General features: G+C 70.7%; 79 protein-coding genes (1 of these 79 only partly in view). 19 read left to right on the top strand and 60 right to left on the bottom strand.

Features of this window, described 5'->3' with window-relative positions:
* The first annotated feature begins 332 nt into the window (after positions 1–332).
* Positions 333–539, top strand: a complete 207-nt coding sequence (locus V2S66_RS31215; RefSeq protein WP_330800121.1) for a helix-turn-helix transcriptional regulator — start codon at positions 333–335, stop codon at positions 537–539.
* Positions 540–1,286: 747 nt separating this feature from the next.
* Here V2S66_RS31215 and V2S66_RS31220 read toward each other — a convergent pair.
* Positions 1,287–2,519, bottom strand: a complete 1,233-nt coding sequence (locus V2S66_RS31220; RefSeq protein ID WP_330800122.1) for a helix-turn-helix domain-containing protein — start codon at positions 2,517–2,519, stop codon at positions 1,287–1,289.
* 222 nt (positions 2,520–2,741) lie between these two features.
* Here V2S66_RS31220 and V2S66_RS31225 point away from each other — a divergent pair, with 222 nt between their 5' ends.
* From V2S66_RS31225 to V2S66_RS31240, 4 genes are all read left to right on the top strand, one after another.
* Entirely contained in the window at positions 2,742–2,867 is a 126-nt protein-coding gene (locus tag V2S66_RS31225) for a hypothetical protein (RefSeq protein ID WP_330800123.1), read from the top strand.
* Positions 2,864–3,058, top strand: coding sequence for a hypothetical protein (locus V2S66_RS31230; RefSeq protein ID WP_330800124.1), 195 nt, complete (start codon positions 2,864–2,866; stop codon positions 3,056–3,058). Before V2S66_RS31225 ends, V2S66_RS31230 begins: the two co-directional genes overlap by 4 nt.
* An 86-nt stretch (positions 3,059–3,144) precedes the next feature.
* Positions 3,145–3,408, top strand: a complete 264-nt coding sequence (locus V2S66_RS31235) for a hypothetical protein (protein WP_330800125.1) — start codon at positions 3,145–3,147, stop codon at positions 3,406–3,408.
* 60 nt (positions 3,409–3,468) lie between these two features.
* The gene (locus V2S66_RS31240) at positions 3,469–3,612 is read left to right on the top strand and encodes a hypothetical protein (RefSeq protein ID WP_330800126.1); all 144 of its coding nucleotides are present in this window, start codon (positions 3,469–3,471) and stop codon (positions 3,610–3,612) included.
* Between the two features lie 2 nt (positions 3,613–3,614).
* Here V2S66_RS31240 and V2S66_RS31245 read toward each other — a convergent pair whose 3' ends face one another.
* Positions 3,615–4,016 carry a hypothetical protein gene (locus V2S66_RS31245; RefSeq protein WP_330800127.1) on the bottom strand — a complete coding sequence of 134 codons (402 nt, stop codon included), beginning with the start codon at positions 4,014–4,016 and terminating at the stop codon, positions 3,615–3,617.
* A 122-nt stretch (positions 4,017–4,138) separates the two neighbouring features.
* Between V2S66_RS31245 and V2S66_RS31250 the strand changes: the two genes are divergently transcribed.
* From V2S66_RS31250 to V2S66_RS31260, 3 genes are read left to right on the top strand one after another with little or no spacing between them, the layout of a single operon-like run.
* Positions 4,139–4,681, top strand: a complete 543-nt coding sequence (locus V2S66_RS31250) for a hypothetical protein (RefSeq protein ID WP_330800128.1) — start codon at positions 4,139–4,141, stop codon at positions 4,679–4,681.
* Positions 4,678–4,890 carry a hypothetical protein gene (locus V2S66_RS31255; protein WP_330800129.1) on the top strand — a complete coding sequence of 71 codons (213 nt, stop codon included), beginning with the start codon at positions 4,678–4,680 and terminating at the stop codon, positions 4,888–4,890. Before V2S66_RS31250 ends, V2S66_RS31255 begins: the two co-directional genes overlap by 4 nt.
* A 10-nt stretch (positions 4,891–4,900) precedes the next feature.
* On the top strand, positions 4,901–5,329 hold the full coding sequence (locus tag V2S66_RS31260; protein WP_330800130.1) for a DUF6233 domain-containing protein: 429 nt from the start codon (positions 4,901–4,903) through the stop codon (positions 5,327–5,329).
* A gap of 60 nt (positions 5,330–5,389) precedes the next feature.
* Here the strand turns inward: V2S66_RS31260 and V2S66_RS31265 are convergent, their stop codons facing one another.
* The 4 genes from V2S66_RS31265 to V2S66_RS31280 form a co-directional block, all read right to left on the bottom strand.
* Positions 5,390–5,713, bottom strand: coding sequence for a hypothetical protein (locus V2S66_RS31265; RefSeq protein WP_330800131.1), 324 nt, complete (start codon positions 5,711–5,713; stop codon positions 5,390–5,392).
* Between the two features lie 224 nt (positions 5,714–5,937).
* A complete protein-coding gene (locus V2S66_RS31270) occupies positions 5,938–6,372 on the bottom strand; it encodes a hypothetical protein (RefSeq protein WP_330800132.1) in 435 nt (144 codons plus the stop codon).
* The gene (locus tag V2S66_RS31275; RefSeq protein ID WP_330800133.1) at positions 6,365–6,580 is read right to left on the bottom strand and encodes a hypothetical protein; all 216 of its coding nucleotides are present in this window, start codon (positions 6,578–6,580) and stop codon (positions 6,365–6,367) included. The genes V2S66_RS31270 and V2S66_RS31275 overlap by 8 nt, the downstream gene beginning before the upstream one ends.
* Before the next feature lie 50 nt (positions 6,581–6,630).
* A complete protein-coding gene (locus V2S66_RS31280; protein WP_330800134.1) occupies positions 6,631–6,948 on the bottom strand; it encodes a hypothetical protein in 318 nt (105 codons plus the stop codon).
* Positions 6,949–7,038: 90 nt separating this feature from the next.
* Between V2S66_RS31280 and V2S66_RS31285 the strand changes: the two genes are divergently transcribed.
* From V2S66_RS31285 to V2S66_RS31295, 3 genes are all read left to right on the top strand, one after another.
* The gene (locus V2S66_RS31285) at positions 7,039–7,425 is read left to right on the top strand and encodes a WYL domain-containing protein (protein WP_330800135.1); all 387 of its coding nucleotides are present in this window, start codon (positions 7,039–7,041) and stop codon (positions 7,423–7,425) included.
* Positions 7,426–7,440: 15 nt separating this feature from the next.
* Positions 7,441–8,013 carry a hypothetical protein gene (locus tag V2S66_RS31290; protein WP_330800136.1) on the top strand — a complete coding sequence of 191 codons (573 nt, stop codon included), beginning with the start codon at positions 7,441–7,443 and terminating at the stop codon, positions 8,011–8,013.
* Between the two features lie 144 nt (positions 8,014–8,157).
* Positions 8,158–8,661, top strand: coding sequence for a hypothetical protein (locus V2S66_RS31295; protein ID WP_330800137.1), 504 nt, complete (start codon positions 8,158–8,160; stop codon positions 8,659–8,661).
* A gap of 56 nt (positions 8,662–8,717) precedes the next feature.
* Here the strand turns inward: V2S66_RS31295 and V2S66_RS31300 are convergent, their stop codons facing one another.
* Genes V2S66_RS31300 through V2S66_RS31310 form a run of 3 tightly spaced genes read right to left on the bottom strand, consistent with a single transcriptional unit; the run spans position 8,718 to position 9,764 of the window.
* Complete coding sequence (locus tag V2S66_RS31300) at positions 8,718–9,077, bottom strand: DUF6221 family protein (protein ID WP_330800138.1); 360 nt, start codon at positions 9,075–9,077, stop codon at positions 8,718–8,720.
* Positions 9,070–9,453 (bottom strand): hypothetical protein, encoded by a 384-nt coding sequence (locus V2S66_RS31305; RefSeq protein ID WP_330800139.1) that lies wholly within the window; start codon positions 9,451–9,453, stop codon positions 9,070–9,072. Before V2S66_RS31305 ends, V2S66_RS31300 begins: the two co-directional genes overlap by 8 nt.
* On the bottom strand, positions 9,450–9,764 hold the full coding sequence (locus V2S66_RS31310) for a hypothetical protein (RefSeq protein ID WP_330800140.1): 315 nt from the start codon (positions 9,762–9,764) through the stop codon (positions 9,450–9,452). Before V2S66_RS31310 ends, V2S66_RS31305 begins: the two co-directional genes overlap by 4 nt.
* Before the next feature lie 202 nt (positions 9,765–9,966).
* On the opposite strand from V2S66_RS31310, the gene V2S66_RS31315 reads away from it, so the two are divergent.
* The 8 genes from V2S66_RS31315 to V2S66_RS31350 all read left to right on the top strand — a co-directional run bounded on the left by V2S66_RS31315 (position 9,967) and on the right by V2S66_RS31350 (position 14,048).
* On the top strand, positions 9,967–10,125 hold the full coding sequence (locus tag V2S66_RS31315; protein WP_330800141.1) for a hypothetical protein: 159 nt from the start codon (positions 9,967–9,969) through the stop codon (positions 10,123–10,125).
* On the top strand, positions 10,125–10,298 hold the full coding sequence (locus V2S66_RS31320; protein WP_330800142.1) for a hypothetical protein: 174 nt from the start codon (positions 10,125–10,127) through the stop codon (positions 10,296–10,298). The genes V2S66_RS31315 and V2S66_RS31320 overlap by 1 nt, the downstream gene beginning before the upstream one ends.
* Positions 10,299–10,375: 77 nt before the next feature.
* A complete protein-coding gene (locus V2S66_RS31325; RefSeq protein WP_330800143.1) occupies positions 10,376–11,155 on the top strand; it encodes a DUF2637 domain-containing protein in 780 nt (259 codons plus the stop codon).
* Positions 11,152–11,679 carry a hypothetical protein gene (locus tag V2S66_RS31330; RefSeq protein ID WP_330800144.1) on the top strand — a complete coding sequence of 176 codons (528 nt, stop codon included), beginning with the start codon at positions 11,152–11,154 and terminating at the stop codon, positions 11,677–11,679. Before V2S66_RS31325 ends, V2S66_RS31330 begins: the two co-directional genes overlap by 4 nt.
* Positions 11,676–12,179, top strand: a complete 504-nt coding sequence (locus V2S66_RS31335) for a hypothetical protein (RefSeq protein ID WP_330800145.1) — start codon at positions 11,676–11,678, stop codon at positions 12,177–12,179. Before V2S66_RS31330 ends, V2S66_RS31335 begins: the two co-directional genes overlap by 4 nt.
* Positions 12,176–12,919: a hypothetical protein gene (locus V2S66_RS31340; protein ID WP_330800146.1), complete on the top strand. Its 744-nt coding sequence runs from the start codon at positions 12,176–12,178 to the stop codon at positions 12,917–12,919. Before V2S66_RS31335 ends, V2S66_RS31340 begins: the two co-directional genes overlap by 4 nt.
* 119 nt (positions 12,920–13,038) lie before the next feature.
* A complete protein-coding gene (locus V2S66_RS31345; RefSeq protein ID WP_330800147.1) occupies positions 13,039–13,656 on the top strand; it encodes a restriction endonuclease in 618 nt (205 codons plus the stop codon).
* Positions 13,653–14,048 carry a DUF6221 family protein gene (locus V2S66_RS31350; protein WP_330800148.1) on the top strand — a complete coding sequence of 132 codons (396 nt, stop codon included), beginning with the start codon at positions 13,653–13,655 and terminating at the stop codon, positions 14,046–14,048. Before V2S66_RS31345 ends, V2S66_RS31350 begins: the two co-directional genes overlap by 4 nt.
* A gap of 62 nt (positions 14,049–14,110) precedes the next feature.
* Here the strand turns inward: V2S66_RS31350 and V2S66_RS31355 are convergent, their stop codons facing one another.
* The 51 genes from V2S66_RS31355 to V2S66_RS31605 form a co-directional block, all read right to left on the bottom strand.
* Positions 14,111–15,661 carry a hypothetical protein gene (locus tag V2S66_RS31355; protein ID WP_330800149.1) on the bottom strand — a complete coding sequence of 517 codons (1,551 nt, stop codon included), beginning with the start codon at positions 15,659–15,661 and terminating at the stop codon, positions 14,111–14,113.
* Positions 15,662–15,674: 13 nt separating this feature from the next.
* The gene (locus V2S66_RS31360) at positions 15,675–16,001 is read right to left on the bottom strand and encodes a hypothetical protein (RefSeq protein ID WP_330800150.1); all 327 of its coding nucleotides are present in this window, start codon (positions 15,999–16,001) and stop codon (positions 15,675–15,677) included.
* Positions 15,994–16,425, bottom strand: coding sequence for a hypothetical protein (locus V2S66_RS31365; RefSeq protein ID WP_330800151.1), 432 nt, complete (start codon positions 16,423–16,425; stop codon positions 15,994–15,996). The genes V2S66_RS31360 and V2S66_RS31365 overlap by 8 nt, the downstream gene beginning before the upstream one ends.
* The gene (locus V2S66_RS31370; protein ID WP_330800152.1) at positions 16,425–16,790 is read right to left on the bottom strand and encodes a hypothetical protein; all 366 of its coding nucleotides are present in this window, start codon (positions 16,788–16,790) and stop codon (positions 16,425–16,427) included. The genes V2S66_RS31365 and V2S66_RS31370 overlap by 1 nt, the downstream gene beginning before the upstream one ends.
* 26 nt (positions 16,791–16,816) lie before the next feature.
* Positions 16,817–17,764 (bottom strand): glycoside hydrolase domain-containing protein, encoded by a 948-nt coding sequence (locus V2S66_RS31375; RefSeq protein ID WP_330800153.1) that lies wholly within the window; start codon positions 17,762–17,764, stop codon positions 16,817–16,819.
* Positions 17,765–17,768: 4 nt separating this feature from the next.
* Positions 17,769–18,620 (bottom strand): C1 family peptidase, encoded by an 852-nt coding sequence (locus V2S66_RS31380; protein WP_330800154.1) that lies wholly within the window; start codon positions 18,618–18,620, stop codon positions 17,769–17,771.
* A gap of 23 nt (positions 18,621–18,643) precedes the next feature.
* Entirely contained in the window at positions 18,644–19,114 is a 471-nt protein-coding gene (locus V2S66_RS31385; RefSeq protein WP_330800155.1) for a hypothetical protein, read from the bottom strand.
* 7 nt (positions 19,115–19,121) lie between these two features.
* Positions 19,122–21,197, bottom strand: coding sequence for a hypothetical protein (locus tag V2S66_RS31390; RefSeq protein ID WP_330800156.1), 2,076 nt, complete (start codon positions 21,195–21,197; stop codon positions 19,122–19,124).
* Between the two features lie 132 nt (positions 21,198–21,329).
* Positions 21,330–21,845, bottom strand: a complete 516-nt coding sequence (locus V2S66_RS31395) for a hypothetical protein (RefSeq protein WP_330800157.1) — start codon at positions 21,843–21,845, stop codon at positions 21,330–21,332.
* Between the two features lie 2 nt (positions 21,846–21,847).
* Positions 21,848–25,579, bottom strand: coding sequence for a phage tail tape measure protein (locus V2S66_RS31400; protein ID WP_330800158.1), 3,732 nt, complete (start codon positions 25,577–25,579; stop codon positions 21,848–21,850).
* A gap of 144 nt (positions 25,580–25,723) precedes the next feature.
* Positions 25,724–26,131, bottom strand: a complete 408-nt coding sequence (locus V2S66_RS31405) for a hypothetical protein (protein WP_330800159.1) — start codon at positions 26,129–26,131, stop codon at positions 25,724–25,726.
* Between the two features lie 37 nt (positions 26,132–26,168).
* Positions 26,169–26,570: a hypothetical protein gene (locus tag V2S66_RS31410; protein ID WP_330800160.1), complete on the bottom strand. Its 402-nt coding sequence runs from the start codon at positions 26,568–26,570 to the stop codon at positions 26,169–26,171.
* Positions 26,571–26,596: 26 nt separating this feature from the next.
* Positions 26,597–27,031, bottom strand: a complete 435-nt coding sequence (locus V2S66_RS31415; RefSeq protein ID WP_330800161.1) for a hypothetical protein — start codon at positions 27,029–27,031, stop codon at positions 26,597–26,599.
* The gene (locus V2S66_RS31420) at positions 27,031–27,783 is read right to left on the bottom strand and encodes a hypothetical protein (protein WP_330800162.1); all 753 of its coding nucleotides are present in this window, start codon (positions 27,781–27,783) and stop codon (positions 27,031–27,033) included. Before V2S66_RS31420 ends, V2S66_RS31415 begins: the two co-directional genes overlap by 1 nt.
* A complete protein-coding gene (locus tag V2S66_RS31425) occupies positions 27,780–28,253 on the bottom strand; it encodes a hypothetical protein (RefSeq protein WP_330800163.1) in 474 nt (157 codons plus the stop codon). The genes V2S66_RS31420 and V2S66_RS31425 overlap by 4 nt, the downstream gene beginning before the upstream one ends.
* Complete coding sequence (locus tag V2S66_RS31430) at positions 28,253–28,651, bottom strand: hypothetical protein (protein WP_330800164.1); 399 nt, start codon at positions 28,649–28,651, stop codon at positions 28,253–28,255. Before V2S66_RS31430 ends, V2S66_RS31425 begins: the two co-directional genes overlap by 1 nt.
* A 2-nt stretch (positions 28,652–28,653) precedes the next feature.
* The gene (locus tag V2S66_RS31435; protein WP_330800165.1) at positions 28,654–29,712 is read right to left on the bottom strand and encodes a hypothetical protein; all 1,059 of its coding nucleotides are present in this window, start codon (positions 29,710–29,712) and stop codon (positions 28,654–28,656) included.
* Between the two features lie 8 nt (positions 29,713–29,720).
* Positions 29,721–30,149: a hypothetical protein gene (locus V2S66_RS31440; RefSeq protein ID WP_330800166.1), complete on the bottom strand. Its 429-nt coding sequence runs from the start codon at positions 30,147–30,149 to the stop codon at positions 29,721–29,723.
* Position 30,150: 1 nt separating this feature from the next.
* Complete coding sequence (locus tag V2S66_RS31445) at positions 30,151–30,618, bottom strand: hypothetical protein (protein ID WP_330800167.1); 468 nt, start codon at positions 30,616–30,618, stop codon at positions 30,151–30,153.
* Positions 30,619–30,620: 2 nt separating this feature from the next.
* Complete coding sequence (locus V2S66_RS31450; RefSeq protein ID WP_330800168.1) at positions 30,621–31,040, bottom strand: hypothetical protein; 420 nt, start codon at positions 31,038–31,040, stop codon at positions 30,621–30,623.
* A gap of 81 nt (positions 31,041–31,121) precedes the next feature.
* A complete protein-coding gene (locus V2S66_RS31455) occupies positions 31,122–32,474 on the bottom strand; it encodes a phage major capsid protein (RefSeq protein WP_330800169.1) in 1,353 nt (450 codons plus the stop codon).
* A 10-nt stretch (positions 32,475–32,484) separates the two neighbouring features.
* Positions 32,485–33,534: a head maturation protease, ClpP-related gene (locus tag V2S66_RS31460; RefSeq protein WP_330800170.1), complete on the bottom strand. Its 1,050-nt coding sequence runs from the start codon at positions 33,532–33,534 to the stop codon at positions 32,485–32,487.
* The gene (locus V2S66_RS31465) at positions 33,534–34,826 is read right to left on the bottom strand and encodes a phage portal protein (RefSeq protein WP_330800171.1); all 1,293 of its coding nucleotides are present in this window, start codon (positions 34,824–34,826) and stop codon (positions 33,534–33,536) included. The genes V2S66_RS31460 and V2S66_RS31465 overlap by 1 nt, the downstream gene beginning before the upstream one ends.
* A 239-nt stretch (positions 34,827–35,065) precedes the next feature.
* Positions 35,066–36,460 carry a phage terminase large subunit gene (locus tag V2S66_RS31470; RefSeq protein WP_330800172.1) on the bottom strand — a complete coding sequence of 465 codons (1,395 nt, stop codon included), beginning with the start codon at positions 36,458–36,460 and terminating at the stop codon, positions 35,066–35,068.
* A complete protein-coding gene (locus V2S66_RS31475; RefSeq protein ID WP_330800173.1) occupies positions 36,457–36,987 on the bottom strand; it encodes a hypothetical protein in 531 nt (176 codons plus the stop codon). Before V2S66_RS31475 ends, V2S66_RS31470 begins: the two co-directional genes overlap by 4 nt.
* Positions 36,984–37,241: a hypothetical protein gene (locus V2S66_RS31480; protein ID WP_330800174.1), complete on the bottom strand. Its 258-nt coding sequence runs from the start codon at positions 37,239–37,241 to the stop codon at positions 36,984–36,986. The genes V2S66_RS31475 and V2S66_RS31480 overlap by 4 nt, the downstream gene beginning before the upstream one ends.
* A gap of 53 nt (positions 37,242–37,294) precedes the next feature.
* Entirely contained in the window at positions 37,295–37,876 is a 582-nt protein-coding gene (locus tag V2S66_RS31485; RefSeq protein WP_330800175.1) for a hypothetical protein, read from the bottom strand.
* A gap of 3 nt (positions 37,877–37,879) precedes the next feature.
* Complete coding sequence (locus V2S66_RS31490; RefSeq protein ID WP_330800176.1) at positions 37,880–38,140, bottom strand: hypothetical protein; 261 nt, start codon at positions 38,138–38,140, stop codon at positions 37,880–37,882.
* Positions 38,137–38,685, bottom strand: coding sequence for a hypothetical protein (locus tag V2S66_RS31495; RefSeq protein ID WP_330800177.1), 549 nt, complete (start codon positions 38,683–38,685; stop codon positions 38,137–38,139). The genes V2S66_RS31490 and V2S66_RS31495 overlap by 4 nt, the downstream gene beginning before the upstream one ends.
* Before the next feature lie 178 nt (positions 38,686–38,863).
* On the bottom strand, positions 38,864–39,808 hold the full coding sequence (locus V2S66_RS31500) for a hypothetical protein (protein ID WP_330800178.1): 945 nt from the start codon (positions 39,806–39,808) through the stop codon (positions 38,864–38,866).
* Positions 39,805–40,005, bottom strand: coding sequence for a hypothetical protein (locus V2S66_RS31505; protein ID WP_330800179.1), 201 nt, complete (start codon positions 40,003–40,005; stop codon positions 39,805–39,807). Before V2S66_RS31505 ends, V2S66_RS31500 begins: the two co-directional genes overlap by 4 nt.
* 3 nt (positions 40,006–40,008) lie before the next feature.
* Complete coding sequence (locus tag V2S66_RS31510; RefSeq protein ID WP_330800180.1) at positions 40,009–40,362, bottom strand: hypothetical protein; 354 nt, start codon at positions 40,360–40,362, stop codon at positions 40,009–40,011.
* Entirely contained in the window at positions 40,359–40,517 is a 159-nt protein-coding gene (locus V2S66_RS31515; RefSeq protein ID WP_330800181.1) for a hypothetical protein, read from the bottom strand. The genes V2S66_RS31510 and V2S66_RS31515 overlap by 4 nt, the downstream gene beginning before the upstream one ends.
* On the bottom strand, positions 40,514–40,636 hold the full coding sequence (locus tag V2S66_RS31520; protein WP_330800182.1) for a hypothetical protein: 123 nt from the start codon (positions 40,634–40,636) through the stop codon (positions 40,514–40,516). The genes V2S66_RS31515 and V2S66_RS31520 overlap by 4 nt, the downstream gene beginning before the upstream one ends.
* The gene (locus V2S66_RS31525; RefSeq protein WP_330800183.1) at positions 40,636–40,935 is read right to left on the bottom strand and encodes a hypothetical protein; all 300 of its coding nucleotides are present in this window, start codon (positions 40,933–40,935) and stop codon (positions 40,636–40,638) included. The genes V2S66_RS31520 and V2S66_RS31525 overlap by 1 nt, the downstream gene beginning before the upstream one ends.
* 2 nt (positions 40,936–40,937) lie before the next feature.
* The gene (locus V2S66_RS31530) at positions 40,938–41,354 is read right to left on the bottom strand and encodes a hypothetical protein (protein WP_330800184.1); all 417 of its coding nucleotides are present in this window, start codon (positions 41,352–41,354) and stop codon (positions 40,938–40,940) included.
* Positions 41,351–41,650, bottom strand: coding sequence for a hypothetical protein (locus V2S66_RS31535; RefSeq protein ID WP_330800185.1), 300 nt, complete (start codon positions 41,648–41,650; stop codon positions 41,351–41,353). Before V2S66_RS31535 ends, V2S66_RS31530 begins: the two co-directional genes overlap by 4 nt.
* On the bottom strand, positions 41,650–41,766 hold the full coding sequence (locus V2S66_RS31540; RefSeq protein ID WP_330800186.1) for a zinc finger protein: 117 nt from the start codon (positions 41,764–41,766) through the stop codon (positions 41,650–41,652). The genes V2S66_RS31535 and V2S66_RS31540 overlap by 1 nt, the downstream gene beginning before the upstream one ends.
* Positions 41,763–42,020: a DUF6354 family protein gene (locus V2S66_RS31545; protein ID WP_330800187.1), complete on the bottom strand. Its 258-nt coding sequence runs from the start codon at positions 42,018–42,020 to the stop codon at positions 41,763–41,765. Before V2S66_RS31545 ends, V2S66_RS31540 begins: the two co-directional genes overlap by 4 nt.
* Before the next feature lie 69 nt (positions 42,021–42,089).
* Complete coding sequence (locus V2S66_RS31550) at positions 42,090–42,365, bottom strand: hypothetical protein (RefSeq protein WP_330800188.1); 276 nt, start codon at positions 42,363–42,365, stop codon at positions 42,090–42,092.
* Between the two features lie 84 nt (positions 42,366–42,449).
* Entirely contained in the window at positions 42,450–43,025 is a 576-nt protein-coding gene (locus V2S66_RS31555; protein ID WP_330800189.1) for a WhiB family transcriptional regulator, read from the bottom strand.
* A 40-nt stretch (positions 43,026–43,065) separates the two neighbouring features.
* Positions 43,066–43,521 carry a hypothetical protein gene (locus tag V2S66_RS31560; RefSeq protein WP_330800190.1) on the bottom strand — a complete coding sequence of 152 codons (456 nt, stop codon included), beginning with the start codon at positions 43,519–43,521 and terminating at the stop codon, positions 43,066–43,068.
* A gap of 12 nt (positions 43,522–43,533) precedes the next feature.
* Positions 43,534–45,306 (bottom strand): AAA family ATPase, encoded by a 1,773-nt coding sequence (locus V2S66_RS31565; protein ID WP_330800191.1) that lies wholly within the window; start codon positions 45,304–45,306, stop codon positions 43,534–43,536.
* A gap of 11 nt (positions 45,307–45,317) precedes the next feature.
* Positions 45,318–45,650 carry a hypothetical protein gene (locus V2S66_RS31570; protein ID WP_330800192.1) on the bottom strand — a complete coding sequence of 111 codons (333 nt, stop codon included), beginning with the start codon at positions 45,648–45,650 and terminating at the stop codon, positions 45,318–45,320.
* Positions 45,650–45,994, bottom strand: coding sequence for a hypothetical protein (locus tag V2S66_RS31575; RefSeq protein ID WP_330800193.1), 345 nt, complete (start codon positions 45,992–45,994; stop codon positions 45,650–45,652). Before V2S66_RS31575 ends, V2S66_RS31570 begins: the two co-directional genes overlap by 1 nt.
* 39 nt (positions 45,995–46,033) lie before the next feature.
* Entirely contained in the window at positions 46,034–46,390 is a 357-nt protein-coding gene (locus V2S66_RS31580) for a hypothetical protein (protein ID WP_330800194.1), read from the bottom strand.
* Complete coding sequence (locus V2S66_RS31585) at positions 46,387–46,623, bottom strand: hypothetical protein (RefSeq protein WP_330800195.1); 237 nt, start codon at positions 46,621–46,623, stop codon at positions 46,387–46,389. The genes V2S66_RS31580 and V2S66_RS31585 overlap by 4 nt, the downstream gene beginning before the upstream one ends.
* A complete protein-coding gene (locus V2S66_RS31590) occupies positions 46,620–47,900 on the bottom strand; it encodes a DNA cytosine methyltransferase (RefSeq protein ID WP_330800196.1) in 1,281 nt (426 codons plus the stop codon). Before V2S66_RS31590 ends, V2S66_RS31585 begins: the two co-directional genes overlap by 4 nt.
* Positions 47,897–48,475: a hypothetical protein gene (locus V2S66_RS31595; RefSeq protein WP_330800204.1), complete on the bottom strand. Its 579-nt coding sequence runs from the start codon at positions 48,473–48,475 to the stop codon at positions 47,897–47,899. Before V2S66_RS31595 ends, V2S66_RS31590 begins: the two co-directional genes overlap by 4 nt.
* Positions 48,475–49,272, bottom strand: coding sequence for an exonuclease domain-containing protein (locus V2S66_RS31600; RefSeq protein ID WP_330800197.1), 798 nt, complete (start codon positions 49,270–49,272; stop codon positions 48,475–48,477). Before V2S66_RS31600 ends, V2S66_RS31595 begins: the two co-directional genes overlap by 1 nt.
* Positions 49,269–49,998 carry the 3' portion of a recombination directionality factor gene (locus tag V2S66_RS31605; RefSeq protein WP_330800198.1) on the bottom strand. 386 nt of this gene lie beyond the right edge of the window, so 730 of the gene's 1,116 nt are visible here — the last part of the coding sequence; the start codon falls outside the window, past its right edge — the gene reads right to left on this strand; its stop codon occupies positions 49,269–49,271. The genes V2S66_RS31600 and V2S66_RS31605 overlap by 4 nt, the downstream gene beginning before the upstream one ends.

Here is a 49,998-nt window from a genome sequence, read left to right on the forward strand (position 1 = left end):
CTACGCCCGAGTGTGTGCTGTGCTTACCAGGGTTTTCCCTGGAGATCTCAACCTGTCGTACTACGCAATACCCTTGATTGAGATTCACCCTCGTCGACTGCGCCGCCCCCGACCCACGCTTGCGAGTCGGGGGCGGTTCAAGGACTGGGCCCCTGCCATCGAGCAGAGCGGCAGACCTCGCCAGAGATCGCCTTACCCCAGTCCCGCCATGCCCGCCCCTCCCGCCGACACAGGAGGGGCGGAGTCATTTGCCGCATTTTTGCTGCTGACAAAACGATCTTGCCGCCAGCAGATTCATACGGGTGTCGAGACGTCCGGTTCCAGCAGCCGCCATGCAGATGCGGCTGAGGGTCGCAGCCCGGTTGCGAGAGCTGCGCGGCGAGCGCCAGCTAAGCCAGGAGCGACTCGCCGAACTCGCAGGGATCGCGCGGCATAGCATCTACCGGACCGAACTGGCGACTCACTCGGCATCGTTGGATCACCTGTCGCTGATCGCTGACGCACTCGGGGTTCCCCTTAGCCTCCTGGTCAAGGACTGACGTTGGAGTAAGGGCTAGCCCTACCGTCCCGCACATCGATGGCTGGGGCAACGGTGCGCCCATCACTCGAATGAGTGAATCTACGCGCGATGCGACGCGGCAAGCAGCCCGCCCCTCCTCAGAGCACACCTAGACCCAAGCCCCCGTCACGAGCGTCGGCGTCCCCCCGCCGGGCGACACCACGACCGGTGGACGTACACCAGGCTGGACACCGTGGCCTGCGGCACGGGCACCTCGAACTCCTGGCCGGGCGGGATGGGTTCCTGGCAACGGGCGCATCGGATCGGCAGCGGCACCGTCACGGGAGCCGCCGGGCTGGTATCGGCGCCCCGTCCCGGCGGCCCACGAAAGACGGCACGATCCCGCCGAGGTGCACGCGGCACGCCCACCGCGGTGCGGGGCCCGGGCCGGACACCGTGGGGTCGCCGCCAGCGGTGATCTGTACCGCCTCACGCTCGGGTACGTCGTGCTTTCCGGGGTCGCAGTAGACGAGGCGCGTCATGATCGGGCCGCACATGTCGGGCAGTCCGCGGGGCAGGCCGGGACGGGCGGCGTCGGGGTGCCCTCGGGGTGGACGACACGTATCGGTCGTTCCCCGGGTGCGGAGACCAGGGTGGACACCATGGCGGTGGCTGGTGCGGGCGATGTGGGGGTGTCCTGCATGGCGCGACTCCCTGATTGGTGATCGTCTCATCACCGACCGTAGAAGCCCCTCGTAGGTGCTGCTGGTAGGTTTTCTACCACCCGTCAGGTCAGCAGCCCCACCTTCACGGCCAGGGACGATGCCCGCTCACGGCGGGCCGCCACGGTGGACTCCACCTCTTCTAGGATGATCCGCTTTGCGTACCCGTTGTAGCGGATCGTCTCCGGGGCCGCCTCGTGCGCCTGCCCGAGGGTAGCCAGCGCCACATCAGGCTGCCCGTCCAGCTGGTACGCGCGGGCCTGCTCGATCCGGTGGCGGGCCCGCCGCGGCCGCGACGGGATCACGGTCGCCTCGGCGCGAGTAGCCTGCCGGACCGACTCACCGCCGGCGTGGAGCTCAACGGCCACGGTGGTGGCGTGGGCACCCATGATGGCGCGGGAGAAGCTGGTCACCGGGTGGTAGTAGTCGGCGGGCAGACGTTCGGCGACGGCGCTGGCTCGGTCCCAGTAGCCCCAGGCTGCGCCGGTGTCGCCACGACGGGCGGCAGTGTAGCCAGCCTCGAATCGCAGGGCCCCGGCGATCGCCAGGACCGGCGGCGTGGCGTCGGGCAGCAGCGGGTCGAGGTAGGCGAGGACTTCGAGCGTCACGGCGTCCGCGGCGTCGTAGTGGCCCGGGCCGGAGTCGCGGTGGGCCTGCGCCTGCAGCCACGCGGCGACGCCGATCGCGTGCGGGTCCTCGGACTCTTGGGCGGCGATCATGCCGCGTTCGGCGACGCGCCACAGGAGGGCGGCGGAGTCGGCCTGGTAGGCGACGAAGAACTGAGCGAGGGAGTACACCTCGGACAGGACGGCTTGGGCGGCGCGCCGCTCTGCCGCGGTGTCGGCCTGACGGACCGCGAGTTGGGCGTCGCGGATCAGGTCTGGGAGCAGCTGGCCTACGACCTCGCGGTGGTTCGGCGCCGAATGCCGGGCCGCCCACGCCCGGGCGAGGCGGGCCTGCAGGTGAGCCGGCGGCGGGGCCTGCCCCCCGGTCGTCAGCGGCAGACTGTTGATCGCGTCACGCACCGCGGGCAGCCGCATGTGCCCGGGGCCGGCGAACAGGTCGATCTGCGACCGGCCGGTTTGGTGGCCGATGAGGTCGGCCAAGTCGCTGATGCGGAGGGCTTCCGCGAGGGCGAGGACGACTTCGAGGCCGGGTGCTTTGAGGCGGCCCTTTTCGATGGCGCGGATGGTTTCTGTGCTTTTGCCGACGAGGCCGGCGAGGACGTCGCGGGTCATGCCCCTGCGTTCGCGGAGGATTTGGAGGCGTTGGCCGAATCGGATCGGCTCGGGCTCCATGGGGTGGCGGGTAGGATTGTGGGACATGGCCTCGCCCCTTCCTGTGCAACTCGACACTGCCAGGGTAGGGGGCGGGGCCGGTTTCGTGTGGCGCCTGTTCGCGGGGGTGGGGCGGCATATGCCGTGCTGTGGTGGCGCGTTGGGGTGCCTGGCGGCCGCGGATAGGCTGGTGGCATGACCCATGCCGCCTGCTCTTGTGCTCACGTGCGCCCGCGCGCTGACGTGAACGCGGAGATTCGGGCGCTGGTGGAGCGGACCGCGGTGTGGACCCCGGAGGCGCTCGCCGTTCTGGCGGGGCTGCGCGCGGAGTGGCGCGAGGCAGTCGACCGGGAAGCGCCCGCGGCGTGAGCGCGCGGGTGGTGCGGTACGTCGGCGGGCCCCTCGACGGGCTGGAGCTCGACGTGTCCGGCTGGTTGGACGATGACGTGCGCACCGGGGTGTACCAGGTCGTCGACGGGTGGGTGGACCGCGCCCACTACGAGCCTGACGCAGGCGGGGATCCGCTGCTGTGGCTGTACCGGGGGCCTGTCTCGGTCTGAGCTGGCCGGCCCGCGGCTCGGGTGGCGGGGTTGGGCTGGGTGGGTGACGGTGGAAGGACATCATCGCCATCACCTAGGAGTGCGCTGTGATCGTGAAGTGGCTGCACGACAAGGGTTTGACGTCCGAGCACTGCTATGCGGCGGGGTTCGCGAGTATCGGGCTTGCGCTCGTGTCGTGGACGACTTCGCTGCAGGCCGAGAATGCCGGGGTGTCCCGCGCGGACCGGTGGGGGATCTTCATCGGCGAGTGGGCGCCGACGTTCTTCGCGCTGGGGTTGGCTGTGCGGACGTATGAGGAGCCTGAGCAGGGTGACGACGCCGGGGTGGAGCGGCGGGACGCGTTCGCGTAGACGGCACGCCGCCCCGACACCCGGGGCATGGTTGTCTGATCTGGCCCGTAGCCTGTGGCCATGGCCGATACCCCGATCCCCCCAGACCTGCTTGCCGCCCAGCGCCGGTTCACCGAGGCGACCGCGGCGTTGATGGCCGCGCCCGCTGACCTGCCCGTCGAGGAGCGGCAGGCGTTGCGGCAGGTGGAGCGGGACGCGGCGTAGGGTCAGCCGAGGGCAGAGCGGGCTTGCCTGCACTCGGGGCAGCGACAGGCGCCCCATCGGTAGGCGTTGATCGTTCCGTGGTTCAGGTTGGGGTCGCGTCCGGCCATGAGTGCGTCGTCGAGGTCTTGCACCCACTGTTCGTCGAACGCGCCGTACCCGCGGGCTCGGGCTTGGGTGATGCTGAGGTCGTTGCATGCGTCGGGGAAGTTGACGCCTGCGGTGATGAGGGCGAGGAGCCGGCGGCGGGCCGCGAGGGGGAAGATGGCTGCGGCGAGGTCGTGGCGGCGGCGCCGGTCTGATGGGCGGCGCGCGTCGAGGCATTTGCGGCAGCGGGCCCGGCTGTTGGTCTCGGGCAGGGGGTGTCCGCAGACGGAGCATTTGGTGTGGGTGGCGCCTGGAGGCACGGCGGGTCCTGCCGGTTGGCGGTCGGGGGCCTCCGCTCGCGCGGAGAGGTTTCACTGTAGCGCGAGGGTGTGTTGGTGAATGCCGCTTGCAACTTCGCATCACGTGATGCATAGTTGTGGATGTGAGGCCGCGGGACCAGCCCAACGCCACCACCCAGGGGGAAACCATGAACCTCACCGAACTCATCACCACCGCAGCAGCCAACCAGACCCCCGTCCCCCTCGGCCTCGCCGCCGCCCTCTACGCAGCAGTCGCCGCGGACCGCGGAAACCTCGCCCTCGGCCTCGCCCCGAAGACCGGTGACATGACCGTCGACCTGAACCACGGCGACGGCTGGACCGACGCCACCGTCATTGGCAGCCTCCGCTACAGCCTCGACCACGCAGACGAAACCGTCACCCGCCTGTGCACCAACCCCGCCTGCGACAACGAGTGCATCGGAAACACCCTCCTCACCAGTGTCTGCGACAACCACATCGACACCCTCGTCCCCGGCCTCCTCCCCAACACCGGAGACGACATCCTTCCCGGCGACCGCGAGGCCGCCGCCGCGCACAGCCGCCGGATGCGCCTGGACGCCTGGGAGCGCGAGGCCACCGAAGCCGGACGTGTCCCCGCCGGGGACCTCCGCGTCATCGCCAAGCTGCGTCAGGAAGCCGCGTGACCGCCGACCTGTGGTCGATCCGGGACGTGGCCGCTCACCTCGGGGTCGCCGTCGGCTCGGCGCGCGGCCAGCTCTCCCGCTGGAAGGTGAAAGCGGTCGCCTACGAAGTGGGCCCGTCGGGACGACCCGAGGGCCGCTTCGATCCGGTCGCGGTCCAGGAGGCCGCTGCCAACCGGGCAGGACGAGGCCGCCGGACGGACCTACGCTAACCTCGAACACATGTCCGACCCGCGCCCCACTGATCCCCCGCCTCGGGTGGAGGTGCGCCTGCCTGGAGGCCGCACCCTCCCGGGCCGGCTCCTCGCGTGGCGGCAGGGCCCGGACGGGGCATGGTGGGCGCAGGCGATCATCCAGGTCCCCGCGGCAGCGATCCGGCAGGTGGCTGGCGAGGACTACACCGCGGTCCCCCGCGAGCCCGCACCCCGACCATCCGCCGGCGGGTACGTCCTCGCGGCCGACACCCGCCCCGGACAACCCCGCACCGCGGTCCTGCACGCCGCGGACTGCTGGACACTCGGCAAAGCCGCGCACTGGACGACGATCACCCCCGTCGACGACCCGGACCAGGCCCGCGCGCTGCTGCTCATCGACGACACCACCGCCTGCGACGCCTGCGGGCCGGAGCAGCACCTGCCCACCGCCCCGTAGGCGCGGTCACTCCCATTCGAGTGGAGCCCCCGGCATGCCCGCCCCGCCCCGCTTGGGCGCCTACGCCTCTTCTGCAACCGCCATCAGCTCCCGGAAAAGCGCCGGCCCATCCGCCCATTCCGGAAGCGGCACCACGTGCCCCTCCATGCACGTGACGGTCACAGGATCCGCGAGGGACCTGCTGACCGTGTGGCCGCCCACCGCGCCGCAGTGCGGGCAGGGCACGACCACCGGCTCCCCGCCTGGTCCAGCCAGGACCAGCGGCTCCGTCGGCACGAAGGTCAGGACGACCCAGGTCGGAGCGTTGGCGACGTCCGGGTGAGTGGCGACGATCAGACGCTGTAGGGCGGCCTGAGCCGCGCGCAGGGCATCCAGGAATGACATCGGTCCTCCAGGGGTCGGGTCGGCTCCAAGCATGCCCACCGATGCCCGGCGGGCACGCGGAAGTTTTTCCGGCCGGCCGGGGGCGTGTGGAAGCACGTCGAGGCACCCGCCCCCTGGCGCGGCTGTGCCCCTGCCGAGGGGGAGACGACAGGGGCACCGCGAGGGGGGTAGGGGCAAGCATGCGCCCAAGCGCGGGCTGGGGCCATACGCCAATCAGCGCAGACTCAGGCGTCCCCCGCCTCGGGCAGACAGACCGGGCAGCGAGTCTGCCGCGCCGCGGCCGCCTCCGAGGCCGTCAGCAGGACGACCGGATGCGCCTGGTCCCCCGCCCTGCGCCCAGCCTTGAACGCGGGGCAGTCAACCGTGTCGTGGTACCGGTCGCTCGCCTCTGTCGTCACGAACTCCGGAAGAGCATCGGACGCATACACCGCTTCCATCCCGTCCAGCAGCTCCCCAGCAACGATCCGCAGCTCGGGCGTCGGATGCGTCCACCGCTCGATCATGTCGAGGATGCGCGCTTTCGCGTCGGCCTCAGCGATCGCGCGGGTGGCGGAGAAGGTGGCGCTGGGCACCTCGCTCCAGTGGCGTTCGTCCGCCTCGGCGGCGCGCCGGTCCTCCGCGATGCGCGCGCGTAGCGCCCTGATCCGGGTCTCATCCATCGGTGCTGCCCTCCTCGTTGGGGTGCTCGTACCAGCCCTTCATCTGGGCGTTCAGCTCGGCGAGGTCGGGATGCTCGGCGATCTCGCGGACTTCCGACGCGGTGAACGCCTCGGTGAGCCGCTTCATCGACCGTGTGGCGGTTACGACGTTGGCGTACATCTCCAGCTCGGCCGCCCGCAGGCGGTGGCGCTTAGCGAGTAACCGCATTGCGCGTGCCTGCTCCTCGTAGTGGTCCGTCTTGGGCATTCCGTCGCTGTTCAACGGCCCTCCTGGGGGATCTTGTCGGACAACCCCTGGGCTGCGGCAGTGGCCTGCTGGGCTGCCGCGTTGGTCTTTGACATCGCTGCGTTGAGCTTCTTCGGCCCGGGCGCGGCGGGTTCGATGCCGTGCTCGCGGGCGATGCGCCGCACGTAGGCGGCCTTGAACGGCGAGCGGTCCGCGACGACGGTCGGCCCTGCGCCGGCTCGGAGGGCGGCGACGATCGCGGCGATGGTGTCTGCGCGCGCGGTGTCGTGCTCTGCCTCGGTTTCCTCGTATCGGGCGGTTGCCCGGTCGAGAGCCTCAAGTTCATCCATGCGATACACGGTAGCGCAACACCCTTGCGCTGTCACTCCTTCAAGCGCTACAGTGAAGCGCAACGGGACAGCGCAACGAGGGGACTCACCATGAAGCTCACCAAGAACCAGACCGAGCAGACCACCCTCGCCGCCATGTACCGCGCCGCCGCCCGCCGCCACCCCGTCACCATCACCTACACCAAGGCCGACGGGACCGAGACCATCCGCACCATCGAGATCCACGACATCCGCACCACCAAGGCCGGCCAGATCATCCTCCGCGCCGCCGACCGCCAGGCCGGCGAACTGCGGACCTTCCGCCTCGACCGCATCCAGGCGTACACGATCCACCGCACCACCTACACCGTCACTCTCCCCGAGACCGACACCCCCGCCCGCGCGCTCCCCGCACCCAGCAGCCCCGCCGCCCTGGTCGCCTACGAACTCGGGCGCGACGACCGCCCCGCCCGCCGCCACCTCACCCCCGCCGCCTGACCAGGAAGGACCACCATGACCTCTAACGACCCGGCCAGCCTCATCCGGCACTACGCCTACGACAGCGACCCCGACCAGCGGACTTCCATGGCCGACTCCCGCATCGCCCTGTGCCTGGCCCGCGGCGTCGCCATGGACGACATCGACCCCGCGTCCGGCTACGACTACTCCAGGGCCGCCTACGACAGGTGCCGCCACTCGTGGGTCTGGAACATCAAGGAGCACGGCTACAGCGAGTCCTACGACAGTCCCGCCCTGAACCGTGCCATCGACAGCTGGGCGGCTCACCGACCGGACTTCCTCGAAGGCGACGACTGGCTCGCCGCCGGACTCGCGGCGCACCGCGCGCACTGGGCGACGATCGACATCACGTGCAGCTTCGACGGCGTCTGCGACATCTGCACCACCGGCGATGAGCACGCCAAAGTCGAGGGGCTCGAAGCGGACGGCCGCACGCCCGGCGAGGTATGGGAGGCCACTGGCCTCGCGCGCTGTGACGCCTGCGGCCACCTCATGCGCTCACTGGCCCCAATGAACCTGATCGACCATTACTGCGCCCGTCGACAGCGGCACGGGGCCACCGCCTGACCCGCGTCACCCCGCGGGCCGTACTGCCGAACGCCTCGGCGGCACGGCCCTTTCGCGCGTCACAAACCGGTCACAACCCGCACACCCCCGCCGCGCATCCGGGACACTCCCCTCCGTACTGCCCACCCAGGGGGGAAACCGCCCATGCACACCCGCACCGCCACCACAGCCACCGCGCTGCTCGCCGCCGGCCTACTCGCGCTGACCGCCTGCTCCTCGTCCAGTAGCGGCGACAGCAAAGCCACCGCAACGACCAGCACGCCGGCCCCGACGCCCACAGCCACCTACAACCCCGCCGTCTGGAAGACCCGCATCGACAACCTCGTCGACCTGATGGACCAGAACCAGACCGAATGCAACGTCGCCCCGTCCTCCGAGGACTGCAACAACATCCTCCGCGCCGCCGACTCCCAGATGCTGGAGATGAAGGCCGCCATCGACGCCAACGGAGGCGCCGCATCGCACCCGGCGACGGCCGACATCCTCGGGAAGATCCTGGACGGCTACAACAGCTACATCTCCGGGTCGTGCCCGGGTGGCGATGAGACGGCGGACACGCAGGGGTCGGACTGTCGGGTGTCGATGGTGACGGTGATGCTGGGCGTCGCCACGCTCTCGTCGAAGATGACGCTGGACGGCGACCAGTAGGGGACGTGGAACCGCCCCGTCACCGTGTGGGTGGCGGGGCGGTCGCATGTGCGGGGTCAGGCGGTGGGGGCCCACTCGGGCCGGTAGTCCGGGTGATCGGCGTGCACCGAGGCGAGGAGCTTGACCGCTCCGAGCCGTGCAAGGAGGGCTCCCGATGTCGGGAGATCATCCGGATGGACACGGCTGTTTTCCAGCGAGCGCTCGTAGTCCTCGATGGCGGCCCGCTTGGCCTCAACCTCGCGCAGCACCCGCGCCTTCGCGATCTGTAGGTACTCGCGGTAGGTGTAGTTGCCTTCGTACTCGTCGCGGCGGATCCGCCAGGGCTCGATCACCCAAGAGCGCTCGTCGTCCTGCTTCTGAGCCTCCGCCAAGTCGTCGGCGATCCGGGCCCGCAGGAACGCCACCAGATCATCCATCGCTGACCTCCTCATCAGATCCGTAACGCGGCAGGAACGGGCTCCGATCACGGTCCTCGGGCGGCACCGGCGGGACCGCCACCCTGTACGTCAACTCAGGCCGGGCAGCGCCCTCCTGGGGCGGCATGAACGCCGTGATCCGCCCTTGGGCGCGCAGATGCCCAAGCGCCTCGATGGCCCGCAGATAGCTGAGGCGCACGCCGCCCATGATGCTCCCGACGGTGCAGTCCGGGTGGCTCTCGATCCACAGCCAGACAGCCTGGTCGAGCAGCTTCCACTCCGCAGCAGGGGCTCGGAAGGTCGCTACCCCGGCAACGCCGACGGCTGCGGAGGCGAGCTTGAGCGCGCGGATCTTCACGGAGACCAGCCCCGTCACGTGTCCCGCTCCTCGTCGGGGGGCGGGGCCTTCTTCGCCGGCCTCTTCGAGCCCCGCAGCCCCGTGGCGATCTGCTGTGCCCGCGTCGGATGCACCCCGCCGAGGATCGTCCCGATCTCCGCCCACGTCTTCCCCTGCGCCTTCAGCGCCCGGACTCGCTGCTGCCGGATCTCCCGCAGACGGGAGTGCTGACTCGGCCACTGGTTCAGCACCTCGGTGACGGCGCTCGCGCACGCGGCGTCGTCCTGGATCGCCTCCAGGGCGTCGATGGCCTCCAAGAGCCTGCGCACCTCCTCCGGTTGATCGGTCACCCCGGCGTCCCTCCTGCTCTGGGAACGCGGCCAAACCACACCCTAGACCCTAGGGTCTTGCATTGCCTAGACCCTAGGGTCTAGCTTGGGTCGAGCGAGGCCGCTGACTGGTCTCCAACGCAAGACGGCCCGGCCGGAGTTACAGCTCCACATGGCCGGGCCGTCAGCACCACCCCAATCTGCGACGAAGAGGCGGCACCAAGTGGATCGTACCGATCAGCCCCAGCCCCAGCCCAGCCCCGCGCCCACCATCGGCACCCCCGCCGAACAGAGCCAGCACCGCGACCCCGCACCCAGCCCCGCCCAGCACGTCGCGGCATTCCGGCAGCAGCGGCCCAACGACTGCGTCACCGACCGCTGATGGGCGCCTTCTCCTGGCTCGGCGGCAAGCCCAGCTCGAAGGACAACAAGGACTCCCGCGACCGCGCCCACCGCCACAAGCGCACCCGCCCCAACCGGGCCGGGCAACGCTTCGACGACGACGGCCGATGCCCGGCCGGCGTGTACCACCGCGGCCCCTGCCGCCACCGCTAACCGCCCTGAACCGCCGGCCCCGCGCGGCTAACCCCACGGCCCGCGCGGGGCCGGCCACCACACCCCCGGAGAACCCGATGTCGAACCGCCGCGCCATCACCGCACTCGCCGCCGGCGCCGCGGCCGTCACCATCGCCCTCACCGCCGCCGCCTTCTGGCTCTCCTACGAGCACCTTCACGACATCGCCGGCGGCAACGGCCTGTCCGGCACCCGCGCATGGGCCTGGCCCGCCACCGTCGACCTGTTCATCGTCACCGGCGAACTCCTCACCCTCCGCGCATCCCTCCGCGCCCGCATCGACTGGTGGGCGATCGCACTCGCCGCACTCGGCTCCATCGGATCGATCGCACTCAACATCTCCGGCGTCGGCGCAGGCGCATCCGTCCTCGCCTACGTCGTCGCCGCGGTGCCGCCGACAGCTGCGCTGGTTGCATTCGGTGCACTCATGCGGCAGGTGCACGAGGTGCTGGACCGCATCTCGGACGCGCCGGCCGCAGCACCGCACCCGCAGCCGGATACGGCGCCGCAGCAGCCCGCACCTGCGGCGCCTGCACCCGCCGCACCTGCGTACCCGCACGGTGCACTCGAACTGCACCTCGCCCCGATGCTCCCCGCATCCCCCGAGGTCACCGCAGATGCGCACCCGAGTGCACCCGCCCCAGTCGCCCCGCCCGCGCCCGCAGCCGACCGCACCGACGACGAACTGATCGAGGCCGCCCGCGCACTCGCCACCACCGGCCCGCTGTCGCTCCGCCGGATGCAGCGCGAACTCGGCATCGGGCAGGCCCGGGCGCAGCGCATCCGTGACGCAGTCGACAGCACGCCCGCACCCGCATCCGAGGAGGCCGCATCGTGAAGAGCGCACCCGGCGCCGACGAGACCCGCATCCGCCGCGCACTCGACGAGCGCGGCGTGTCCTACGCCCCGCAGCCGCCGGCCGCGCCCGAGCGCCCGCGGGACTGGCTCGACGAGCACTTCGATGCCACGGCCACGCCGCAGACCCGGCCCCCGGACCCGCCCGCACCGCCCGACAAGCCGGCCGCAACCGACGGCGGGGCAGAGCCCCACTGGGACTGGCAGCGTCTGCGCCACTGGCCCTACGCCCGCCTGGTCTGCGGCGCTGCTGTTGCGCTCATCCCCTGGTACCGCGGCCAGTCCGCTGCCCTGACCTGGGGTCACGTCCTGGAGCAGGCCCGGGCGCAGGCCAGCACCGGCGGCGCTTACGTCATCGCCGCCGTCGGCCTGACCGTCGGCGCGATCTGGGTGCACCGGCGCCACTCCTGGATCGCCTGGACCGTCCTGACCAGCGCATTCATCGGCGCCGTCGCCATGGCCCACCCCTACGACCTGATCACCCTCATCACGGGAGTCACGAAATGAGCGCCCCGCTCCTCACCGTCGGCGGCCTCGCAGTCGGCCTCGCCATCACCGGAGTCAACCTCTGGCACTGGTGGAAAAGCCCCGGCCGCGACCCGAAGAACCTCGCCCCGTTCGGAGGCGCCTTCGTCCTCGGCGGCCTGTCCACCCTGTGCGGCGGCCTGCTGGGCGTCCTCGCCGGCTGGACCGCCGGAGCGAACAACGCGGCCGGGAAACACGCCGTGACCTCGGTGGCCGGCGGCCGCACCGGGACGGTCGTCCACAAGGCCGCAGGGCAGCTCACGCCGGGTGGCGCACTCGCCACGTTCTTGATCGCAGTCGGCGTGTTCGTGGCCTGGCGGGCTGCGAACAAGCAGCTCAAGCGGCGTCTTGCGGGCGGCTGGTGGGCGGGCGCGACCCTCACGCTGTCGGCGGGGATGGCCGGGCTGTTCGTGAACGTCGTGAGCCTCGTCAACAACCTCGGCGGCGGTGTCCTCGGCTGGTTCAACGGGGGAGCGGCGTGATCGCGCACCTCGTGAAGGGCCTGCGGATCCTGGGGGAGCGGTGGACCGCCGGGCCCCGGAAGTGGGTGGCCGCGGGGGAGAACCTGCTCGACACCGTCCTGCGTTGGGCGATGCTCGTGGGCGGCGGATGGGCACTGTGGCTGCTCGTCACGGGCTCGTGGAAGATCCTCGGTGTCGTCGTGCTGGTCGTGATCGTGAAGGCGCTCCGGGCTGCCACGAAGGCCGCGAACGGCCAGCATGAGCGGCCGAAAGTGTCGCCCAAGCCCCCCGAGGATCGGCCTGTCGATGTCCCCGCAGAGACGTTCCTGGCGTGCATCTGGGACGTCCTCGACGGGACGCCGGCCGTGCACCTCGCGACCCTCGCCCGGCACCTCACCGCCACCACCGGACGGCCCTGGACTGGCGACGACGTCCGGGCCGCTTGCCGGGCCTCCCAGATCCCCATCCGCCCCAAGGTCCGTGATCTGGGCGGGGACCGGGTCTCCAGCGGGGTGCACCGGGACGACCTCGACCCCCTCCCCCAGCCCCTCTCAGAAGGGGCCCCAGAAGGGGTTGCGGGCGGCTACGTCGCAGGTCACGGCGGCAACGCCACGCCCCTACCGGATGGCAACGCCACGGCTCCTACGCCCACCGTCCGGCGGGTGGGGGACCTGCGGATCACGTCCACCCCCGACGCCCACAACCCTCACCGCACGCACGTCGCGGTGGTCGACCCGACCCGAAAGAAGGCGTCCCGATGACGTACTGCGAGACCTGCGGCTGGTGGACGAAGCCCCGCTGCGGCCACTGACCGAGCCCATCCCGTCCCCCGCCCCGGACCGCCACGCGCGGCCCGGGGCACACCCGTTGGAGCCCCCTGATGTCCCGTCCACGTCTCCCCCGCCGCGCCGCCCGCGCGGTCGCCTACACCCTCGCCGCGGTCGCCCTCGGCGGCTGGCTCGTCGTGCACCTGACCGTCCTGTGGGTCACCGCGCACCCGGCGGTCCTCGCCGCGGGTGTGGTCCTCGCCGGCGGCATCGGCTACCTGAAGACCGCAGGGGCCGGCCCGGCACCGCCGTCGCGCGCCCGAGCGGAGCGGGGCTTCCTCGACCTGGATGCCGGGCAGTTCGAGGAGGCGGTCGCGGAGCTGTGCCGCCGCGACGGGTGCACTGACGTTCGGGTCGTCGGCGGGTCGGGGGACCTCGGGGCGGACGTGATCGCGACGACGCCGACTGGCCGGCGGATGGTGGTGCAGTGCAAGCGGTATGCGCCCGGACGCAGGGTCGGCAGCCCGGATGTGCAGCGGGTCGGCGGGACCTACGCGGTGGTGCACGGGGCGGAGTTGGCGCTCGTCGTCACGACGGCGGCGTTCACGCCGGCCGCGGAGGAGTACGCGCGGGCTGCGGGGATACGGCTCGTCGACGGGGAGGAGCTGGCGGCGTGGGCCGCGGGCAGACTGCTCCCACCGTGGGGCGGGGAGAGGATGATGGGCAAATGAACGAAGAAGACGTCACTGCGCTGGTCCAGTTCCTCCGGAACCGGATCCAGTACGACCGCCAGACCGCCATCGCGGCCACGAACGCCCACCAGGGAACCTGGAAGAACGACGGGACCAGGATCTACGCCGACGAGGGCACGATGCTGGCCGAGGCGGTACACCGATCGACGGCTGAGCATGTCGTCGACTGGCAGCCGGGCAGGGTCCTCTCCGACATGGAGGCGAAGCGGCGCATCGTGGAGCAGTTCACGATGATCGAGCTGCCGGAGCACTCAGACGGGGACACGGCTGCTGTCGGCGCCTACGTCAAGATGCTCGCGGTGCTGCAGCTGATGGCCGCGGCCTACGTCGACCACCCGGACTACCGCGCGGCGTGGGTGCCGAAGTTCTAACGCGCGCCACGCCAACGCCCTTGCCCGGACCGTGCGGGCAGGGGCGTTCCGCTGCCCGAGTATCAGGCTGGCTCCGGTCCGATGTTCAGCATCAGCCAGCGGGCGATGTACCCGGACCCCGCGTAGATGTGCTGGTCCGTGCCGCTGAGCGACGGCGCGTGGTAGGCCAGGTTCACCGTGAACCTCCCCGACCCGTCCACCTCCCCCGCCGCGACCGTGACCATGATCGGCCCGGTGATGTGCGGGAACGACGTGGCCTGCGTGTACAGCGGCGCGTACCCCTCATTCCCCGGGGTCGTACCCGACCCAGACGACCCGGCGTAGCGGCTGATGCTGCTGCCGTCCGATGCCATCACCGCGAGGTCCAACTCGTACTGCGTGCCCGCGTACATGAAGCTCGGGGAGACGAGCACGCGGTCGCCGGCCGCGGCCTTCACCGATTTGCCGATCGCCACGCCACCCGACGTGCGGACCACCGCCCACACCGCGGTGTTCGTCAGCGTCACGATCTCCAGATCGATCCGGTCATCGCCCTGCGAAACGATCGACACCCCCGCGCCACCGCCGCCGGCCGGCGTCTGCCACGACGCGGCACTGCCCGAGGTGGCAGTGAGAACCTTCCCCGTGGCCGGCGTGCCGGAGACCGTCGCCCCGGCGACCTTGTTCACCGTCGGGTTCGGGAACGTGCCGCCCAAATCCCCGCCAGCCGCCCCGGACGGGGTGCGGCTGTCCGACAGCCGCGAGTCGTTACCCGCCGTGTAATTGCTGCTCCCGGTGCCCGCGGTCGGGATCTGCCCGAACGCCGCCGCGTCCTGCGCCGACACCCCGGACGCCAGCCCGGTCAGCTTGTGCCCGCCCATCGCAACATCCGCCGTCGGCACGCCAGCCTGGTCCAGCCGCGGCATCGCATGAACGTGCCCAGCGTCCGCGGCCTGCCCCACCGACCCGGCAGCCCGGGTGCCCAACGGCTGAATGTCCGTCGCAGTCCCGTCGAGCCTCACCACACCAGCCGTGCTCGACGACGCGGCCGGCAGCGCAGGCGTGCCGTGGACGTGGTCGCCCCGCGAGTACGTCGTCGCGACGCCCGCCGTCGAGGACTGACCGAACGTCGACGACGCGGCCACCGTCGACGATGCGGCCGGCCCGCCGCCGCCCCCTCCCGTGAACCTGTCGTCGTCGCCGGCGGCGACGGTGCCCTCGGTCTGCCCGACGTCGAGGAACGCCGCGGCGCCCAACTCCGAGGCGGGCAGTAGCACGTCGTAGACGCCGGGTGATTCGGAGACCGCGGTGAGGTCCGCAAGGTCCGCGGTCGGCCCGAGCGAAGCGGGGAGGCTGATGTTGTACGGTGCCCGGTTGCCGCGCCGGATCTCGTAGGTCCAGCCGGTCGGGTTGTAGCCCGACGCGTCAGTGTTGAGCAGGCGTACTGACGCGGTGCCGGACGCCCGGTCGGGGGTGAGGAGGATCGGATCGCCCTCGCGGATGTCGTTCAGCGCGGTCGACACGATCTGCGACGGTGACGGCGTGATCGTCACCGTCTCCCGATCCGCGGACCCGTCGGTCAGGCCCAGCTTCATCGTCAGGACGGTCGTCTGCGCGCCCTCGGGGAATCCCATGATCAGCTCTCCTTCAGTCCAGGTCGTCCCACGGCGACAGATCCAGCCCGGCCGGCGGCGGCGGCGGCTCCGACCCCGAGCGGCGCAACGCCTCCCGCAGGTCCCGCACATAGCTGACGAGCAGCCGCTGCGACCGCTTCAACGTCTGCACCTCCCCCCGCACCTCGCTCATCTCCCGGTCCTGCCGCTCCTGCGCCCGGTCCTGCCGCTCGTACAACAGCTGGAACTCATCGCGCCGCGCGTTCTCCCGGCCGGCGGCGCGCGCGGAGCGTGCGGTATACCCGGTCCCGACGAGCGCGAGCGCGGACACGACGACCGCGGTCACTCCGCCGTTATCCACCAGCACCCTCCCCCCTGTCTGCTCTGATCCGATCCGCCCACCCCGCCACGACCATCAGCCGGAACGCTGAGCACGCCCACGTCGCGGCCCCAGCCCACGACTGCGGGTACTCCCCGGTCAGCCACGCCGCGGTGTACCCCAGCGCCCAGATCAGCGGCGGGAACTCCGCGGCGGCGAACCCCCACGTCCGGGTGGCCGGGCACTGCCGCACCGCAGCGAGCACCGCGACCGCGCCACAGGTGATCCACACCCATCCCCATGCGTGGAGCGGCTGAATGTGCGCGAGGATCGCCGCGGCCCGGATGGTGCCGGGCCGCGGATCGAGGACGAGCTGCACCCCGAACAGGCACCAGCCGATACCTGCGATGGCGAGGTAGAGGCCGCGGCGGTCGTGGCGCAGCCGCCGGGCCGCCGCGGCCACCATCACGCCTCCCGTGCCGGCGCGAGGACCGGCCGGGTCACCGGGGGCACCGGCGCGGTCACCTGGGTGCGGGTCCACATTGCGACGATCGCGGACGCCAGGGACAGCACCACGGCCTGCCGGTCCGCGGACCAGTCCAGGCCGAGACCGACGGCCAGGGCGAGCCCGGCCTGCACGAAGCCGACGACGGCGGCTCCGATCCCGTCGTGGACGGAGATCGCGACGATCAGGCCAACGAGCGCGGCCGCGGCGGCGTTGACCCACGCCTGCTGGTCGGTGGACAGGTTGAGGCCGAAGGCGCACGCCAGCTTGACGATGACCGCGAACAGGGCCAGCCACGCGGCGGGTTCTCTCTTGAGGATGGTCATGACGATCCGTTTCTGCTGGTAGGGGATCAGGACTGCAGCCGGGCAGCGAAGTCGCTGCCGATGGCGTGGGCGAGCGTGCTCGCGAAGGTCGGGTTCGCCGCGAGCTTCGTCGCCAGCGAGGTGACCTGGTCGTCGGTCAGGGACAGCGGCACGCCCTGCTTGAGCTGCGCCAGGACCGCGGCGCTGTTGGCATCGGCTCGGCCGGCGTGCATTCCGGTGTCCCACCACATCGCCCGCAGGCTCTCGTCGTCCGCGCTCGGGTTCTTCGGGTCGTCGGCGACCGTGGGGTTGTCGATGGCGGCGAGCACCCCGGCCGGCGCGCCCAGCGCGGCGAGGGTCTTCTTGGCGGCCGCGGTCGCGACCGCGTCGATTTCGGCAGGGGTCACGATGTCCTCCGTGATGGGTGAGTGCCCGGGCGTCCACTGCCCGAAGTCGTCCTGCATGGCGGTGTCGAGGTCGCAGGCAACCCCGTTGATGGTGATGGTCTTGGCGTACTGGCGGATGTGCGCCCGCGGCTCCCACGCCCCGGCGGACCAGGCGGCGGTCTGCCACGCCCACCGGATCAGCCCGTGATCGAGCAGGTACCGGACGACCTTGATCCCGCCATAGGCACCGGTCCGGGCCACGCCCAGCACGCTCGCGACGCCCTGGAAGTACGGCACCACCAGCGTGGGGTCGGCGTTCCAGTCGACAGCGAAGTAGATCGGCCGGTCCGCGGGCTGGCCGCACGCCTTGGCCTGCGCCGCGGCCTCGGTCGCATCCGCGGTGCCGGCAGCCCGGGAGGCTGCCGCCCGGCTGGCGGTGGTCTCCCACACCACAACGGCGGCCACATCGTGCGCGGCGAGGTCCGCGGTCTCGGAGGGCGTGAGGTTCTTGGACGCCGTGTGCGACAGGTACCGGCACGCGAACGTCTTGCCCGCGGCGCGCAGTGCGGCGCCGCCCGGGTGTCCGAACGAGTAGTCCACGCCGTCCACGCCGCTACACCCCCTGAGCGGTGAGTGCGGCGCGGACCGCGGCGGCGACCTGCGCGCCAGTGGCGCCGGCCGGGACCGGCGTCGGGGTGGGGGTCGGTGCGGTGGTCCAGGCGGGCACCGTCACGTCGCCTTGAAGCGACAGCAGCTGGGTGAGCGCCGCGGTAGTGAAGTACCCGCAGCCGTCCACACCCCACGACTCCGCCCAAGAGTTCGGGACCTGATACTCGCCGGTCGTCGCGTCGAACGCGTTGAGTTCCAGTTCGTGCCCGCCGTCGAGCGTCGACTTGGTGTCGACGACGATCTGCCCGTCCGTCTTAGGGTCGAACATCGACTGGTACCAGTTGATGCCGATCAGCACCGGCCCGGTCTGGAGCGCGGAGTTGAGGGCGGCGATCGAGAACGCGTGCGTGTAGCCGGTGGCCAGCCCGAGCGCCTGGAGGGCCTTGGCCACTCCGATGCCGGACGAGCCGGTGTCGGTGGGCGGGTACTGGCCGGACACGCCGTCGAGGATCGTCGCGAGGGAGTACAGGGCGACGGCGAACGTCTCGTCGAGGGCGTGCACTCCGGCCTTGAACAGCCCGTGGGAGGCAGCGGCGCCGGCGACCGAGATGGTGACCGAGGTGGCCGCAGTTCGTCCGGCCGAGTCGGTGCCGAGCGCCCCGGTCGCGGCGTTGCCGGTGCAGGAGCCGAGCTGGCCTTGGTCGAGGATCGGGATCCGGCGCGTCCACGACACGGACTTGATCTGCGACTTCGGCAGGACGCCATGAGCGTAGGCCAGCGACCGCGGGTCATGCTCGACGTGCCGCCCAAGGGCGTGGCCCGGGCGGTGGTGCTGCTCGATGAGCTGTACGGGCATATGTCCTCCTGGGGACTGGGGGCTCACAGGTAGAAGCCCTGGATCGTGATGTGACCCCCGGCGAGGAGGTCATTGCCCATGACGTTGTTCTCACGGGCCGTCGTCGACCCCTCGTCGGTACGGAGCCGGTCCGTCGTCGTGCCGGAGCCCCCGGCAAGGAACACGGCCTCACCGCCACCGATGTGGCTGCTGGCGTTGCCACCGGAGCCGACGGACTCGGTGTGCATCGTCAGCACCTGCCGCTGCGTGTGGTCCGGAGCGGACGGCATCGTGATCGTCACCAGGCCCGAACCGGACCCTGCGGTGCCGACGGTCAGGTCGATGTTCACCCACGTCAGCGGGCCCATGACGACGTAGATCCCGGTCAACGTGGTGAAGGTGGCGCTGCCGGCGTTGGTGACGACCGGGGTGTACGTCTGCAGCGGCCCGACCATTGCGTTGATGCGGTCGGCCGTGAACGGCTTGCCCGCGGGCCAGGTTGTGAAGGTCGGCATCAGTTCCTCACAGGGCGATAAGCATCGGGGTGAAGAGGCTCACGGCCTCGCCCACCTGGTGGCTCTTGCTGACTCCGTTCACGGAGCGGGTGACGCTGAAGGTCTGCGGCGATGCGGCGCCTGTGATGCCGGTGACGGTCATGCGTTCCCCGGCGATCGTCACGTCGAAGGGGAAATCACCCGCGTCGGTCGTCCACAGCGTCGTCCCGGTGACCTGTACCAGCGCAGTACCGTCCGCCGGCCCCATGTCCGCTCCCAGCTGCGACCCGCCGGTGTCCGGGCGGGCCGTCGCCGGATCGTCGGTGATCGCCACCCGATACGGGCTCTCCGGCCGGCCGACGTAGGTCAGCACGTGCTCGAAGTGGGTGAGCGTCTCCTGGATGCCGATCGTGATCTGCGAGATGTCACCGCCGACGCGCTGCGGCGGCGACGAGATCACGAACCGGCTCCCGAACAGCACGTTGAGGGCGGCAACTCGCTGCGGCGCCATCACCGGCCGCGCGAGATTGACCGTCGTCGCCGGGTAGCGGGGCTCGTTGACGGTCCCGAGGTGCACGCGCCACGCCGCGTGCTGATACAGGTCGTCGTCGCTCTGCACGTTGACCGTCGCCGAGTCCGAGTAGAGCCCGACACCGTTCGGGGGGTCCAGTGGCCGCATTGGACCGGTGTCCTGGGTGAATGTGGCCGATGAGCCGTTCGGCCTCGCAAGAGTCCACTGGTTGCGGGTGTTCTGGTCGTCCGGGACGGGCTTGGGCACGGCGCTGAGGTGGTTGGCGGGGTACGACAGCGTCACCGTGGGCGTGATGCTGTAGAGGCTGGTGCGCGAGCGATACGCCAGACCGAAGGCGGTCTCCCGCTCGAAGAGAATGCCTTGATCGACGTCTACGCACTCCTGAACGAGCGCGAGGAAGGTATTGGGCAGTTGAGGCCCCATCGAGTCCTGCGACGAAGTACCGACAGGCACGAAATTGACGCCCTGCTCGGAGCACAGGCGCGCGATACGTGCTCCAGCGGCCTCCCCGACGAATGCGGTGACCTGGCCAATCAGGTCGAAGAGGTTCGTCACATCGTTCTGCACGCTGATGTGCCCAAAAATGCCATCGGCAATGGTCTGGCCGGGGGTGACGGTCACCGTGGTGAGTCGACCGACGGTGACCGTGTTGAACGTGCCGGACAAGATACTGCCGACGCCGGTTTCGGTGTTGACGACCGACATCGTCCAGTTGACGTTCGCTCCGGCCTGGGTGAGGTCCATGCTGACGTAAAGGCGTTGGCCGTCGACCTGGAAAACGATGAAGCCTGTGTCGTAGAGGACTGTCAGCCCGTCGGTGTCGAGGCCGCGCAAGGCCAGCCCTCCGCCGGTGCCGTAGGACGCAGCCCAGAAGGCCACGGTTCCGGTTGCTGCGACCTTGACAAGCTGCGTGGCGTTGGGCGGTGCCGTAGGGAGCTGCATCAGGAACCTGATCTGCGATTCGCCGGTGACCGTGTACGTCGGGACTTTGCCGACGAACGATCCACCCGCCATCACCGGAAGCGCCGTCGAGCACAGGAACCCCGTGTCGCTCGCGAGCTTCGGCGAGCCCACGAGCTTCATGGCCGTGCCGCCGGACGCTGACGCCAGCGACGTCGACGCCTCGCCGTCCTCACACGGCCAGTACGCCACCGGCGGCGTGGTGGCCATCGAGGTGAGGCCGCGGTACATCGTGGACCGCAGCGGCGTCTGCCCCTGGCTCAGCCGCTGGAGGATGCCAGCGGCCTCGACGTCCACCCACACGTCCGTGTTGGTGCCGTCCCAGTCCTCCGGCCACGCGCTGACCTCGCCCCAGAAGCGGTAGCTGCGATCGTCGCCCTTCGCGACGCTGACGCGGATCTGGGTGTTGCGGCCGATCTTCCCCCAGTACGGAGACATCGCGTTCGCCGTGGAGAACAGCCCGTCGCGGTTGTTCAGCTGGAAGGTACAGCTGCCGGGGCTCGGCTGCTGGCCCTCAGAGGTCTGCCCACGGGTGATGCTGATCTGCCCGCTGTCACGCGTCATCACCCGCTGCGTGATGTCCTGCCACAGCCCGTCGACCAGCAGCTCCACCAGCAGCCCATTCGGGCCGTAGCCGCCCGCTGACACCCCGGACGCGGACGCGACGGAGTACGGGCCCGGCCGGCCACCGAGGCGGCGCTGCCAGCCCGCTACGAGCGGCGCGAGAGCGGAGTGCGGCATGGGTCACTCGTCCCAGACGACCCAGCACAGGAGGTTCACTGCCGCGGCGAACGTCGCTCGCACCCTCAAGAACTTGCTGGTGCCGACGAACGGGCGCTCGTCCGGCATGAACTGGTACGAGTACGGCTCGATGCCGCTCCCACCCGCCGTGAGGCCCGGGATGAGCTGCACGTCGAAGGCGCGCGTGCCCGTGATGGTGCCCTCCGCGGTACCGGTGTAGCCGGTGAACGCGGTGCCGAGCGTGACCAGCGACGCCGGGGCGTTCGGGTCGAGCGGCTGCACCCCCGACGCGACATGCGCGGTAACAGTGGCCGCCACATCGGTCTGGATCAGCTCCACCGTGCCCGTCGACGTCGTGGCCGGCGCCGCGTCGATCGAAAAGCCCCAGGAGATGACCTGCAATTGCCGGGTCGCGGGCGTCGCGATCTGCAACATCGTCTTGATGCTGGTGCCGGTCGTGACCTTAGCGGTCGCCGCGGTCGTCGCCATCGGCGCGTTGATCGCCTGATACCTGTGCATCCCTACCCCTTGCCTCTCACACCCAGGACGAGCTGGACATTGCCGCCCTGCTGGCGGATCTCCTTGCGGAGCGGATCGATCAGCGCGGTGCCGACGGTGGTGCCGCCGATGACGACGGTCAGCGCGATCGGCTGGACGGGAGCGGCGCCGCCGAGCATCCGCGCGGTGTCCGGCGCGGAGTGCACCCGGGTCCCGACGGGCAGGTCTGCGATCTCCGGCCCGTACTCCCCGACGAGGGTCCGGCCCCACCGAGCACCGCCGGCCGCCGCAGCACCGACGACACCTCCCGCGCCCTTGCGACCAAGCGCCCGCTTCAGCTCCGCGGCCATCGCCGCCGCCGCGTGCGCCATGATCGAGTCGAGCTTCGACTGCTGCTTCTTCAGCCCGTCGACGATGCCCTGCGCCGTCTTGATCCCCGCGCCGTACACCGAGGCCGCCGCGGTCGATCCGGCCGACCCGCCCGCGGCGATGAGCTGCTTCTCCAGGTCGTTGATCCGCTTCAGGTACGCCGGGGACGCCCCAGCGAGTGCGTCCGCGGTACCGAGGCCCCCGTCGACACCGGCCTGCGCCAGCTCGCTGAGGGACTGGGAGTTGAGGCCGGACGCCTTGAGCTTCGCCAGGTCCGCGGCGAAGCGCTTCGCGGAGTCGACGGAGCCCTGCAGCTGCTCCACCACGCCGAGCGCGTTGCCGGCGCCGCCCTTGGCGATGGAGCCGCCCGACACGATCCCGGACGACACGCTGTCCTTCAGCTGGGACGCGGCGTCCTTCAGCGCGCTGAGCTTGTCCGAGGCGGCGCTGAGCTTGCTGTTGACCGCGAGCAGGGACTTCTCGTTCTTCAGGGCGGCCGCACCGAACCGGTCGAAGTCCCGGATCAGCTTGGACTCCTGCGCCCCGTGCGTCGCCGCGCGGATCTTCGACGCCCAGTCGTTCAGGGACTGCGCGAGATCCCCGAGCCCGGACGGCGCGCCCATCGTGTTCTGGAACGACGAGGTCTTGTACCCGGCCAGCCGGCCGAAGTAGCTGATGTTCAGCGAGCCCATCGCCTCACCGGCCGCCGAGTGCTCCGCGGTCGCCCGGTCGATCGCCGCCTGCTGCGCCTTCGAGACCGTGCCGCCCTTGGCGAACGCTGCGACGCCATGCCGGCCGCTGTTCAGTGCCTGCAGGAGCCCGCGGTGCGCCTGCGCCGCCTTGGCGTTGACGACGAACTCGCCGTTCGACGCCATGATCGGCACTTCATCGCTCGTGCCAGTCCCCGGGCCCGAGACGAACCCGCCGGCCGCCTTGTACTGGCCGCCCTCGTGCGCCACCGACCCCTTGTCCGAGTGGGTGGTGACGATGTTGATGCCGACCGTCTTGCCGACCACTCCGGCAAGCTCACGCTTCGCAGCGGCGATCTTCCGCTCCAGGTCCGCGATGTCCCCGAGAAGCTTCGCCTTCTTCGACGGCGGCACGCTCTTGAGCTGCGCCTTCGCCGACTTGAGCTTCGTCTCCAAGTCGTCGATGTTTCCCTGGACCTTGACCTCTTGCGGCACGTGCAGGAGCGAATCTGCGAGCTTCTTCGCTGCAGTCGCGCCCAGCCCGAACCCCTCCGCCGCCTTGACCAGACTGTCGTAGCCCGTGGTGTACGCGGCATCGATCTTGTCCATGCCCGCGTTCTGCGCGGTCAGCTTCTGGGTGTAGTCGTCCGTCGAAGCGGCAATCGCGCTCAGCGCATCGCGGTTCTTACGGCCAGCGTCAGTGTGAACGTTCAGGGTCTTGCCGTTGTCCTTCAGTGCCTGAGTCGCGGCGCTGATGGAGTCGTAGAACTTGGTCTCAGAGTTGTAGGAGTCCTGGTTGATCTGGTCCAGCGCCTGGAGGCTCTGCGCGAGGCCGTCGGCGACGTCCTTCTGCGCCTGCAGCTGCTGCTGCACCTGCTCCGCCTGCTTCCCGAAGCGGCCCTGCGCGTCCGCCGTAAGGTCCGACTGCAGCTTCGTGGCATCCAGTGCGGCGTTGTAGTTGTCGAGCTTGTCGATCGGCACCTTCGCGCCTGCGGCATAAAGCTTCGTCAGAGCGGCCCGCGCCTCCTCCGCGTGGCCGCCGGTGACGAGCTGCGCGAGGCCCTTGTCGATCGAGTCCAGATCCTGCTTGGCCTTCTTGGGGCCGTTGGACCCCTTCATGCCGAGCGTGAAGACGGCGTTCATCACGTCGTTGAAGTGGTCGAGGCCGTCCTTCTTGCCGTTGAGCTTGTCGATGTCGTCGGCCAGCCCGCTGAGGTTGGTGCCGAACGCCTTCGTCAGTTCCCCGCCGGACTTCCCCGACGTGGCGAGGTTGCCGAGCGCGGTCGCCATCCGGTCGACGTCAGGAGCTTTCTTCCCCGAGGAGCTGAGCTTGTCGAGGGCCATGACGACAGCGCCGATCGCGACGACCGCCACACCGACCTTCGCTTTCGTCGACAGCGCAGCGAAGCCTGCCGAGAGCCCCTTCAGGCCCCCGCCGGCGGTAAGAAAAGCGGAGTTGGCCATGACCAACTCGCCGCGCAGGGCGGTGAGCCCCTTGCTGATGCCGGCCCACGCCATCTTCGTGGCGGCGACGGCCTTCATCGTCACGGACACAGCGACCAGCGCGGCGAGAAGCCCAGCGGTGGCGATCGTCGCGTCGATCGTTGCGCGCTTGTGCTCTGCGAGCAGATGGATGAAGCCCTGTAGCGGCGGAATGATTTTCTCACCGACGCCGATCATCAGCGCGTCGAAGCTCGCCTGCAATGACTTCATCTGAAAGGCGAAAGTCTTCTGCGTATCCGCAAATGACTTACCGAACCCCTTCGCGCCCTTTTCCAAAGCCGGATACTTCGACTCTAGGCGGTCCATTTGCCCGACGAGGATATTCAGGCCCGCACCCGCCTTGCGGCCGAACGCATCGGTGATGATTTGGCCCTGCTGCTTGCTGGAGATCCCGGCTGCGTTGAGGTGCGCGACCAGATCCTCCAACGCGACCTTCAGGCCACCCTTCTGCATGTCCTTCGCGAGGGTGTCCGTCTCCAGGCCGATGCTCTTCAGGGCGTCCGCGCCGCCCTGCACGGGCTTGGCCATCGCCATCACGGACATACGCAGCTGGGTGGCGGCGTTGGAGCCTCTGATGTTGTTGTCGCCGAACACGGCGAGAGCGGCGCCGACGTCGGTGATGGAAAGACCGAATCCCTTGACCGTGGCGACCATGCCGCTGCCGAAGGCTTTCGCAAGGTCGCTCATCTTCATGTCGCCGACGCCGACGATCGCGTTGAGCGTGCCCATGGCCTCGCCCATGTTCTGCACGCCGGGGATCCCGGAGGCGACAGCCGCTGTTAGGGCGTTGGTGACGTCGACCAGGTCGGCGTGGCCGACGGTCGCGCCCTCGGCGGAGATCTTGACGAGGTCGAGGGCTTTCTTCGAGCTGATGCCCATCGACTCGAAGTTCGACTCGACGTGGAACAGTGACTCGGCGAGGCTGTCGGGGTCCTGGCCGACCTTCCCCGCGAGGTCGAGGACGCCCTTCTTCAGGCCGTCGATCTTGTCCGCGGACACCCCAGCCTGCGTCTGCAACAGGCTCATCTCGGAGTCGAACTTCGACGCCATCTTCACGGCCTCGACACCGACGAGAGCGAACCCGGCCGCCGCCAACGCCGCCGTCTTGTTCAGGGTCTTCATCTTCGCCGAGGTCTTGTCGACCTCCGCATTCACCGCAGCCATTGTCGGCCCCGTGAGGTTCTTGGCCGTCACCAAGATTTCCACAAGATTAGACATCCGGATTCACCCCCAATCGCAGAATTTCCAGGTACCGCAGGTATTCAGCCGGTGCCGCGTCGACCTCCCACGGCGGGCAATGCCACCGGCGACACAGTGCGTCCAGTTCCTCGGCGTCTTCTAGCTCGCGAGGCTTTCCGATGGGATGTCCGTCAGGACCGATTCCACCGGGGAGATCTCGCCAGAGGGCGAGTCGCTCTCCAAAGGGCCTGACACTCCAGCGATCGCCTGCTGCCACTTCACGGAGATGTCGATGATGAGCCCCGGCTCCTCATCCATCAGGGACTCCACCGTCATCGGCAGCGGGCGCCCGTCCTCGTCCTCGCGGTTCCACGAGACCATCTGCCCGGCGAGCAGTTCGCAGGTGCGGGCGACGACGTCCATCTCCGTCTCGTCCGCGCGCGCTCTCAAGTTCAGCTCGCGACGCTGCTTGATGGTCAGCGACTTGAGGGTGATCTCGAAGCCCGGGGCGTCGGTGGTGTCGTCGAAGACGAGCTTGTACAGGGTCGGGCTGCGCCTGGATCCCATGGTGGTGCTCCTCGGTGGTGGGGACAGGGGAAGCGGGCTACGCCCAGGTCGGGACGGTGCCGTCGGCCAGCGAGAACGGCACGCTGGCCGTCAGCTCGCCGGTGTTGGTGCGCTGCAGCGGGTAGTCCGTGCCGATCATTTCCATCGCCAGCGACTTGCCGCCGACCCCCAGGGACACGGTGCGGATCACCGACGTTGAGGGGATCGTGGCGAGCACGGTGTGCGCGCCGGTCGGGTTGAACACGAAGTCCCCGGTCAGCGATCCGTCGGCGAGCAGCAGCAGCCGCTCGTTCGCGCTCTTGTCGATGCCGGTGACGTCCTGCACGGCGCGGGGCGTCGCGAAGCTGAGGTTGGTGCAGTCGTTCCTGACGTCGACTGGCGTGCCGCCGGCGTTGTCGATGCTGAAGGTGGTCCATCCGAGACCGCTGCTCTTGGCCATGGCCTACGCCCCTTTCGTGGTGGTGTTCAGCCGCGCTGCTGGGCGTCGGCGAGGGTCTGCTGGTGCTCGGCGAAGTCCTCGACCCACAGGTCGGGGCGCTGGTGCAGCCGGGCCTTCGTGCCGCGCGGGTTGCCCCGGAGGTCACCGTCGCGGACGACGTACAGCGGGGGCCGGGCGAGCGGTGCGCGGTGCTCGCTTGCGCGGAAGCAGGGCTGTCCGGCGGCGAAGCCGAGCCAGGTCTCGCCGTCGGCGATGCGGTGCTCCTGGTAGTGGCGGCCCGAGTTCTTCGCAGCGTGCAGCTGCTCCGGCGTGAGGTTCTCGACGCGGACGCGCCAGCCGTTGAGGAAGTGGTCGCAGTTGACCTCTTCGCAGGTGGCCTTCCGCCAGTGCGTGTCCAGCGGCTGCGCGAGCACGTAAGACTTGTAGGACTCCGGGCCCATGGCCGGTTCGATGACGGGCATCAGAAGGTCACCCCTGCGATCTCGTTTTTGCACAGCACCACGGCGAAGCTCGCCGAGGTGAAGCCGCCGGTCGTCACCGTCGTGGCCCGGACGTAGCGGCGGACGGTCGCGGTGTTGGCGATCGCGATCCGCTGTGTGGCGGGCGCCGCGGTCACCTGCGTGAAGGCCAGGCTCGCCACGTCCGTGAAGGAACTGTTGTCGGCGGAGTCCTGGATCTTCACGGTGACGTCCGTGCCGGTGAACGCCCCGAGGTGGAGATACGCCTGAGCGCCGAAGGACAGCGAGCCGCCGGTGTCGACCGCTGTGCCGAGCGTGGCCGCGGTGTCGGTTCGCACGCCGGGGGTGAGGAGCTTGCCCCACTCCAGGCCGTAGCTGCTGGCCTGCCCGGTCACGGCGAACATCAGGCTGCCGTCGTTGCCGCGGGTGCCGTCGTAGGTGATCTGCTTGCCGTTCAGGCAGGCAGCCGGCGAGCCCAGCACGGTGCCGCGCCCGTACGTCACTAGGACGTCGCCGCGGGGCAGCGCCGAGAGCAGCGTGTGTGCCGCGTTCGCCGGGAGCCCTGGGTTGAAGAAGCTCGTCCACTCGAACCGCCCGTCGCGGAGACCGCCCTGTCGGGCCATCGCCGCCTGGGTGATGTCCGTGAACTCCAACAGGGCAGGGCCGCCGCCGACGTTGCCGAGGGCCTGCACGTCGCCGGACATGTCGTAGCCGCCGTAGTAGAGCGCGTCTCCGAGACCGCCTTGCTTGCTCACTGTTCCTCCTGGTCCCAGAGATCGTTGACGATGAGCGGCAGCACGATGTCCATCACCCGGTACTCGGTGCCGGACTGGATCATGTAGCCCGCCCGGGCGGACAGCGGGTCACCGTAGGCGCCGAGCAGGTCGACCTCGCGGACTGTGCCGTCGAGGTTGAAATCCCCGCTGTATGAGCGGAGCAGCGCATCCAGGGCCTGCACGAGACGCGGATCGATCGCGTCGCCAGGCTCAGTCCACAGCCCGGCGTACAGCCGCACGGTGAGCGCGAGCCGGATGGAGGTGGACGCCAAGCCCGAGCCGCCACGGGCCGGCCCGATGTCCTGCACCCACACCGCGGCCGTCAGGCCGCTGGTGTCGGGCGGGCTCTTCGGCTCCTCGCCGTTGACGTCAGTGAACCAGCCGGAGGTGAGGGCGTGGTCCTGGACACGGGCGAGGATCGTGGTGATGTCGAGCGCGGTGTCGGCCATCAGATCAGCCCCATCGCCTTGTACCTGCCGAAGAGTGCGGCGGCGATGCCGGGCGCCTTGCGGTCGACGAGCGCCTTCGTGCGGCGGAACGTCGAGTACCCGGCGAACCGGGTGACGGGCGCGTTGCGGCTACCGGTGCCTTCCAGCCACGGCCCGTACACCACGCCCTGGTCCGTCACGGCGTACCCGCTGCCGGCACGCTCGACGGTGATCTTCGACTGGTAGTAGCCCGTCGGGTTCTGCAACACCTGCGGCAGACGCTGGAGGATCTGGTCCTCGGCGTACGTGGCGACCTTGTACCCGACCTGATCGGCGTAGGTGCCCAGCGCGGCCGCGGTCTTCCCCGAGAACATGGGGCCGCGGCGGATCATCCGCGCGTCGAACTCGATACCTGGCATCGCTACACCGCCCGCATCCGGGCCTGCCGGCCCACAGCGGCAACCGCCCGGGCCCGCAGGTTGTCCAGATCGACGACGACCGCTGCCACGCTGCGCGTACCGGTGCCAGCCTGAGAGCGCACCGTGCGGGCGTACGACGACTGCTCCTGCATGAGCGTGTTCATCGCCTCGGCAACCGTCAGGGTCTGCACAATTCCCGGTGCTGCCCACCGGGTGAGAGCCGTACCGCTGGGCGCCGTTGCCGCGGTCGTGCCAGCCGCGCCCCGGGTGACGGTCAGCAGGCGCGGCGCCCAGATCGAGTCGCCGCTGTGGGAGTCGAGCAGCGTTCCGTCGTAGGCGCGCTCGACGGTGAGCATCGATCCGGCGATGTCCCGCACACGGACGCGCTCCGCGCCGAGGGTGAGGACCTCGCTGCGGTGGTAGGAGGTGCCGTCAGCCACCTGGAAGAGGACGTCGTCCTTCTTCGCAGCGACCGGCGTCTGCAAGGTCTGCCCGGTGTCTGCCAGGGCCTTGTCGGTGACGGTCATCCGCTCCGCTCCGGCGGTGAGCAGGTCACCGACGCCTACGGCACTGGAGTCCGACACGGTCACGGTCGTTGCGGTGGTGCTGGAGACCGCCGCGGCAAGCTGCCCGGCCGGGGTCTGCTCGTCGCTGTACCCCCACCAGCCGGTGATCTCGATGGCGTGCTGCCACGTTGATCCGCCGGACCACGTCGAGGGCCGGTCGAGGCGTGTCTCGATGTACCGGTACGGCGGCCCGTCATTGGCGGGCTCCAGGTTGTAGTCCGTGGACGGCACGACGGTGCCGGCGGACAGGATCTGGGTGGGTGCGATGAGGTCGTACTCGTCGAGCCAGAGCCGCCAGGAGCGGGGGGTCTGCTCGGATGGCCAGTCGAAGTAGCGGGTGGCCATGAGCGGCTGGAAGGTGCGGTTGCACAGGCTGTCGACGTCGGTCGAGCCCTGCTCGATCGCGCGGTCGATCTGCGCGTCATCGCGCGCGCTGGACGCCGACCCGAGGGCCGTGCGTACGGCCTCTCGGGTGGCGTACAGGGCCTGTGCCATGGCTGCTCTCAGTCCTCGTCAGAGTCGGTCTCGGACGTATGTGCCGTCTGGTCGGTATCCGTCGAATGGGCAGTAGAGCCCGCCGTCCGCGCCTGTTTTCCACGGCTCGCCGTCGTTCGGGCACGCTTCGAGCTGCCGGAACTGGTCGTCTCGGGCTCGCTGGATCGCTTCGTCTCGGATGGAGATGAGCTGCTCGAAGGGGATGACTCCTCGCCTCCCTCCTCGTCCTGGTCGGCGTTCTGCGCCGGCCACTGGTCTTCGGCGTCGTGGTCGGACCAGCCGCCGGTCACTCCGGCGATGCTGGGGCCGCCAGCGACGGTGATCTTCGGCATGTTCTGTTCCTCCTCCTCGATGCGGTCGGTGCTGCCGCACTGCGGGCACTGCGGGGCGCCGACCGAGTAGGTGGCGGTGCAGTCGCGGCAGATCCACGCGGCCATGTCAGGCCGCCGTCACGGACGCGCCGTCGTCGAGCGGCACATAGGTGAGGCTCCACTTGACGCTGCCGGTGTCGGACGCGGAGGTGACCAGGTCGATCGTGCCGACGGGCACGATGTACGGGTTGTGCGACGGGAGCTGGCCGCCGCCACCCGCGTTGTTGACGACCAGCGCACCGGCGGATGCGTTCGGCAGCGTGAACTGGGCGCCTACCTCCTTGGAGGTGACGGCGGTCGCCGACGTCAGGTCGACGTCCGTGCCGCTGGCCGGGTTCGAGGTGACCTTCAGGGTCGTGGCGGTGCCGCCCATGACGGTGGTGACCTCGCCGACCAGGCCGGTCACGAGGATGCGGCCGCCGGTGACGGTGAAGATCGCGGCCTGCGCGGTCTGCGGAAGCGACGCGGTGGCCCTGTCGACCTTCGTGCCCAGCAGGATCTGCCGGATCTGGGGGCCCTGGATGAGGACGCTCATGGTCAGGCCCCCCGGATGGCGAGGTTGTCGACCTTGCGCTGCGCCACGAGGTCGTGGAACACCGCGGTGACCAGACCGGAGCCGCCGGCGCTCACCTTGACGTAGGACTTGCCGTCGGGGAGGGAGTCCCCGGAGACGTAGAACGCGACGGTGCCCGAGGAGATCGTGACGGCGTTGGACGCGGCCTGCGTGCCGGACACCCACGCCGCGGTGCCGTTCGTCGAGGTGTTCGTGGCCTTGTTGACGATGGTGTTGCCCGGCGTCGCGTAGGAGCCGCCGAAGCTGTCGGAGCACGTCAGGGTGAACGTGTCGTTGCCGGTGCAGATGAACGTCACACCGAGGCAGTCACGCAGCGAGAACGCTGCTCCTGCCGCGATCGGGGCGATGTCGAAGGACCGCCCGAGTCCTGCCATTGCTGCCATGAGGTGCCTTCCTTGCGGGGGTTGAGTGCCGTGTCGGATACGGCCCGGGCGGGGGCGTCACTGCCCGCCCGGGCTGGCCGGTCAGCGCGTCGCGATCTTCACGAACGGCGACAGGGTGTTGGAGCCCTTGCGAGGGGTGATCGCGGACTTGATCCACGGGGTGCCGTCGACGCGCTCGATGACGCGCACCGCGGTCTTGTCGTTGCCGAACTTGTACTCGGTCGACGTCTGGGCCTGCATGGCCTGCCGGTCGCCGATCAGGTAGTAGCCGAAGTCGACGAAGTTGATGTCGCCCGCGGTGCCGAGCGAGGAGACCTTCTCGGTGAACTCGACCGGGCGGCCGAGGATCGTCATGGGCGGCGTCGAGGAGCCGTCGGCGGCCGGAGTGCCCATCCACACGGCGGAGCCGCCGGTGCCCACCGACAGGGCCATGGTGGCCAGCTCGGGGAAGGTGTCGATGTGGCAGACCCACCGCGCCCGGTTGATCGAGGACGGCAGCATGCGGGAGTACGCCTTGACGATGTTCTCCCACATGATCGAGCCGGCGGCCTGCCCGGACTCCTTGGCGACGAGGACCGCGGCCGGCGCGTTGAGGTAGCCGAGCGGCTGCCCGGTGCCGTTGCCGTCGGTGAACGCGCAGTCCTCGAACCAGGCCAGGGCCTCGGGGTACGACTCGTTCATGAACTGCTGGAGGCTGATGATCGAGTCGGTGAACAGCTCGTTGGGGATCTCGCTGTACAGCGTGAGCTTCTTCGCGGCGAGTTCGATCCGGCCGAACGTCGGGCTGGAGTCGGTGAGGCTGCCGCCTTCCTCGGTCCAGTAGCCGACGACACCGCCGTACACCGAGGAGGCGTTGCTGGTGGAGTCGAGCATCGGGTACGGGACCGTCAGCGACTCCATCGGCACGACGCGCGCGTTCTTGCGGACGAGGGACTGCTCCAGGGCGACGCGGAGCAGCTCGGAGCGGAGCAGCTCGGGGATCAGGAACCCGCCGTCGGACGGCACGGTGCTGCCGAAGCTGTTCTGGATCTTCGCGATCTCGGACTGAGCGAGGAGCGCCTCCTGCCCGCGGGCGCCCGCCCACGTCGCGGCGAAGTACTCGCTCCAGGTCCCGAACTTCTCGTCCAGGCCGACGCCGGCCGCCTTGTTGTTGTAGTGCTTGGACCGGGCGACGGGGTTCGCGCGCGGGTCCAGGTTCAGGCGGTTCAGGGACGCGAGGAGCTTGTCGTTGCGGAGGATGTCCGCGAACTGCTTCTGCGTCTCGTCGCGGATCTGGTCGGCGATGCCGGGATCCGTCTTCGCCTGCTCCTTGGCGTAGGCGACGATGTACTCGGTCAGGGTCTCGGGGGTCTTCGCGATCTCCTTGAGCGTGGCGGTGTCGCCAACGGCCTCAGCGAGTTCGTCCTGGTTCCGCGGGACGGCGAGAGTGGGCATTGCTCCTCCTTCAGGCGTCCGTCGCGGACGACGCTGGGGTCTGGGTGAGGTGTGCGAGCGCCGCGGCCCAGGGGTCGGGCTCGGGCGTGGTGAGGCGGGCGATGACGGCGTTCCAACCGTCGTCGCCTGCGGGTGCCGCCGGCTCGGCGGCGGGGACGATGGGGGCCGCCGGCTCGGCTGCGACGGGGGGCGCGGCCGGGCCGGCAGCGGTCTCGTCCGGCCCCGTCCCCAAGGGCTCGGTCGAGACGTCTTCGGGCGCCGCCTGGACTGCGGCGCGAAGGCGTGCGACGGCGTCTTCGTCGAGGATCTCGGCGATGCTGATGACGAGCGTCGGCGCCGGCTTTTCCTCGGCGGTGGCCTTGACGGGGGGCGGGCCGGGCTTGGGCTTCTCCGGCTGCTTCGGGCCCTGGTAGCCGTAGGCGGTCAGGTCCCAGTTGGCGCGCATCGCCGGGTCGTCGTCCGCGGGCGTGGCTGCGACGGCTTCGTCGGCGAGCCCGGCCGCGACGGCCTCGTCGGGCAGGTACCAGGTCTCGGCGCGCATCGTGCCGCGCCACGACTCGGTGGTGCCGCCGGCCTTCGCGGCGTAGGCCCCGGCGATGTTGTCGGAGATCTTGTCGAGGACGACGCCCATCTGCTGCATGTCGCTCGCGTCGCCCATGCACAGCCCGGACGCGTCGTGGATCATCAGCATGCTGTTCGGCATCATCACCAGCTGGTCGCCGGCCAGGGCGATGACCGAGGCGATCGATGCGGCGAGCCCGTCGACCTGCACGGTCACGTTCGCCGGGTGCGAGCGCAGCGCGTTGGCGATGGCGAGGCCCTCGAAGACCGAGCCGCCGGGCGAGTTGACGCGGACCCGCAGCCGCGGCGCGGTGATCGTCGCCAGCACGGCGATGACGTCGGCAGCAGCCACGCCCCACCAGGAGTCGATCTCGTCGTAGATCAACAGCTCCGCCTCGTCGGCGGCCGCATTGCGGATCTCGAACCCGGGCCGGTCCTCGCGCGCCCGGGCGCGGGCACGCTGCGCACCGGGTGCCTTGGGCACGTCGATCCAGGGCATCACGCCTCCTTGCCCGCGTCGGCCAGCAGGCGCGCCACGATGTCGTTGAAGGTGGGATCCGCTGCGGGATCCTGCGGCGCCGGAACGGCAGGCGCCTGGTAGCGCATCGGCGGGAGGCCAACGGTCTGGAGGACGTCCTCGGCGTTCCAGCCGGCCTCGCGCATCACCGCGGCGGCCGCGGAGCGGGCGGTCAGCAGCGCCGCTTCGGCCTCAACGTCGTCCGGAACCGGATTGTCGTAGTCCCATTCGAGGTTCCGGGAGCCCGGGAACATCGGCAGGATCCGGTGATTCCACACGCCCTTGGTCCGCTGCAGGCGGGGCCGGGTCAACCACCGGGTGAGCAGGACTTCCGCGGCCTTCGCGTTGGCGAGGTTCACGTCGTCGACGGCGCCCAGCATCGGCTTCGGGAAGCCGAACGCCTCACGGATCGTCTCGCGGGACTGCTCAGCCAGTTCAACGAACTGCATGTCGCGGTTGGTGTACTTGCGGTCGACCCACTCGATGCCGTTCTCGATCAGCGCGACACGGTGCGCGGCCTGGACGCCCTTGTGCTGTTCGGCCCACCGGTTGCGGGCCTCACGGAACTCGGCGTCAGACAGGCGCTTGGTGACCTGGAGGATCCCGCCGGGCTCCGCGCTGTTGGCGAAGAACTGGCGGTTCCACTCGCGGGAGAACCTGCTGGAGTCGAGGTCGGTGAGGATCGTCTGCACCGGCCCGAGCCCGCGGTACGGGTCGAGGGGGTTGGGGCGCCGCTCGAAGATGACCTCGTCCAGGCCGAGCGGCACAACCTCGCCGGAGGGGCCGACGTACTCGTAGCCGACGCAGAATCTCTCCGGGTCGGCGACCGGCCGCATCCGATCCGGGCGAACCGGCCACATCTCCAGCGGCATCGACGACAGCGGGTGCTTTACCAGCAGCGTCCACTTTTCGCCGGTCAGCTCTTCGTGCTGCTGCGACGCCTCACGGAACGCCTCGCCGAGCATGAAGTCGTTGGGGGTGTGCATGAGGTCGATGGAGGCGTGGGAGGTGACCTCTTTGCGGTCTTCCTTCCGGCCGGAGGCGGCCTTGCGGTACAGGTGCCATTCGACCTGGCTGTAGCTGGTGATGATGCGGTCGGTGATGGCGAACAGCGTGCCGTTGGCGCCTTGGGCGCGCATCTGGGCTTCCATGCCGGCGGGCTGGCCGAAGAGGCCGGCGCCGATGCCGCCGTACCGCTGGCCTGAGGAGCTGTAGGGGACGGGGGCGAGGTTGCGGAGGGAGTGGCCGACGAGGCTGAGGAATCCCTGTCGCATCGCCGGCCCCCCTTTCCCCCGCTATCCACCGCTCTTGGACCACCACTGCTGGAAGGCCACTGCGAGCGCACCACCGGTGATCAGACCCGCACCCGATCCGCCGATCATCCCGACTCCGATCGAGATTAGTGTAAATCCTCCTGTCAAGATGCCACCAGACAGGAAATTCTTCAGTACGGCGGGCGTGGGGCGGCGCATTTTCAACTCCGTGTAGTCGGGGGTGGGCAGGTGGGTGACGCTCAGAACCAGCGGATCCGCGGACGGCCACCGAGGTCGACCTCCGCGACCATGTAGCGCAGCGCATCCATCCCGTGGTCGTTGACCTTCAGCGGCGCCTCGGAGGGCGTCTTCTCGCCGGCCTGCTGGGCGGCCGTGCCGCGGTCCCAGACGTAGCCGCTCATCTCCTCCTCCGTCGAGCACGGCTTCTTCGCCGCGTCCAACTCGGGATCACGCTCGACGAGGGCGCCGCGCAGGATGAACAGCCGCGGCCTGCCGTCGCCTGCCAGCTTCATCCGTTCCTGTACGGCCTGGATGCCGTCCGACACGCCCTTCTTCGCGGGGCTCGTCGACAGGTCAAGGTGCCGCTCCAGCGTCGCCCGGTCCTCCGCGTCGTGATCGCAGATGATCGCCCGCGGCTGGGGTTCCTTCCACGCCAGCTCACAGTCATCGCAGGTGTGGCAGTTGTGGCCGGCCCGCCGGGAGTGGCAGCACTTCGAGCACCACCGGACCTGCCGTAGCGCGGCCCTTGCGTGGTCCTCTACCAGGGTCCGTGAGCGGTAGATCTCCCTGTACAGCCACAGGCGCCCATCGGGGTCCTCCGCCCACCACTGGATGACGGTCGGGTTGACGTACCCGAGGTCGATCGACCACCAGCGCGTCCAGCTGTCTGGGATCTGGAACGGGTCCACGAGGTGCACGGTCGGGTCCCACGCCTCGTAGATCAGCCCCTCGGCGGCAACCCATTTGCCCCAGCGCATCCGCTGGTAGCGGGCGCCGGTCAGGGAGTCGAGGCGCGCCAGGTAGTCGTGGCCGTACTCGGTCCAGCCGCCGCCGCTGTAGAGCCGCGGGTTGTCCTCGTGCGTGCTGTAGAGCAGCGTGCAGCGTCCAGCGTTGGCGCGCTGCTTGAGGTGGTGGCTGGGCGCTCCGGGGTTCGTGGCCATGATGAGCTGCTGGTAAGACAGGCGGCCGTTGCGGAGGCGCGTGACGATCGTGTCGAGGTCCTCGGCGGTCGTCTCGATCGCCTCGTCGACGAAGCACAGGTCGTACTCGGTGGACAGCAGACGGGTGGCGCGGTCGAGGCCGCCGACGACGATCACGCTGCCGTTGGAGTAGCGGAACGCGGCGGGTTCCTGCGCGGAGCCGCCGTAGAACGACACGATGCCCGCGGCGATGGCTTCGCTGGCGACCTTCTGCCGGAATGTGACGAGGGTGGACGCGGCGAGGGAGGCGTGGGTCTTGCGGACGATCAGGGCGCGGACCTTGGGGGTGTGCATGCACGCCATGTGGATCTTCATGAGGGCGCCGACGCTCTTCCCGGTGCCGGCCGCGCCGGACAGCAGCACCTCGTTGTCCTTGCAGCGGAACAGGTCGGCGGCCGCGCCCCGGGGTTCGTAGCGGACGACGGTGGCGGTCATGCCAGGTCCTCGGGTGGTACGCCGACGATCTCGTACTTCAGCTCGCCGCCGATCTGGACCTTCGTGGCCGCGTCGATGCCGTCGAGCTTGCGGGCGGACTCGGAGATCTTCACGATGCGATCCAGGGCGGCCAGGACTGGGGCGTGGTCGCGGAGGGGCACGTCCTTGCCATCGTCGTCCTTGATCGTGATGACCCTGCCGTGGGAGACGGTGATGTGGGTGGCCTCAAGGACTTCCATCGCTGCCTCGTGGGCGAGTTCCAGGCGCAGGCGCTGCCTGTTGCGGGCCTGTTCGGTGGCGGAGGACGTCGCCGCGTACATGATGCGGTCGATCGCTTCCTTGACGGAGGACTTGCCGATGCCGAGTGCTTCGCCGATGGCGACGAGCGTCCATCCCTCGCCCCAGCGGTCGGCCGCCCAGGCGTCGCGCTTGGCTTGTTCGACGGTTCGGCGGAAGCGGTTGTGGCCGTCGCGCACGATTGGTGCGGGCGGTGGCGGGGGTGGTGTTTCGGGCTGTTCGTCCGTCATGGCGTTGCCCCGCTCTTCAGGTCGGGCCTGCTGTAGGGCGTGTGCTCGCCGACGAGGGTCAGCAGATCGGGGAGTTGGTCGCGGGGCAGAAGTCCGGTGGTGTAGCCGCAGGAGCAGCAGGCCGTGCCGTAGCCGGTGAGGCGTCGTTCGGTTGAGCGGATGCCGCGGGCGTTCGGTGGCCCGGGCCGTGCTTCGAGTTGGAGCAAGATGTGGGGATTGTGGTCGGGCTTCCAGGGTTCTTCGGTGTCGGGCATGGCGTGCTCCTTCCTGCTGGTTGATCGTCGCACGGGCTGATACCTATCGGGTATCAGTCGAGGTGGTCGCTGCCTTCGGACGTCTTCGTCGGCGCGGTGGCCGGGTGCCCGGCGAGGTGCTCGCGCGCCTGCCGCTCCGCGGACGCGCGGGTGGACCAGTCGAGGGACAGGAACCCGTCGCAGCCGCCGTCGCCCCAGCAGCGGAACAGCCAGGCGTGGCCGCCTTGGTCGCGGCGGTAGCGGTGGACGACGAGGAACTCCGTGACGTCGAGGTCCGCGGTCGGCACTTCGGTCGGCTCGGCAGGCGGGGCCCAGCCGAGGGCGATCAGGGCGTCGCGGGTGCCGTCGGGGACGAGGACGCGCGCCTCGACGTCCTGGATCTCCGTGACGTCGTACAGGCGCAAGTCGAGGGTGGCGGTGGTGGGCTTGTTCACCTCGATGGCGAAGGTGAGGCCGGTGAGTGCGCCGCTGATGTCGTGGCCGTCGAGGGTGACGGTGCTGCCCTGGCCGTAGCCGGTGGCGTGGACGGCCAGGCGGTGGCGGCGCGGTTGGGCGCTGCTCGCTCCGGCTGGCTCGTTGGGCGGGGTGCCGGGGGTGGCGTTGCTGGTGGGCTGGTAGCCGTAGGTGCGGGTCATGGGTCAGCCCTCCGTGGTGGTATGCGGGAAGGTGATCACGCGGTCGCCCGGCATGGGCTCGACGCGACGCAGAGCCGCTGCGACCCGCGCGTTCTGCGCCTCGCCGACGCGGGCGAGCTGGTCGTACATGGCGGCGATCGCGGCGAAGCCGTTGGGCGCCCGGTAGCGGTCGGTGCGGTGGCCGCAGGGGCATTTCGCGTCGCCGCAGTGCTGGTCGCGGGGCGCGCGGGCGTCGGCGGCGGTACGGCACTTCAGGCAGATCATCGGGGTTCCGTTCGTTCGGTCTGGTGGGTGAGGGCCTGTTCGGCGAGGCGGCGCAGCGGTGCCGGGTCGCCTGCGGGTGGCGAAGCGTTCGGGCCCCGGAGCGGGGCGGGCACGCGGTCCGTGTTGGCCGCGGTGTCGGCCATGGCCTGCAGGTAGAGACCGTCGAGGAACCGCGTCCAGGCGGCGACGTCGCTGTCCACTTCCTCGCACGTGTAGCTCGGGTGGTCGACGTGGCGGCCGGAGTCGCAGGGGCGCGGGGTAGGGCCGTAGACCTTGACGGTGAGGGGCACGGTCGCCCAGTCGATCGGGGCGGGGGTGCTCTCCTCGTCGACTGGCCACCAGCGAGCCCCGGTCGCGGTCTGGTGGACGGGCCCGTCGTGGCCGGCGCGGAGCACGCACGGCCCGATCGGCTCGCCTCCGACGCCGGGCATGGACGCGGCGCACCACGTGAGCGGGGGCTGCGGGGTGGCGGCCGCCGGGGGCTGCGGGCGCAGGGCTGCGTGCAGCTGCTCCGCCCAGAACCGGGCGCCGGTCGTTCCGCCCATCGCTGCGGCGACTTCGCGGACCGCGTCGAGTTGCGCGTCGCGCTGCTCCAGGGCGGGTTCGACGACGCGCCATGCGGCTTCGCTGACTGCCGTGGTCTGGCGGTGGGGACGGCGCCGGTGAGGCGGATGGCGGCGGTGATGGCGTGGCGGAGGACGCGGTGCCGGTCGGCGGGGGCGGTCACGACTGCGGCTCCGACGGGACGTCGACGACGGGGTAGACGGCGACGATCTCCGCCCAGTTGAAGCCGGTGGGCCCGGCCATGGCGTCGCGGTGCAGCCCGTCGTGGCCTTCAGCGAGGCGGCAGCGCCCGCGGGGCCCGTCGGGGCCGTGGTACTCGGCGCGGCACCGCGGGGCGAAGGCGCCAGCCCGGACGCACGGCGTCTCGCCGCAGCGGCAGAGGAAGCAGTCACCGCAGAGGCGCGCAGGGGCCACGGTCTGGTGAATGACGTTCGGACTCCCGCAGATGAAGCAGGCGGCGGGCGGCGGCCCGTCGGCGGGGTCGGCGACGGCCGTCCAGCGCGCGAAGTCGGCCGGCGCGACCGGGTGCGGGGCGACGTGCCCGCTCGGGGTGGGCGCGTTGTTCACGGTCACGGTGGTGAAGACCGCGAGGACTTCCCGCAGCGTGGCGGCGATGGCGTCGGCCCGATCACGGTGCTTCCGCACGGCCTTGCACGCTTGGTCGTAGGCCCACGCCGTGGGGTACGGCTGCTGGTCGTGGGCGACGGCGAGGTCTCGTTCCTCGGTGAGCTTATCGAGGTCGGGCTGCATCACGGCGAGCGCGGCTTTCGCCAACGCTTCCGCGTCGATGCCCTCCTGGTACATGCACCAGTGGCCGTCGGCGTCGCGGATGGCCTGGGTGACGCGCCCGTGGCGCTCCCGGGCGGCGGTCCAGTTGCCGTACCGGTCGGCGCGGACGATGCCCCAGCGGCCGCCGTCGGCGACGATCCAGTCGCCGGGCTGTGCGATGGGTCCGTCGGTGTCGCCGATCTGGAGGGTGGTGGTTTCTCCGAGGCCGGAGGGGTGGCGGAAGTGCACGCTGTGGGCCATGAGGGTGCCGACGATGCGGCCGGTGGCTTCCAGGTCGGCGGGGTTCCACTGGAGTGCGGTGGTGGTGTTGGTCATCGGGTTCTCCGTGCTGCTCGTGCTGCGGCGCGCCGTGCGGCCCGGTTGGGGCGTGGCGCGGGTTCGGTCCAGCCGAAGGGGCTCTCGTCGTCGCCGTCGCGGTCGGGCACGACGACCTCGACGTACGCGAGTTCGGTGTCCCAGGTGGTGCCGGGCCGGCCGGGGTGCTCGCCGCGGGGACTGCTGCTGACGGTCATCGGTCAGTCCTCCGTGTCGTCGGTCCAGCGCTTACCGAGGGCGCTGACGTGCTGCTCGTGCGCGCCGTCGACGATGCAGCGGTCGACGGGCCCGCCGTCGAGCGGCATGAGACCGGCCGGGCAGGAGGCCGCTGGGGCGGCGGCGTCGCGCCAGACGATCCGGGTGGCGCCGCCGTGGCCGTGGACGTGCTCGGCGTCGGCGAGCGCGCCCCAGTGGACGATGGAGGGGCGGTCGCCGCGCCACCGGATGGAGACGGTGTTGTCGGGCCAGAGGACACCGTCGGCGACGGTGCCGGTGCCGGAGACGCCGGTGATGTCGTGGTCGCGCTGGAGAGTGAAAAGGCGAGGGTCGGTCACTGTCGCTCCTGGTAGGTGCTGATGTCGCGAAGGGTGTGGACGGGGCGGCGGGGCGGCTCGATCGGGTCGGGTAGTCCAAGAAGGAGCGCGATGTCGTCGGGGTCGAACAAGCCCTCGTCGACGTCCGCGGGCTCGTCGGGCCAGCGGGCGGTCACGGCCGCCCCGTGGAGGTCGCCCGGCCCGGCCCGGCTGGAGTGCTCGGGTGGTGGTGGACCGCGGCGAGACCGGCGAGGACGCCGAGCCACACCGCGAGGAGGGTGCACAGGCCGCGCATCAGCTGACCTCCGCGCAGCGACCGGGCTCCCACGTGGCCTTAGCGGCAGAGCAGGCAGGCGTCGCGGTGTGCCGGTCGTACCAGCTGTAGGCCGCGGCGATCTGGTCCATGTGGGGCTGGCAGGCGAGCCCGACGTCGAAGCCTTCGTCGCGGTCGCCGCCGTAGTCCCACCGGATGTGCCAGGTGGCCGGCTCGCCGCACGGGATGCCGTCCATGGACTGCAGGAGCGACCCGCAGGTGGGCGTCGCGGACGGCGGTTGGACGCCGTGGAGCGGCGGCGTGATCGGGGTCTCGAACATGGTCACGTCTCCGTGTCGCAGCGCTGGGCCACGCGCTGCCGGCGGTGCACCTCGGTGAGGATGTCGTCGTAGGCGCGCGCGTCGATGCCGGCGAGGTCGTCGACGTCCCGGGCGCGAATCAGCCCGCCGTGGGCGATGGTGCTGGCCTGCTGGTTCTCGGGGGCTGTTGTCGTTTTGGGCCCTCGGATGAGGCTGCGGATACCGGCGATGGTGCTCACCGCGCCGGCTGCCGCACCGACGGCGCCCAGCGTCGGCCAGGGCCATGCGTAGGCGCTCACGACCGCGGCGAGGACGGCGGCGGTGAGCACCCAGTGGACGGGGCGGGAGCCCCACGGGTTCGGTTGCCGTTCGGCGAGGTAGCCGGCGGGGACGTGGCCGGGCTCGATGCGGCCGATCTCGGGGCGGCCCGGGGCGGTCACTGCTCGGTCCCGGCGAGGATTGCGTCCGCCAGCGCGACCGCGGCCGGGTCCGGCCCGACCTGCCGCGCGTCATACGCGGCCGAGACCAGCAGCGCGGCCAACTTACCGCCGACGCCCGGGTGCATGAGGGCGGCGTACTCGCCGAGCGGCGCGGCGAGCTGGGCTCGGGCCACACGCGGGTAGTCGGAGACGTAGGCGTGCTGGATCTCAGCGTCAGCGGCCGCGGCGGCCTTGTGAAGGTGGTCGGCGGCGGCCTGTAGGCGCGCGGCCGGGTCCGGAACCGGGTTCGTGGGCATCAGGTCTCCTGTTCGTTGCGCCACTGGTCGCAGATCTGGCAGTGCTCGTCGTCGGGCCCGTTGTCGGTGCCGCACGTCTCGCACGTCCACGGGCCGGCGGGGTCGGTCTCGCTCATCGGGTGGTCTGCCCTTCGGCCGGGGTGCCGTCGGCGTGCTGGACGAGCCGGTAGCCGGTGGAGGTGGGGCGGAACCGGCCCAGGCTGATGCGGGTCTGGCGGCCGACCGAGCCGGTAGACACCGCACGATGGGCGACGACCTCGGCGACGGCGTGTGTGGCGTCCACCGAGACGATGCGGACTTTGCGGCCGCTGCTGCGGGGGTCGTTGTCGGCCCAGATCTGGTCGGGCTCGACGGCGGTTGTGCTGGTCATGGTGATCTCTCTTCGGGGTCGGGTCCGTCGTGTGGGGTTACGGCGGCGCAAGGGCCAGGCGGGGGTCGGTTAGGCGGCGGGGTCGATCGCGTTGGCGAGGTCACGGAGCCGGTCGACACGGGGCTGCCACCACAGGCGGCGCGCGCTCTCGCGGTCCGGGCCGGCCCACTCGGTGTCGATGTACTGCTGAAGGTCGTCGGCTGCCTCGCGGAGGGCGGTGGCACGGACGGCGGCTTCGTATCGGTCGAGGAACGCGGTGATGGCGTCGGGGTGGTTACCCGCACGTCCGAGTTCACGGGACGTGCGGTCACGGTGCTGGGCGACGGCGTCGGCGTTGCTGGTCATAGCGGCGGTTCCTTTCAGGCGGCGGTGTCGGCGGGTCTGTGCGGGCTGCTGGCGGGCGGCCAGCACGCGGTACGGGTCTCCGGGTCAGGCGACGGCCCAGGACGCCTCCAAGGCGGCCCCGCGCCGCTCCCACGCCGCGCGGGCTTCCTCCCGGTGGCGGGCCCGGTTTACGGCCCGCTGACGGATCGCCGCGGCACGGCAGTCGTCGCACGGGGCGTCGCGGAGCACCCGGTGCATGCGGTGCCCGGCGTCCGTGCCGTGCAGCGTCGCCAGCCGCGCCCACCGGTCCGCCTCGATCAGCACGGCGTGCGCGGTCTCGCACATCTCGCATGCCTCCTTCGCCAGACGGTGCGCCCGCAACGCCGCCTCCGTCCCGCACGCCTGACGCGGCCGCCGGCGAACCGAGTCGTCGCCCTCGTCGTCCGGATCGGGTGCGTGCTCCCCGGTGCGCAGGACACGCCGGTCGCCGGAGGACAGGCCGCCCCAGACGCCGCGGGCGTGGTCACCAAGGTCGAGGCCGGCCTGCCGGCAGGCGGCGATGAGGGGGCAGCGGCGGCAGATGAGTTTGGCGTGGTCGCGTTCGGCGGGGTTGGTGGAGAACCAGAGGTCGCCGTGGGTTCGGATTTCGGTGGTGCAGAGTGCGTTGCCGGTGGTGGTCATGTGCATGCCTCCAGTTCGGGTGGGGTCGCGTTCGGCGGGGTCAGGCGGGGTGGATCTCGTCGGCCCACTGGAGGAGCAGGACGGCGGCGGCGTCGCGGTCGCGGGTGTCCCACCAGAAGCCGGGGGCGTCGGGCTGGAGCGCGTCGGTGTGGGGTCCGGGGTGGGCGAGGATGCGGTCGGCGGCCTGGCGGAGAATCGCGGCCTCAGGCCGGCGGCTGGCGAGGGCTTCGGCGGCGCGGTCGGGGTTGTCCCAGCGGAGCGTGAGTTTTCTGGTGCCCAGGTCCACGGTCACGCCGTGCTCTCCGGGGTGCCCGGTGAGGCGGTCGCAGAGGTGGCCTACGTACCCGAGGCCGTCCGGGTCGGGGTATTCGGCAGGGCAGTAGCCGTCGTCGGGTTCACCGGGCAGTACGGCGTGCGCTCCGTCGTGCCCGGCGGCCTTGATGCAGCCGGCTCCGGGGGCGGTGTCTTCGGCGTAGGTGCAGAGGGTGGTGGTCACGGTGGTCTCCGTTCAGGTGGTGGGGCATGGGTGGTGGGTGTCGTATCCGGCGGCGGCTCGGGCGGGGTCGAGGGGGGTCAGGCAGACGACGCAGAGGGGGGTTTCAGAGGCCGTGCGTACCGGGCGTTCCCCCTCCCCCTCTCTTCGAGAGGGAGAGGGGTCAGGTACGGGGGGTGTTCCTGACGTTTCCGGAGGCGTACCGGGAAACGTCTGACCTGCGGTTTCACCGTTCCGGGGGTCCGTACCGGGAAACGTTTCCGGGTAACGTCCTCCGGTACGGTCTCCGGTAACGTCCCCGGAAACGTCGAAAGCGGGCGTATCGGACCGGCTCTTGCGGCGCCGGATAGCCTCCGCGATCTTGTCGGTTCCGCCCGGAACTCCCAGCGTGGCGAGACGCTGCCGTGCAACCCGGTTCCCGATGTCGTTGGGCAGGCCGGCCTTGTCGAGGGTCGCGATGATGTGCTCGACGGTGCCCGGGGTCGCAGCGAGCCCGGTCGGCTGCCCATCGCTGTCCCACCCCGAGGGTTCGGGCGTGGCGATGACGTGGCGGGTCTGGCCCGGCACCCAGCTGTCGCCGTCGCGGCGCGCCTCGCGGCGGATGACGAACTCGTCGGGGCCGATGCCGGTCCGGGTGTGGGTGCGCTTGAGGGAGAGGACGCCGCCGCCCTGCGCGGCCAGGGTCCAGACGTGATCGACGTCCTGGTTCTTCGCGCTGCTGCCGCGGGCTCCGCGCTCCCCGTCCTTCCCGAGGTGGTCCAGGCGGATGGAGGCGACACGGTCCCGCTTGAGGGGCAGCAGCGTGTGCCGGTAGAGGCTGAGCCAGGTGTCGGCGTCGTTCTCCGGCCCGCTGATGAACCGGGACACCGTGTCGAGGACGACGAGTTCGGCGTCGGTGGCCTTGACGAGCGCGAGGAGGTCCGCGCCGCCGCCCGCGGTGTCCAGGGGGCGCACGGGCGGGAAGCTCGCGTAGCGGAGGGTGCCCATGCGGCCGGGGCCGGCGCCGAAGGAGAAGAAGCGCTCCTGCACCTGCTCCTGGCCGTTCTCCGCGTCGAGGTACAGGATGCGCAGGGGCACGCCGGGCTTGTCGTCGAGGAACTCGCGGCCGGTCGCGGCCCGCCACATCCACTCCTGGCAGAACAGGCTCTTGCCGGCCTTGCCGTCGCCGACGATGGTGATCTGCTGGCCGGGGGCCATGAGCCGGCCGGGCAGGAGAACGACGTTCCCGAAGTCGGTTGAGAAGAACGCGTCCCAGTCGAGGATCGACGCAACGAGGTGCGCGGGCCCGTGGCCGGTGTTGGCGCGGAGTGTCTCGCGCTGCTGGAACTCGGAGACGAGCTTGTCGAGTTCCTCCCCGCTGGCCTTGCGGGCGATGGCGGCTTTCAGCTCGGAGGCGTGCTCGTCGTACCGGCGTTCGTGGGCGCGGTCGGCGATGATCTGCGCGAAGTGGCCGACCATGCCGGGGACGATGACGTCGGAGCCGAGTCGGTCGATGAGGACGCCGCCGTCGACGAGGCGCAGCTGCCCGAGTTGGCCGATGCGGGCCCGCACGGCGACGGGGTGGACGCCGGAGCCTTCTTCGATGAGCTGTGTGACGACGTCCCAGATGAGGCGGTGCGCGGACCGGTAGATGTCGGTGCGGTCGATGATCTGGGCGGCTTCGGCGTGGGCCTGCGGGTAGTGCATGATCGCGCCGACGACGAGCTGTTCGGCCTCGATGTCGTGGGGGACGGAGGCGCGGTCGTCATCGTCGCCCGGGGTGCTGGGGTGTCGGATGACGTTGTCCACGCTGGGGCTCCTCAGAACAGGGTGTCGGCGGGCTGTGGTGCGGCCGCCGGGGCGGGCCGGGTGGTGCATTGGTGGTCGGCGTGGTGCGGGTGGGGGCAGTCGGGCGGGTGGCCGCCGGGGTAGACCCACAGGAGGCGGGGTGGCCCGCCCGACCGGGCCGGTGGGGCGCACCACGTGAGGCGGTTGGGGCCGCGGATCTGGGGGTCGGTGCCGGTGGGGATGGGGGTGGCGTCGACGGTAACCGGGATGACCTCGCCGGGCTGGCGGATGAGCCCGGCGCCGCAGGACGGGCACCGGGCCGCGGTGGCGGTGGTGCTGGCGGTGCCCGCCCTGCGCGTGGCCATCAGACGAGGAGCCCGGAGCCGTTGCGGAGGATGCCCCCTGCGCGATACTCCCCGGCGGCCTCGTCGAGGGTGCCGCCGGAGGTGCGCGCGGTGTAGAGGGACTGCTGCGCCTCGCGGAGCCGCTCCTCAGCGACGGCGCCCCCGGCGACCTCGACGCCGACGATGCGGATCTTCACCGACGGGTCTTTGTCCTCCTCCGGGCCGGGCTCGGTGCGCTCGGAGTGGGCGAACTCGACGACGGCCATCCAGTGGCCGGCGCGCTTCTTGAACATCTCGTCGGCGTAGGGTTCGAGGGCTTCGGCGACGTCGGTGAGGACCTTGGAGTCGAACTTGATGTCGGTCACGGTGGTGCCTTTCTGGTGGGCGGTACGGGTGTCGGGTGGTCAGCGACCGAGGGTCATGACGTGGCGCTCCCACGGACCGGCGAAGCGGTCGATGGGCTTGTCGGGGCGCTGCGGGGTGAAGCGCTCGCCGCACTGGCAGCGGCCGTGCAGCTCCTCGTCGCCGTACTCGATGACGAGGGCGTGTCCGCCGGCCCACGTGGCAGGGAACTCCGGGTCCGGCTGCCGGAGCTGCGCTGCGATCGTGTCCGCGAGCTGCCGCAGCAGCGCGGGGATGTCGGCGGGCGGCATGCAGCCGGACATCGAGTTGCTGCCGTCCTGCCCGATCCGGAGGAGGAGGGCGGGGTCCGCGGGGGTGGCGTTGCGGTCCTCGGTGTACGGCAGGTCGGTGGCGGTCATGCTGCGGTCCTTTCGGTGTGGTGGCCGGCGGCGGGGCACGCCTGCCGGTGCGTGGTGCGGATGTGCGGGGTGAAAGCCCTCACCTGGTCGCGGCCGCGGACGGTCTCCGCGTAGCCGCAGAGGTGGCAGGCGTAGGTGGCGGTGGGCTGGCGGACGTCCTCACCGCGGCGGTTGGTCTGGCCGCAGTCGATGTGGAGGGTCGCGATGAGCACCCGGGCGCTCTGGCGGCTCACGCGGCGGCTCCGATCCGCTCGCGCAGGTCGATACCGAGGCCAGCAGCCGCGATGTGGGCGGCGAGCAGCGGCGGAACGGCGTTGCCGATCTGCTCGAACTGCTTGGTCTTGGTGCCCTGCCACGGGTAGTCGGCGGGGAAGGACTGCAAGATCGCGGCTTCGGCTTGGGTGATGCGGACGGTGTCGGGGCTGGCGTACTGCGACTCGCCCCCCGAGCTCCGGTCGCGGTGGCCGGGCGGGGCGATCCGGTCGGTGGCGCACACGGTGGTCGCCGGGCGGTCCTGGACCCAGGAGCAAAGGTCGGCGCGGCTCGTGATGGTGACGGCGGGTTCGTCCATCCCCCGTTCGGCACGGCCCTGTCCTGAGACGGACTGTCCGCTGCGCAGCACCCACTGCTCGCCGGTCTTCGTGGTGATGACGGGTGCGGGCTGGGCGCTGGGATCGATGAGCTGCCGTTCTCCGTCGAGCCGGACACCGCCCCGGTTCGTGCGCAGCACCCACTGGCCGCGTTCCTGGGATGCCAGCAGCGCGGCGCGGGCCTGCGTCGGGAACGGCTCGGCGCCCCCGGTCTTCCCCCCGCCGGCCGTGACGGTCGGCACCGGCCGGCCGGTGGCGCCCCAGCCGAGCGCCTGGGCCATGGTCACCCACGGGAGCAGGCCGGGCCCGAACAGGTTGTCCCCCTGCGGGTGCTCGGCGTGCGTCGGCGCGGGAGCGGTCACCTCCCGGATGCGGGAGGCGATGAGGATGGCCCGGCGGCGGGTCTGCGGCACGCCGTAGTCGGCGGCGCAGAGGATCCCGCACCACACCGAGTAGCCCCAGCTGCGGAGGATCTGCGCGTACTGCCGCCACAGCGGGAGGACGTCGGGGACCTGCTCCATGAGGAGCGTCTCGGGCCGCAGGTCGTGGTGCCAGCGCATCGGCTCGGCGGCCAGCAGTGACCGCGGGTCGGCGCAGGCGGTGAGCAGCTTGGCCCGGGTGTCGCGGCCGGCTGCGAGGTCGTCGACGGCCTGGTGCACGAGCGGCTGGTCGATCAGCCCGAGGCCCTTGCCGGCGCGGGACCACGCCTGGCAGGGGGAGCTGTCCACCTTGACGCGTACGCGCCCGGCGAACGGGGCCGTGGGGTACTGGGAGACGTCGCAGCGGATCGTCATCCGGTGTCCGGCGGCGACCCGGGTGGCGCACGCGGAGGCGTCCCATTCGAGGCCGACCTCGGACAGGCCGAGCAGGCGCAGGCCCTCTGCCCAGCCGCCGGGGCCGGCGAATCCGTCGAGGATCATCGGGCCACCACCGGTGCCGTGTCGGGCCACGCGCAGCCGGCCAGCGCTGCGCGGTTCCGCTCCGGGACGGACGCCAGCGGGCACCCGAGCCAGTCGTAGGCGGCCGCCATCACCGCGGCGGCGTCGGCCTGGTCGTACCGGCCCGGCCCCTCGGTGTGGATGCCGTACCGGTCGGCCATCGCGGAGCGCACCTCGCCCTTGGTGGCGCTGCCGCGGCCGGCCGCGTAGAGCTTGACGTTGGACGGCGGGAGGACGGCATACGGGATCTGGTGGCGGTGGCAGTACCGCCTCACCAGCACCCGCAGCCCGGCGAGGTCCTCGTGTCCGGCGAGCGCGCCGTGTCCGAAGCTCGGGCCTTCCATGGCGACGAGGTCCGCGGCGCGAATGAACGACGCGACGGCGTCTTCGAGGTAGGCGAGGCGGGCGTCTCCGCGGAGCTTGGTGCGGATCTTGTCGGTCCATCGGGCGGTGGCGATGCCCGTGCACGTCAGGCTGAGGTCCAACCCCACGACGCGCGGCCGGGGGCCGGCGACCGGCGTGGCGGCGGGGGTGGTGGTGTCGAGGGCGAGTTGCATCACGCCTCACCGCCCTGCAGCGCCGGCACTAGCGGCCACGCCCCGCTCACCCGCACGGAGTCGTCCGACTTCCTGAGGAACTGCTCCAGCCCGGCCGCCTGCTCCGCCGCCCACCCGACCTGCCGGTCGTGCAGCGCGTCGATGTCCAGGCCGCGGAGCTTGTCGAACTGCTGGTAGCGGCCGAACTCGAACTCGGGCCGCTGCTCGCGCGGCATCTCGATGAGCTGCCCGATCCGCCACGCCACGCGGGCGGCCATCAGCGCGTCGTACTCCGAGCCGTGCGCCGCGGCCTCGTCCCAGCCGAGGGAGTAGACCTGAGCGACGGTGATGAGCTGCCGGGCGCCCTGCTTCTCGGAGACGCGGCGGCGGCGCGGGAGGACGTGCTTGTCGAGGACGCTGGTGTCGATCACTCGCATCCGCTTGGTGGGCGGCAGGGCGTCCTCCAGGCCGCAGCCGAGGTGGCGGCGCGCCTCCCGGTCGATGATCGACAGGTCGTAGACCACGTTGTGGCCGACGATCGGCACGCCGACGGTGACGGCCTGCCCGATGCAGTACAGGACGTCCTCGACGACGTCCTTCGAGTACTGGCCCTTCGCGCGGGCGTGCTCAGTGGTGATGCCGTGGATGCGGGCGGCTTCCTCGGGGATCTCGATGCCGGGGTCGGCGAGCCACGTCGAGGGCTTCGCGCCGTCGGGGCCGACACTGATGAACGCGGCGGAGACGATGCGGTCGTTCTCGACGTCGACGCCGGTCGTCTCGGTGTCGAGCGCGGCCATGGGTTCGTTGTGCCAGCTCATGCGACCTCACCGGCCTTGACCGCGGCGAGGAATCCGGTGAGCTGCTGCGCGCCGGCCGTGGCGGGCATCAGGCCGCCGTTGCGCTCCGCGAAGCGGGCCTCGGTCTGCTCGGTGGTCCAGCCGCGGGTGCCGGCGGCGGCGATGATCTGGAACCAGATCTCGGCGAGGTCGCCGTCGTCGACGATCTCCGCCTCGACGGCGCCGTCCTGGTCGGGGAACGGCCCGTCCTGGTGCGGCTCCGCGTGCCAGCCGGACTCACCGGCCTCGTCGCTGACCTCCTTGCCGCGCAGCTCGGCGCCCCGGGCGGTGAGGACGGCTTCCAGGGCCTTGTCCATGTCGCCGCGGTGCACGGCCTGCTTCCACAGTGCGCCGACCTCGTCGGCGGTCTTCGCGTTGGCGGCGAGCACGGCATAGTCGGGGCGGCCGCCGGTGATGGCGACACGCTCCGGGCCGGCCGCGACCGGGGCGGCTCCCGTGACCTGGCCAGCCATCAGCGCGGCCGGAGTGATCCCCACGTCGATCGTCGGGACCATCCAGTGCCGGGTCTGCCCGTCCCGCTTCGCCGTGCGCTGCTCCAGGCCGAGAAACGCCTCGACGTAGCCGCCGGTCTGCGCCAGCAGTTCAGCGACCCCGGGCAGTTCGAGCGCGGCGTAGTAGCCGTGCGACTCCAGCCGCCACACGCCGACGCCCTCGATCTCCGAGAGGACCACGTTCAGTCGCGTCGTC

It is taken from the genome of Actinacidiphila polyblastidii (genome assembly GCF_036353415.1).
Taxonomy (GTDB): Bacteria; Actinomycetota; Actinomycetes; order Streptomycetales; family Streptomycetaceae; genus Actinacidiphila; species Actinacidiphila polyblastidii.

Excerpts from the sequence above, each read along its gene's own strand:
- V2S66_RS31525 (WP_330800183.1), bottom strand. The coding sequence starts at position 40,935 with ATGTTCGAGACCCCGATCACGCCGCCGCTCCACGGCGTCCAACCGCCG.
- V2S66_RS31240 (WP_330800126.1), top strand. The coding sequence starts at position 3,469 with ATGGCCGATACCCCGATCCCCCCAGACCTGCTTGCCGCCCAGCGCCGG.
- V2S66_RS31410 (WP_330800160.1), bottom strand. The coding sequence starts at position 26,570 with ATGGCCAAGAGCAGCGGTCTCGGATGGACCACCTTCAGCATCGACAAC.
- V2S66_RS31520 (WP_330800182.1), bottom strand. The coding sequence starts at position 40,636 with ATGCGCGGCCTGTGCACCCTCCTCGCGGTGTGGCTCGGCGTCCTCGCC.
- V2S66_RS31370 (WP_330800152.1), bottom strand. The coding sequence starts at position 16,790 with ATGACCATCCTCAAGAGAGAACCCGCCGCGTGGCTGGCCCTGTTCGCG.
- V2S66_RS31265 (WP_330800131.1), bottom strand. The coding sequence starts at position 5,713 with ATGTCATTCCTGGATGCCCTGCGCGCGGCTCAGGCCGCCCTACAGCGT.
- V2S66_RS31350 (WP_330800148.1), top strand. The coding sequence starts at position 13,653 with ATGAACGAAGAAGACGTCACTGCGCTGGTCCAGTTCCTCCGGAACCGG.
- V2S66_RS31545 (WP_330800187.1), bottom strand. The coding sequence starts at position 42,020 with ATGACCAGCACAACCGCCGTCGAGCCCGACCAGATCTGGGCCGACAAC.
- V2S66_RS31440 (WP_330800166.1), bottom strand. The coding sequence starts at position 30,149 with ATGGCCGCGTGGATCTGCCGCGACTGCACCGCCACCTACTCGGTCGGC.
- V2S66_RS31220 (WP_330800122.1), bottom strand. The coding sequence starts at position 2,519 with ATGGAGCCCGAGCCGATCCGATTCGGCCAACGCCTCCAAATCCTCCGC.
- V2S66_RS31280 (WP_330800134.1), bottom strand. The coding sequence starts at position 6,948 with ATGGATGAACTTGAGGCTCTCGACCGGGCAACCGCCCGATACGAGGAA.
- V2S66_RS31580 (WP_330800194.1), bottom strand. The coding sequence starts at position 46,390 with ATGACCGCCACCGACCTGCCGTACACCGAGGACCGCAACGCCACCCCC.
- V2S66_RS31555 (WP_330800189.1), bottom strand. The coding sequence starts at position 43,025 with ATGACCACCACCGGCAACGCACTCTGCACCACCGAAATCCGAACCCAC.
- V2S66_RS31385 (WP_330800155.1), bottom strand. The coding sequence starts at position 19,114 with ATGCCGACCTTCACAACCTGGCCCGCGGGCAAGCCGTTCACGGCCGAC.
- V2S66_RS31595 (WP_330800204.1), bottom strand. The coding sequence starts at position 48,475 with ATGCAACTCGCCCTCGACACCACCACCCCCGCCGCCACGCCGGTCGCC.
- V2S66_RS31335 (WP_330800145.1), top strand. The coding sequence starts at position 11,676 with ATGAGCGCCCCGCTCCTCACCGTCGGCGGCCTCGCAGTCGGCCTCGCC.
- V2S66_RS31480 (WP_330800174.1), bottom strand. The coding sequence starts at position 37,241 with ATGCCCGACACCGAAGAACCCTGGAAGCCCGACCACAATCCCCACATC.
- V2S66_RS31505 (WP_330800179.1), bottom strand. The coding sequence starts at position 40,005 with ATGACCGTCAGCAGCAGTCCCCGCGGCGAGCACCCCGGCCGGCCCGGC.
- V2S66_RS31495 (WP_330800177.1), bottom strand. The coding sequence starts at position 38,685 with ATGGGCGGAACGACCGGCGCCCGGTTCTGGGCGGAGCAGCTGCACGCA.
- V2S66_RS31345 (WP_330800147.1), top strand. The coding sequence starts at position 13,039 with ATGTCCCGTCCACGTCTCCCCCGCCGCGCCGCCCGCGCGGTCGCCTAC.
- V2S66_RS31490 (WP_330800176.1), bottom strand. The coding sequence starts at position 38,140 with ATGATCTGCCTGAAGTGCCGTACCGCCGCCGACGCCCGCGCGCCCCGC.
- V2S66_RS31445 (WP_330800167.1), bottom strand. The coding sequence starts at position 30,618 with ATGAGCGTCCTCATCCAGGGCCCCCAGATCCGGCAGATCCTGCTGGGC.
- V2S66_RS31600 (WP_330800197.1), bottom strand. The coding sequence starts at position 49,272 with ATGAGCTGGCACAACGAACCCATGGCCGCGCTCGACACCGAGACGACC.
- V2S66_RS31590 (WP_330800196.1), bottom strand. The coding sequence starts at position 47,900 with ATGATCCTCGACGGATTCGCCGGCCCCGGCGGCTGGGCAGAGGGCCTG.
- V2S66_RS31430 (WP_330800164.1), bottom strand. The coding sequence starts at position 28,651 with ATGCCAGGTATCGAGTTCGACGCGCGGATGATCCGCCGCGGCCCCATG.
- V2S66_RS31550 (WP_330800188.1), bottom strand. The coding sequence starts at position 42,365 with ATGACCAGCAACGCCGACGCCGTCGCCCAGCACCGTGACCGCACGTCC.
- V2S66_RS31415 (WP_330800161.1), bottom strand. The coding sequence starts at position 27,031 with ATGCCCGTCATCGAACCGGCCATGGGCCCGGAGTCCTACAAGTCTTAC.
- V2S66_RS31435 (WP_330800165.1), bottom strand. The coding sequence starts at position 29,712 with ATGGCACAGGCCCTGTACGCCACCCGAGAGGCCGTACGCACGGCCCTC.
- V2S66_RS31285 (WP_330800135.1), top strand. The coding sequence starts at position 7,039 with ATGAAGCTCACCAAGAACCAGACCGAGCAGACCACCCTCGCCGCCATG.
- V2S66_RS31405 (WP_330800159.1), bottom strand. The coding sequence starts at position 26,131 with ATGGGATCCAGGCGCAGCCCGACCCTGTACAAGCTCGTCTTCGACGAC.
- V2S66_RS31365 (WP_330800151.1), bottom strand. The coding sequence starts at position 16,425 with ATGGTGGCCGCGGCGGCCCGGCGGCTGCGCCACGACCGCCGCGGCCTC.
- V2S66_RS31320 (WP_330800142.1), top strand. The coding sequence starts at position 10,125 with ATGGGCGCCTTCTCCTGGCTCGGCGGCAAGCCCAGCTCGAAGGACAAC.
- V2S66_RS31540 (WP_330800186.1), bottom strand. The coding sequence starts at position 41,766 with ATGAGCGAGACCGACCCCGCCGGCCCGTGGACGTGCGAGACGTGCGGC.
- V2S66_RS31465 (WP_330800171.1), bottom strand. The coding sequence starts at position 34,826 with ATGCGACAGGGATTCCTCAGCCTCGTCGGCCACTCCCTCCGCAACCTC.
- V2S66_RS31355 (WP_330800149.1), bottom strand. The coding sequence starts at position 15,661 with ATGGGATTCCCCGAGGGCGCGCAGACGACCGTCCTGACGATGAAGCTG.
- V2S66_RS31570 (WP_330800192.1), bottom strand. The coding sequence starts at position 45,650 with ATGGCCACGCGCAGGGCGGGCACCGCCAGCACCACCGCCACCGCGGCC.
- V2S66_RS31425 (WP_330800163.1), bottom strand. The coding sequence starts at position 28,253 with ATGGCCGACACCGCGCTCGACATCACCACGATCCTCGCCCGTGTCCAG.
- V2S66_RS31395 (WP_330800157.1), bottom strand. The coding sequence starts at position 21,845 with ATGCACAGGTATCAGGCGATCAACGCGCCGATGGCGACGACCGCGGCG.
- V2S66_RS31295 (WP_330800137.1), top strand. The coding sequence starts at position 8,158 with ATGCACACCCGCACCGCCACCACAGCCACCGCGCTGCTCGCCGCCGGC.
- V2S66_RS31380 (WP_330800154.1), bottom strand. The coding sequence starts at position 18,620 with ATGCCCGTACAGCTCATCGAGCAGCACCACCGCCCGGGCCACGCCCTT.
- V2S66_RS31470 (WP_330800172.1), bottom strand. The coding sequence starts at position 36,460 with ATGACCGCCACCGTCGTCCGCTACGAACCCCGGGGCGCGGCCGCCGAC.
- V2S66_RS31275 (WP_330800133.1), bottom strand. The coding sequence starts at position 6,580 with ATGCGGTTACTCGCTAAGCGCCACCGCCTGCGGGCGGCCGAGCTGGAG.
- V2S66_RS31260 (WP_330800130.1), top strand. The coding sequence starts at position 4,901 with ATGTCCGACCCGCGCCCCACTGATCCCCCGCCTCGGGTGGAGGTGCGC.
- V2S66_RS31450 (WP_330800168.1), bottom strand. The coding sequence starts at position 31,040 with ATGGCAGCAATGGCAGGACTCGGGCGGTCCTTCGACATCGCCCCGATC.
- V2S66_RS31535 (WP_330800185.1), bottom strand. The coding sequence starts at position 41,650 with ATGCCCACGAACCCGGTTCCGGACCCGGCCGCGCGCCTACAGGCCGCC.
- V2S66_RS31270 (WP_330800132.1), bottom strand. The coding sequence starts at position 6,372 with ATGGATGAGACCCGGATCAGGGCGCTACGCGCGCGCATCGCGGAGGAC.
- V2S66_RS31500 (WP_330800178.1), bottom strand. The coding sequence starts at position 39,808 with ATGACCAACACCACCACCGCACTCCAGTGGAACCCCGCCGACCTGGAA.
- V2S66_RS31300 (WP_330800138.1), bottom strand. The coding sequence starts at position 9,077 with ATGGATGATCTGGTGGCGTTCCTGCGGGCCCGGATCGCCGACGACTTG.
- V2S66_RS31475 (WP_330800173.1), bottom strand. The coding sequence starts at position 36,987 with ATGACGGACGAACAGCCCGAAACACCACCCCCGCCACCGCCCGCACCA.
- V2S66_RS31455 (WP_330800169.1), bottom strand. The coding sequence starts at position 32,474 with ATGCCCACTCTCGCCGTCCCGCGGAACCAGGACGAACTCGCTGAGGCC.
- V2S66_RS31485 (WP_330800175.1), bottom strand. The coding sequence starts at position 37,876 with ATGACCCGCACCTACGGCTACCAGCCCACCAGCAACGCCACCCCCGGC.
- V2S66_RS31215 (WP_330800121.1), top strand. The coding sequence starts at position 333 with ATGCAGATGCGGCTGAGGGTCGCAGCCCGGTTGCGAGAGCTGCGCGGC.
- V2S66_RS31290 (WP_330800136.1), top strand. The coding sequence starts at position 7,441 with ATGACCTCTAACGACCCGGCCAGCCTCATCCGGCACTACGCCTACGAC.
- V2S66_RS31325 (WP_330800143.1), top strand. The coding sequence starts at position 10,376 with ATGTCGAACCGCCGCGCCATCACCGCACTCGCCGCCGGCGCCGCGGCC.
- V2S66_RS31460 (WP_330800170.1), bottom strand. The coding sequence starts at position 33,534 with ATGCCCTGGATCGACGTGCCCAAGGCACCCGGTGCGCAGCGTGCCCGC.